Source organism: Micromonospora sp. NPDC048907 (genome assembly GCF_055586885.1).
In genome coordinates this window covers 169,676-212,974 of the sequence record NZ_JBVJHI010000009.1, presented here as the reverse complement: position 1 = coordinate 212,974, position 43,299 = coordinate 169,676, and the positions used below count along the sequence as shown (strand labels likewise).

The following is a 43,299-nucleotide window of genomic DNA, read 5'->3' as shown; positions in this document are numbered from 1 at the left end:
CCGAAGCCTGACCAGTCCGGGGTATAAATCAATTTGGCACTGGCTTATCAAGCACCCTGTTGAGTTCTCAAAGAACAACCACACACCATCCGGAACCCCGCACCAGCAGGACCCCGTCCGGGGCATTTTGTTCATCCCGCACCCACCGCTCTCGCGCCGGGCACTTTTACTACGTTACCTCACCGTCTCTGCCGTGTCAAACCGTGTGTCCCGGTCTGTCACGCTTCGTACGGGTCGGCGCCGCTGAACTCGCGCAGCGGCGAACCGCTGCGTGTGGTCATCGGATTTGGCAGGCCGGCCGCTGCGGTCTCCCGCTAGCTCGCCCGGTGCCCTGCCGGTCGTCAACCTTACTCGGTCGGTTCCGCTCCGCCAAATCCGCCCTGCGGCGTTTCGGCGAGCCCCGCCCGGCCCGGCTCCGACGAGGTGCAACCTCGGTGGTTCCGGGCGCCGAACCCGGTCCGTGGCCCCCGGGCTGTTCGTCCCGTTTGCCCCGTTCCGCGCTGGCAGAGAGAAAGTTACGCGGATTCGGGTTTGATCGTCAAATCCAGGGGTAGCGTCCCGCGTCACATCATCACCGCCGGGCTATCTTGCCTGCTCAGCGGCTCTCTGGCGGCGAGTTGCCCCGCTTCGACGGCCCGGGATCCGCCCGAGCAACAGGAGAGACAGCGCTCGGCATTCCCCGGAGGCGTCGGACCTTGTCCGATCCCGCCCTTCCTGGCGGGCGCTCAGGCGCTCCGCCGCCGGCGGTCCGCCAGCCAGCCGCGGATGCCGAGCACCCCGACGGTCGTGCCGATGGCCAGTGACGCCGCGATGAGCAGCGCGTGCACCCAGAGGAAGCTGGTCGGGCTGCCCTCGCCGACCACGCCGGCCGACCACGCCCGCGGGTCGTTCCAGATGGCGACCGCGAACCTCGGCCAGATCACCCAGGTCCACACCCCGACCCCGACCAGGAACAGCGACCAGCCGCGCGACAGCACCATGGCTGGCCAGTATGCCAGCGGGAGGTCGTCCCAGGTCCGGTCAGGCGCGCGCGGACCGGAGCATGCGGAAGGTCAGCGAATAGCGCAGCGCCGGAACCGGCGGGACGCTGTGCTGCCACGCGGTCCGGGCCGCCCCGGTGAGCGCGTACCCCGAGCGGGGCGCCAACTCCAGCTCGTACACCCGGCGGTTCTCTCCGGTCCCGCGCTGGAACCGCAACAGGCACGCGGAGCCCAGCGAGAGGCCGACGACGGTCGGCCCGAAGGCGGGTGCGTCCCGGTGCCAGCCGATGACCGAGCCCGGCGGGTAGCGCGTGACGAGCGTCTGCGCGAGCACCTCGGGGTCGACCCCGGCGAGCGCCGCGCACCGCTCGCGTACCCAGCGCAGCGCCACGGGCAGCGCCTCGGTGGCCGTGAGCTGGAAGGAGCCGTAGTCGTAGTCGTAGCCGAAGTGCCGGACCGTGCGCCGGGCGATCTGCCCGTGCATCCGGACCTCATGGAAGTCGAGAGCGTCGAGGGTCGCGACCAGGGAACGTTCCTCGTCGTCGTCGACCAGGTCGGGCTGGTAGGTGAGCCCGGCCGGCCGCTCGTGGATTGCCCGCATCCTGCCCACCTGGCGACCGTAACGGCGGGCCGGCCCGCGCACCGCGCGAATCCGGCCCACCGCCGCGTGGTCAGAAGCAGGTGACCGCCCCGCCGATCGCCGGGTTCGCCCGGTCGTGGTGGTGGACGGTGCCGGCGGGATCGGTCATCGAGCCGCCCCAGATCGCGCAGCCGGCGCCGAGGTAGCGGTGGACCGGGCCGGCGGCGTAGCGCCGGCTGCCCTCGTCCAGGCCGACGGGCGTCCACTCGGGGGCCAGGTAGACGCGGGTGCCGGTGAGCGTGCCGACGTACGCGGACTTGAGGGTGACCGTGCAGCCGTAACCGGTGCGGGGGTTGCGCAGAAGGTGGACGGTGCCGAGCCGCGCGCCGGTGGCGGCGTCGTGGATCGGGTCCTGGTCGACGGCGGTGAAGCCGAGCCCGCAGAGCGCCTCCGGGGTGTACGGGTTGACCGCGGCGGCGCCCGCGCCGGTGCCCGCCACCGCCACCAGGACGGCTGTCCCGGCCGCCGCCACCCCGATTCGTCCAATGACCCGCTGCATTTGCGTTCCTCCCGCTGGTGCCGATTCGGATGCGGGACCAGAATGGTGCGGCCGCCGGCGCCGCCGAATGTGCGCGGTGGACACTCCGGTCCGCATTCCGGTGTGCTGACCGGCCGCGACACCGTCCCTCACCTCGGCGGGAGCCGACGAATTGATCGGCGTCAGTCGATTATGAGGTATCTCGCAGAATCGCCCCCGCATGAATTCGGAATTGCATTCGTGTTTCCCGGATTCGCCCACCGGGCACTGTTCGGATGGCGACAGGACGACACCCGGAGGTGCAGCATGCAGCCGTTCAATCCGTGGCTCTGGCGGGACCCGTCGGCCCTGGCGGGCGGCTACGAGCAGACCCGCCCGGACGACGTGCCACGGCAGCGGTCCGAGGGCGCCGACGACGACGGCCCCGACGCGCCCGGCCCGGGCACCCCGATCGACCTCACGGGCTATCACGTGGAGGCGACCGACGGCCGGATCGGCGCGGTCGACCGGGCGAGTGAGGACGCCGGAGCGGGCTACCTGGTGGTGCACACCGGGCCGTGGATCTTCGGCCGGAAGGCGCTGCTGCCGGTCGGCACGGTGGCCCGGGTCGACCACCTGGAGCGCGCCGTGCACGTGGACCGGACCCGGGAGCAGGTCAAGGAATCACCGGCCTTCGACCCGGACGACTTCGACCGCGCCGAGTACCGCGAGCACGTCGGGAACTACTACGCCGAGAGCTACCGGCGCGACTGAGCAGGGCGTTCCGGTCTGCGCGCGGGGCGGTGGACCGGCTACCGTGTCAGGCATGGTCCGGCCGAGCACCTGCGCCCCGGAGACCCTCGACGGTCTCCCGGCGGCTGCCGCTCCGGTTCTCCCGGCCCGTGCCGACGACGGTCGGGAGCAGATCCTCGACGTCCTCCGTGCCGGTGGGCTGCGGTTCCGCGCCGGCGGGCGATGGCGGCGCTCGCACTGACGAGCGAACCCCACTGATCCGGGCACACCCCGGGTCCCTTCCGCGCGCCCGCGCGTCCTCCACCGCACAGCAACGAGAGGCGTACGACCATGTCCGCAGCACGGATGCTCACCGGTGACCGCCCGACCGGGCGGCTACACCTGGGCCACTACGTCGGCAGCATCGCCAACCGGGTGAAGCTGCACCAGCGCTACGAGAGCTTCTTCATCATCGCCGACCTGCACATGCTCACCACGCGGAACAGCCGCGAGGACATCGAGCAGGTCTCCCGCAACGCCCGCGAGATGGTCACCGACATCCTCGCCGCCGGTGTCGAGCCGGACCGGGCCACCTTCTACCTCCAGTCGGCGATCCCCGAGGTCGGCGACCTGAACACCCTGTTCCAGAACCTGGTCACCGTGCCCCGGCTGGAACGGGTCCCGTCGCTCAAGGAGATGAGCCGGGACGCCGGCAAGGACGAGATGCCGTACGGGCTGCTCGGCTATCCCGTCCTCCAGGCCGCCGACATCCTCTGCGTCAAGGGGCAGGTCGTGCCGGTGGGCAAGGACAACGCGGCGCACGTGGAGGTGACCAGGGAGATCGCCCGGCGCTTCAACCACCTCTACGGCGAGGTCTTCCCCGTCCCCGAAATGATCATGTCGGAGACGCCCACCCTGGTCGGCACCGACGGCGCCGGGAAGATGAGCAAGAGCCGGGGGAACGCCATCGCGCTCTCCGACGACCCGGCCACCGTGCGGCGCAAGGTGATGGGCATGTACACCGACCCGAACCGGATCCGCGCCGACGTGCCGGGCACGGTCGAGGGGAACCCGGTCTTCGCGTACCTCGACGTGTTCCACACCGACCGGGCGACCGTCGAGGAGCTGAAGGCGCGCTACCGGGCCGGCCGGGTCGGCGACGTCGAGGTCAAGGAGGAGCTGGCGGGCGCGCTCAACCGGTTCCTCGACCCGGTCCGGGAGCGGCGGGCCCGGTTCGAGGGGCAGCCCGGCCTGGTCGACGAGCTGATCGTCGAGGGCACCGAGCGGACCCGCGCCGAGGTCCGCCGCACCCTTGTCGAGGTCCGCCGGGCGATGGGCCTGACCAGCGCGTACACCCAGGTGCGGCGGCGGGCCGAGCGCTACCGCAAGGCCGTCGGCACGCCGGCCTGACATCTCGGGTACGCCGGCCGGCCGGCCCGGGTACGGCCTTGCGCCGCCCCCGGGCCGGCCGGTTAGGCTGCTGCCATGACCAGCTCGCACGCGTACCCGACGGCGTCCCCCGACGTCCTGTTCGGCGCGCTGCGACGCCGGCGGTCCCGCGACCGCCTGCGCTGAGCATTCCTCACTGCGACCGGCGGATCGAGCCGCCGGTCATCGCCGATCGTCCTCGGTCCGCCCGCATCCCCATCCAGTGATCCGCGTGCGGCGGATCCGAGCGAGATCGGCGTACCCATGGATCTGGAGAAACTGCTGACCGACCGGCTGGCGCCGGCGTTCGCGACGGTGGCCGGCGAGCCGGTCGACCCGGTCGTGCGGCGCTCCCAGCGCGCGGACTTCCAGTCCGACGCGGCGCTGGCGCTGGCCCGGCGGATCGGCCGGCCGCCGCGCGCCGTCGCCACCGAGGTGCTGGAGCGCGCGGAACTGGCCGACCTGTGCAGCGCCGCGGAGGTGTCCGGTCCCGGTTTCCTCAACCTGACCGTCGCCGACGACGCCCTGGCCGGGCTGGTCTCCGCGCTGGCCGCCGACCCGCGGCTCGGGGTGCCCGAGGCCACCGCGCCGGAGACCGTGGTGATCGACTACTCGGCGCCGAACGTGGCGAAGGAGATGCACGTCGGCCACCTGCGCTCGACGGTGATCGGCGACGCGGCGGCCCGGCTGCTGGAGTGGCTGGGGCACCGGGTGCTGCGGGCCAACCACCTGGGCGACTGGGGCACACCCTTCGGCATGCTGATCGAGCACCTGGCCGACCTGGGCGAGGCCGAGGCGGCGCAGGAGCTGTCGATGGGCGACCTGGACTCGTTCTACAAGGCGGCCCGGGCCAAGTTCGACGCCGACGAGGCGTTCCGCGAGCGGTCCCGGCTGCGGGTGGTGGCGTTGCAGGGCGGGGACCCGGCGACGCTGCGGCTGTGGCGGCTGCTCGTGGAACAGTCCGAGCGCTACTTCCTCACCGTGTACGACCTGCTCGACGTGACCCTCACCCAGCGGGACTTCCGGGGGGAGAGCAGCTACAACGACCTGCTCGGCCCGGTGGTCGAGGAGTTGGACCGGCTCGGTCTGCTGCGCGAGAGCGACGGCGCGGCCTGCGTGTTCCCGCCCGGCTCGGTGGGCCGGGACGGGGAGCCGCTGCCGCTGATCGTGCGCAAGTCCGACGGCGGGTACGGCTACCCGGCGACGGACCTCGCGGCGATCCGGCACCGGACCGGCACGCTGGGCGCGACCCGGCTGCTCTACGTGGTCGGGCTGCCGCAGCGGCGGCACTTCGAGATGGTCTACGCCGCCGCCGCGCAGGCCGGTTGGCTGGCCCCGCCCGCCCGCGCCGAGCACGTCGGGTTCGGCTCGATCCTCGGGCCGGACGGGCGGATGCTGCGCAGCCGGGCCGGCGGGTCGGTGAAGCTGGTCGGGCTGCTGGAGGAGGCGGTGGCCCGGGCCACCGCGCTGGCCCGGGAGCGCAACCCGGAGCTGGACGAGGCGGAGGCGGCCGAGGTGGGCCGGGCCGTCGGCATCGGCGCGATCAAGTACGCCGACCTCTCCAGCGATCGGAACAAGGACTACGTGCTCGACTGGGAACGGATGCTCTCGCTGGACGGCAACACCGCGCCCTACCTCCAGTACGCGTACTCCCGGATCCGGTCGATCTTCCGGCGGGCGGGCGTGGCGGCCCGGCCGGAGGCCGGGATCTCGCTGGCCGAGCCGGCCGAGCGGGCGCTCGCCGTCGAGCTGGTCGGCTTCGGCGCGGTGGTCGGCGCGGTCGCGGAGAACCTGGAGTTCCACCACCTGACCGGGTACCTGTCCCGGCTCGCCGCCGCGTTCAGCGCCTTCTACGAGCGGTGCCCGGTGCTGCGGGCCGACGAGCCGGTCCGGGAGAGCCGGCTCGTGCTCTGCGACCTGACCGCGCGGGTGCTCGGGCACGGCCTCCACCTGCTCGGCATCCGCACACCGGAGCGGCTCTGAGGACGGCGGCCCGGGCCGGGTGTCCGCCACCGCGCTCAGCGGCGGCGCCCGGCCCGTCAGGCCTCCTGATCCAGCACGGTGAGCACGGAGCGCACCACGGAGGAGCGCCAGCCGCTGCCCATGGTGCGGTGGGCGACCGCCTGGAACGGGCTGTCGAGGTCGAACCCGGAGTGCTCCATCAGCATCCGGGTGCCCCGGCCCTCGGGCTCCAGCCGCCACGTGACGATCGCTCAAGCAGATCCGCAGGGCGCCCCGGCCAATGACCTCCCCTGAATCCGCCCACGATCTCGCCGGGTTTACCGAGCGGGCGCTCGGGCAAGCGGCAGGGCTCACACGGGAGACCTGTCGGAGGCAGCGATGCGCCGCTCACCATCCCCGGCCGAGGCGAGAGTGACCATCGAGCGCCGGGTCGCGGACGTCTTCAACTTCTACCGCGACTTCCAGAACCTGCCCCGCTTCCTGGGCGACGTCATGGCCAGCGAACAGATCGGGCCAGCGACGTTCCGGTGGACCATCCGGGGACCGCTCGGCCTCAGGCTGAGGTCCACGGTGCGGCTCACCGAGGAGCGGACGAACGAACTGCTCCGGTACGAGACCACCACCGCGCCCGGGACGCGCACCCACTGGACCGTCGAGTTCAGTCCGGGGTCGGAACCGGGCCGGACCGAGGTCCACGAGGTGCTGGAGACGCCCTTCGGAACACTGGGCCGCATCGCCCTGACCCTGGTCGGAAAGCCGCCCGGCGCCGAGGTGGCGGCGAACCTGCGCAGGCTGAAGCAACTCCTGGAGACGGGAGAGGTCACCGACACCGAGCACGCGGTCGCCGGCAAGTTCGGGCGGAAAGTCGCCGGCGATCACCGTCACCCGGATTGACCGGGGTTCTGCTACCAGTACCTGCCGCAGGCCGGCTCGAGCTTGGTGACCGCGCTCTCCAGGGCACCGGTGTCGCTCGCCACGTTCACGAGCTCTGCCACGTTGGGGGGCTTGACCGAGCGGATCTTGGTGTACTTCAGGCCCGCGGCCACGGCGAGCGCCCTGAAGTTACTCCGCAGTGCGCGGTCGGTCTGCTCGGCCACAACCTTGTTCGCCGCCGCCTCGAGGTTGACCAGGCGTTGAATCGTCTCCGTCCAGGCGGCGGCGACCTCGGTCTCCGACGTGGCACTGCCGGCGACCAGGACGAACGCCGCCAGGCCGGTGATGGCCTTCTCCAGCGGACCCTTGACGGCGGTGCAGGCCGCCTTGTTGCTCGTGGTGACGGCTTGCGTGCCCTTCTTGGTCGTGGGCACCGCCGCGGGGGCCGTGGAGGACCGTGGGCTCCCCGAGAACCGTGGGGTCGAGGAGGGCTTGGGTACCCGGCTCGGCGTGGCCGCCGGCGCCGCCGTCGGCGTGGGGGTGAGCGACTCGGTGGAGGCACTCACCTCCGCGGCGGTGGGCGTACTCGGCATCTCGGAGGCATCGCCACACGCCGAAGCGGTGAGCAGTGCCGCCACGACCAGCACGCAGAGCCCGACCCGTCGCACCATCAACGTCACATCCTTCTCACGACCTTCGGCGGGCCGTGACGGTACCCGGCCGGCCAGGTGTCGAAGATCAACCGAAACCGCAGCTTCGAACGTCGACCGGCCGGGCGGCTATGACCCGAACCTCTTCCACTGCCCTTCGGAAACCACCTCGACCGAGCCGTCGACGACCTTGATGGCCGTCTGCTCGTCAATGGCGTAGGCCGGGACACCGATTTCGGTGGCCCACCGCTCCGCGTCGGCCAGGGTGTTCGTGGGGAAAGCGTCCAGGTGCGGGAAGATCGAGAAGTCGACGACTCCCAGAGCGCGGTCGTCCGGCGCGGACGGCCACTCGACGAAGTACGTTCCGATCCTGGGCGTCATCACCATGCTTCCGGCACTCACCCCCACCCAGACCGTGTCGGGCAGCGAGGGCAGCAGATCGGCCAGCCCGGACTCCCGCATCCAGTGGAACAGGTACGTCGCGTCGCCGCCGTCGACCAGGAGAACGTCGGCCTCCCGCACCCAGGGGACCCATCGCTCTGCGCCGATGGTGGGCAGTGCGGTGAGCTCGAGGACACCGAGCGACGCCCAATCCAGGCCGGACATGTGCCACTCGGGATCGGCGGCTACGAAACCCCGCACCGATTTCGGGCCGCACATCGGGTGACCCCACTGTGCTGTCGGGACGCAGAGGGCGTGGCACTCGGCGATCGGCTTGCCGAGAAGCTGCACGAGCGCCGCATGGATGCTCGGGTTCGTGACGCCGCCCGACGTGAGCAAGAGCTTCAAGGTGCCTCCAGATTCGCGCGCGGAGGGTGGACGTATCTGAAGACCCGGGACCGTGCTGGAACTCATCGGAGATCGAGCAACCAGTCGGCGTCACCGCTGCTGTACTTTGCTGCTGTATCGCACGGAAAAGGGGCCGTCCCGGTTTCCCGAAACGGCCCCTCACCTGCTGCGCGCCCGAAGGGACTCGAACCCCTAACCTTCTGATCCGTAGATTCCCAAGACCGTGTCCAGGCCGTCCGACGCGGTCCGCCTGGTCCTGGTCCTCAAGCGTTCGGCAACTCGATCGGTCCCGTCCCGTCCGGTCCCGTCCGCCCCGGTGGCTCCCACGCGTGGCTCCCAGATTGTCACGGGTCTGCTCCGATCAGCGTCCGACGGGTCGCTTCACCCAGACGTAGTGAGGGGCCATGTCCACGCCGAGCCCCGCCTCGTAACCCGCCTCCTCAAGGATCCGGATCATGGCCTCAGCGAGCGCGTTTAGGGCGGTACTCTGCAGGCGTACTGGCGGGGCGTAGTAGTCCTGAACTGCTGCCGATGCGGAGGCAGCCGACCGTAGTTCCTCGTCGCACTCCCAGTGGACGTCTACCTGATCTAGCACCGTGATATCGATGCCAATGTGTGCGCCGGTTGCCGGCTCGGGCATCTGGTGTGGATCAGCGTGGACGTAGGCTGGCAATCCCGCGCTGGCGAGTACCTGGCGGACCTCCTCAGCCAGGGTCCGCAGCCCGTCCAGCTCGCTCGGCGTCGGCTGCGGGAAACGGGGCATGTCCATGTCGTCCTCCCTAGTCGCACCCGCTTATGGCCTGCGGATGGCCCGGCCACATCGACTGCGGCGAGAGGCAGCAGAGCGTTAGGACGAACAGGTGCCACGGCTTTGGAGCTCCTTTGGCCAAGAGGATAGGGACCCCGTCGCCTCTCCAACGGCTGAGGACTGACCCCGGCACGACGATAAGTGGTCCGCCGCCCGACTCGACCCACGGCAGCTGGCTTTCCGGCTTGCGCTGCGCGCAAGGGCGGCCGCCAAGTCGCTCATGTCCGTGACGATCGCATCGGCACCAGCGGCGATTAGGCGTTCGGCCTTGCCGGGCTTGTTGGCGTATCCGATGCAGGGGACGCCAGCGGCGTGGGCGGCTTCGACGTCGGTTGTGGAATCGCCGACCAGGACGGCGGCGCTGGGTCGAACGTTGACGCCCTGGAGTGCTTGCAGGACCGGAATCGGGCTGGGTTTCATCAGTTCCGGGTGCTCGCCTCGTCCGACGATAGAGGCGAAGTACCGGGCGCGGTCGCGGCGTCCGAGGTAGGCGCTGATGGCTGCGGTGGAGTTGTTGCTGACGATGGCGAGGCCTCGCCCGGTGGCGACGCACGCCCTGACAACGTCGACGAAGCCGATCGTCGTCTCCGCGGTGGCTGCGGCTTCGACTTCGGCTGCCTCAAGGGCTGCGCTGATGGTGGCGACCAACTGGGGCGCGAAGGCGGTGGTCGCGCGAAGCAGTTCCAGCGGGTCGTCCTGGGCGCGCAGTTCGTCGGGCAGGTCGGCGCCATGGCTGACTATCAGCTCGCGCAGGTCTGCCGCAATGCTCGGCGCGGACTTGCCTGCGAAGACGCTGCAGATCGGCCCGTCGAAGTCGAGAAGGAGAGCCTCGGCCCGCTCCGCGATTTCGGTGAGGCGGTCGTGTGGCCGGGTCACGGCTGGTACTCGCGGGCGATGGTCGACCACATGGAGTCAAACCACGTTCGGGCCTGCTCCACGTATTGCGCCTCACGCCCCAGCTGGTGGAGCTGCTGCGCCGGCATCGGGCTCGGCAGGCTGAGGAACGGCTGGCAGCCGGCGAGGCTTGGCAGGATCACGGCCTGATCTTCCCGAGCGAGGTCGGCACACCGCTGGATCCGGACAACTTCTCCCATCGGCTCTCGGCGCTGTGCAAGCGTGCCGGGCTTGGGCACTGGCATCCGCATGAGCTCCGCCATTCCGGGGCCTCATTGATGCTGGCTCAGGGCACCCCGTTGCACGTGGTTGCGGAGGTTCTCGGACACACGTCAATTGCGATCACGAAGGACGTGTACGGGCATTTGATGGAGGGCGACCGCCGTTCGGCTGCGGAGGCCATGTCCCGTGCGCTGTTCGGGCGGTGAGGCGACCAGTGGCTCCCAGCGTGGCTCCCACAGCCGCACGGCACCCGCCGAGGACGGATACGAGAAAGCCCCCGACCTCGCCATTTCGGCTGGTCGGGGGCTTCTCCCTGCTTGTGCGCCCGAAGGGACTCGAACCCCTAACCTTCTGATCCGTAGCCTCGGCGGAGTCGTCTGGAACGGTCCGCCTGCGGCCTCAGCTGCTGGCTCTACGCCTACCGCCGTCCTTGGCGGTCTCGACCGGTCCGGCGGCGTTGCTGTCAATCGTTGCTGTCGGCCGTTGCGCGCCGCCGAACCGTCTGAGGTCATCGCTTCGGCGGGAAGCGGCAGTCCATCAGCCGCGGTAGTCCTCGAACTCCCACAGGCCAATCCGGCCGACCTTCTGAGCGAGCTCGACGCGGCCGGGCGCCTCGATGTTCCCGACCAGCTTGCGCAGGGCTGCCTCGACCGTCGTCGGCGAGAACTCTGCCACGAACAGCCAGTGCCGGCCCCATCAGGAAGGATTGCGTGGCCAACAGGTCGACCAGGGCGGCAGGGGTGCAGGCAGTGACCTGGTACTGCTCCTCGCCTGGCTCGCCGACGACACCGACATACACCTCGGCGAGCTGCACGGTCTTGACGGGATCGAAGGGCTGGCCAGATTCGAGGTCCGGGAACCGGACGTGCCGCACTTCCGCACGCATGGGAAGCAAGCTACCGCCTGGCCCGTCCCAACGACGTGTGCATTACGAGATCAAAATACCCGCCCCGCCGACCTGCGCAGATGGGCGTCTAGCAGCGGAAACGCTTCTCAAGATCTCCCACCACTCCCCCGCTGTCGGTCGGCCTCTTGCGGACTAGATGCGGACTGCGCGGGTCGGGCGGCACGGAGCGTCAGTTTGGAAGGACGAAGATCATCGCCCCGAGATGCCCGTAACGCCTGTTGCTGGTGAAGGAACCGGTGACGGTGCGTGCCCGTTCGCGCCCGTCTTGGGTACTGGCTACTGGCAGGTGGTTGGCACGTCGCAGCGACGGGCGTTGGTGGCAGGAAGAGTCATCGCCGCCCTGTGCTCCGTCCTAGACGCCTCCCAGACCGCCGGCGAAACCCACCGCCTGCCCCGTTCGGCCGTTGAGTTCTAGCCATTCATCGCGTGCAACAAATGACAGATAGACGACAGCAAAGGTCCTGTATCGGGGCGGTATGTCTATCTTTGTGGGCGTAAGGGGGTCACGACCACTGTACGAATGAACCTAAGCGCCTGATCGCCTCACGCCACGGCTTCAGAATGGCCGACTTCTGTTCTAGCCTTCTCGCCAGGCTGGGACGGAGGACCTATGGCGAAAGTGAAGCACAACACCGAATCTAAGCGGTATATCCACGGGAATCTCAACCTTGGAGGTGAGATCGCCGAGGCGGACGGCCTGCTCAATGACGCCTTCTATGAATCCTCCATCTACCGCTCGATCGTGTCGAGGGGCGGGGACGCTAAGTGCTTTGTTATTGGCAGGACCGGCAGTGGCAAGTCGGCGGCGTTGCAGCGAATAAGGGCCGACTGGCCTGAGCATGTAATCGAGATCAATCCGATTGACTTGTCCTTGCCCTACATCACGGATCTTGGAGTTGTCCGGCATCTCACAGCACTCAACGTCCACCTCGATTCGCTGTATAACGCGCTTTGGAAGCACGTGCTTCTAATTGAGATTATCAAGCATCGCTACAAAATTGATTCACCCGATGCCAAGCAGCGCTTTATCGATACGATCATGGATAAGATCAAGAGAGACAACAAGAAGAAGGCCGCCCTCGAATATCTAGAAGAGTTTGAGGGCAAGTTCTGGTGCGAGACGGACGAGCGCGTCCGCGACATTACCAACAAGTTCGAGAGCCAGTTCAAGGCCGCAGCGGGCGGGAAGCTGGGCGTTAAGCCGATCGACTTTAGTGTTAGCTCCGACGATACCAACACGACCTCCTCTGAGGAGCGGGTTGAATTAGTGAGGAGATTCCAGCGAGTCGTCAATGAGACACAGCTCCCTCGACTCAACACCATGATGAACGTTCTTAATGACGAAATCTTAGAATCGTCACAGCATTACACCTACGTCCTCATCGACGACCTGGACAAGGACTGGGCTGACGACAAGGTCAAGAACGACCTAATTCGGAACCTGTTCCAAGTGGTCTTCGATTTGAAGCGGGTTGCTAATCTCAAGGTAATCGTCGCACTAAGAACAAATATCTTCGAAACCCTTGACTTTGGACGCGGAGGGGGTCAAGGGGAGAAGTTTCGGGCGCTGTCAATGCGCGTCAGATGGTCCGCTAATGAGCTCGAAGCCATGCTCGATGAGCGGGCGCGCGTCGCGGCGGACAGGCGCAACCTAGACGGGGTCTCCGGCATCAAGAGCCTGCTCCCAAATTACAATCAGACACGGGGAAAAGCTCTCGAATTCGTGCTGGATCGGACGTTGATGCGCCCCCGGGATGCTATTGCTTTCCTGAACGAGGCGTTTATGCTCGCAGGGAACAAGCAACGGCTGAGCTGGGAGGACCTCAAGGACGCTGAAGGGTCTTACTCGCGGAACCGCCTCTTGGCTCTTCGGGACGAGTGGGATCCAACCTTCACCGGTATCGACCGGGTCTTGAACAGGTTCAGGCAGGCGCCGGCCGTAATGAGCAAGGAAACAATTACGAAGTACTTCGACAACTGCTTTGAACTCCTAGCCGACTATAAGTTCAATGGGGTGCAGTGGCTGACTGAGGTTAGCGAGCCCTTCTGGAACGGGACCCCCGCAGATGACTGGGCTGACGGATACCACCTGATGGTGAAGCTACTCTTCGATATTGGATTCCTTGGTGTTGTTTCGGACAGCGCGAGGAAGGCGATATACGGATACGACTATCCTGAATATGCGGATAGCGTCGCAAACATTCGTCACGCAGATGGTTTCGTCATCCATCCCGCCTTCCGCCCGGCGCTGGATGTCCGGCCTTCCTGAAGCAGCAAGCTGCCGACGATAACCTCCCTGCCATCCCGTCTGCCGCCGACCCACACACCGTGGAGCGGGCCAGGGCCAGGGCGACAAGGTGGAGCGCCCTACCGGACGAACGACCTTGTCGCCCTGGCCCTGGTCTGCTCGGCTTGCCTGGGTCGGTGGCTGGCGGGATGGCGCCCCACTACCCCACGAACCGGAACCGTCCGGCAACTCCATCTCGGAGTCGTCTGGCCCCCGCCGGAGGCAAAGCTCTTTATCGGCCGGCGCGCCGGCCGATGCCGGCGCTTGCGCCGCCAGCAGGCCGAGCGCGCCGGGCGCGGCCCGCTTGCGGGCCGCCTTGATCCTTTAGAGGCCAATTCGGCAGTACCGGGGCTCCTTGAGGTCACCGCCTCATGTTCACCCGGAGGCTCGACTTGCCACGCTCCGGCTTGAACGTGGAAACGATTCCTCCAGTCTGAAGGCGACCGAGGATAGCCCGGTGCGCCCGGGTGTCCTCAAGTCGCGCCTGACGGTTGCCCCTGTCCGCAATCGTGGCGTAATCGCCGCCCATGTTCCGCAGGGTCTGGCGGAGCTCTTCGAGGGGGATATCTTCCCCCGCAGCCGCCAGGAGTCCCGCGACCGTCACCTGGCGAGCGCCGCCCTCGCGCAACAGTTCGATTTGATCGGCTCGCAGTGGCGAGCCCGAACGCAACGCGTAGGCGCCCATCGCCTCGTGGGCAGCGAGAGGCGCCTCGGCTGCGAACTCGTCAAGTGCCTCAAGGATTGCGTTCTTGATTTCGTCGGCGACCTTCGAGCTCTGCATCAACTCGGCGATGTGTTTAGCTTGCAGTGTCTGCGGACCAATGACTTGAACGTAGTTGCCCGATCGAGTAATCGCATGCTCCAGTGTGGGCCAGTCAACCATGAGTCGAGAGCCGAAGGTCTCCTCGTCGTCGCGGACTAAGCCTCTCTCGATGAGAAGAGCGATCAGCTCGCCGGGCTCGGGGTTGATGGACGACGCCTCAAGTGGTCCTGGTTGCAGGGAACCCGCGAGCTGCACCCGCATAGCGGGGTCGGGCAGTTGCTGCCGCGCATTTACGATGGTCGTGGCAAGTTCGCGCCTGGCGTCGAGTTCATGGCCGTCTGACTCCGATACATCGCCTGCCGCCGCGAGCAACGTCGCGAGCTGCTTATCGATGCCGCCTGCCCAATCGACGTAAGCAGTCACGTTGGCGAAGGAGGGTGGAACGCGGCCTGTCTCTACGAGCGCGGGCCAGGCATCCTCTGGAGCGTCGACGAGGTTATCGAGCGTGCATTCAGGGCTTGCGCCGTGTACAAGTGTGTCGAAGTCGTGCTTCCTAAGCCGTGCGACGTCCTGCAGCACTTCGACAAACATCGCAGACGACTCGATGGTCCAGCGCGTCCCTTGGGACTCGCGGTTTGACTGGAGGTAGGCGTCAAAGTGGCCCAGTACATGACCATAGATATTGCGATCGCCCTTGGCGAGGTGGTCGAGTGCGATGTTGTCAGTCTCAGCGAGCACCTCAAGGTTCTGAGCGGTGATGGTGTACGCAGACGTCTTGATCAGTGCCGCATGTGCTGCCGCTGACAGCCCAAGAACTTTCGGGATGACTGCGCCGGCGTCGGCGATGAACTGGATAGCGCCGCGGGCAGCGTCGCTGTAACGCTCATCCCGAAGCGACGGGAAATCGAAATATGCAGCTTCAAAGAAGGCACGCACCTTGTCCGAATGCTCGTACTCCGTGCTGTCGGCCCGGCGAGTAAGAGCGACATCGACGAGCCGGCTTCGCTCGGCTCGCCCGAGGGTTGTTTCACCGATCAGGTAGGTGAAGATGCCGGGCAGAACCGGGGTGAGCTGCTGTACGAGAGCGGCCTTTGCCGCGCCAGCGCGTAGGTAGTGGTCGACGAACGCGCGCTCGCCAGGCCCCCAGTCGCCGAGGCGTCTCACGACAACCTTTGCTCGATCCGCATCTTCCTTTAGCAGGTAATTAAGGATGGAGACGTTATACATGCTGCGGTCACCGAGCACGCCGACGCCGCGGTCACGGAGGATCGCGTTGACGTCCTCGCCGTCGAGGGCATAGTCGGCGTCCGAGGTGCCGCGGTCGACGTTGCGCATCAGGTAGGTCATCGCGTCAGGCCGGATCAACTCGCCGTAGAAGGACGAGACGTGGAGAGAGAAGTAGGACGTGATGTACCCCTGCACTACCAGATCGGCAACGAGCCGGGATGGAAGGATCTGGTCGATCAACTGGCGGAAGGTCATCGCAGGTCCGACGTCCGCGGCCTTGTACGTGAACTCCGGGCGGCCGACGAGATCATGCCACGTGTGGTGTCGAAGGAACTCGGAGTCACGCTCAATCCGCCCGAGGACGCCTCGATCAGCGGTCACTGAGCCCGCGACCCAGTCGGCCAAATCGAGTTGGAGGCCAAGGAAGTCACTCAGCAGTGGAATCGAGAAGTGCATTTCACGCTGGTAGGCATGTGCATCGCGAACCCGTACCACAATCGAGCCCTCACCCTGCAGCAGATCGCGCCAGAACTGCGGGGTCCGGAGTTCCGTAGGATCGATGACTCGACCATCGACATATACTTGCTCGTTCACGATGAAGATATGATCCGGCTTCGACGCGCGGGCGAGGGCTGCGACTCGCGCCTCCAGCGTCGCTGCCAACTCGCCGGCCCTCTCCTCGGCCGCCTCGTCGCGTTCGATCCGATCCTGAAGCCTGATGGACTCATCGCGGAGGCGCTGAAGGTTTGTACTGACCAGCGCACGCCAGACGTCGTATAGCTTGTCCAATGAACTCTCGCCAAGCCGGATCGCTTCGAAGTCGGCCATGTGGATGTTCTTGAATATGACCATCGCGAGGAGGCGCTCGTTGTCAAGGTGCGGCACCGGTGTAGCGACGTCGATGAGCTGGTGCTTGAAGACCTCGTACTCGTTGACGATGTTGTGGATGAGCCGCATGTCGGCGATATGGCGTGCAGCGAGATCAACGAGATCCTTGGGGATCGAGTGTCCGCGCTCTTTAAGGAGCCTGTGCATGTGGTCACGGGCGTTCTTGTGGGTGATGAACGGCACGACAGGTACTACCAGGTCAAAGAACTTGGTCCGGTTGGCGCGGATGAGTTCTGCCTTGGCCTCATCGGTGATTCCGGCGCTCTCGTCGCGCCCTAGCTTCTCAAAGATGCTGTCGCGAAGGGCATAGATGAACCTGATCCTGCGGCCCTTAAGCTGCTTCGCCGTGTTTAGCAGGCTGTTGAGAGATCGTAATGTCTCGAAGATGAGGGGGTCGTCGAAGCGGTCGAGATCCTCCAGGATGACGATATCGCGCTGGTTGGTCTCGAAAAGGTAGACAATCTCGTCCAGGTACTCATCGAAGTAGCTGGACGAGCGGGGTGGGAGCGTGATGCTGGCAGGCCCTGCCGTGACTTGCTCAATCCTCAGCCTGTCATGCAACAAAAGACGCACCAAGTAGACGGCTAGGGCGAGGATGGCTGCGAGCGCGAGGTAGACAAGCGGAGTGCGCAACCAGTCGGGGCGGCCGATCGGATCGGCCCCCGTCACTTTGATGACGGGCCGGTCCAGCCCTGTGGCTACCATGAGGGTAACGAAAATCAGAGCAAGACAAAGAGCGAGCCCGAACTCGCGCCAACGGGGGAACCGGCTGATTCGCCGGAAGCGTGACTCAGGGGCATCTGAGGGCAACTGCTGGTAAAGGAGCTGCTTAACGATTTCCTTTTGGATGCGATTCGTCTTCGTTGTCGAGACGGGATTTCCCTCATCACCGAGTTCCACAGGCGCGGGCTGCACGCCCAGCGTTGACAGCGACACCTCGATGACCCTCTTGGGATAAGCCTTGGCGACAGTACGCAGGATGCTGCTCTTCCCCGTGCCGTATGTGCCGGTCAGCGCGATGTTGAGTACGTCGCTTTGTTCGTCGATAGCCCGCTTGAGTATCGCGACGTAGATACCGTGCTCTTCCTTATCGACCTTGGGGGCCAAGCTATCCAGTTTCGGACCGTGATCCGTAGTTGCTTTGGCTGCTGCCCCTCGATCGCTCATGGCCGAGATGCTAGTACCGCGATGGTCCTTTGCGATGTCGCCGGTCGGCGTGAGGACAGCACCGTCGACGACGCGTGAGGCATTGGCCGGGGCGCAGCCAACCGGTGGACTGGCTCGATGGCCAGTGGTAGCGGTCGGCATGCCCGTCTAGCCGGCCGGGACCGACGTCCGGCCGTCAAGCCGGACTTGACGCCTGCGATGAGAGTCGGCCTGCTGAACCTTAGACTGTGCGTCGTATGCATGACTGCATGACGGAGGCGCTATGGCTGGCCCGATTCACCGCGAACGCGTTGCCGCTGAACTGCAGCGCATCCGCGAGGGTGTAGGCGCATCTGGCGAAGAGGTTGCCGCCGCCCTTGGCTGGTCTCAGTCAAAGGTGTCGCGCATCGAGAATGCCCGCATAGCAGTGAGCACGCGTGATCTTGCGACCCTGCTTCACTACTACGGGGTCCCAGAGGAGGTCCGCGCCGAGTTGCTGGCCATGACTGCCGATGATGAGGGCATCGGTGGTGCATGGCTCGTGCGGGCTGGCGGCGTGACTCGGCGCCAGGGCGAGGTGGCGGCGATCGAGACTCGCGTCCGGTCGATCCAGCAGTACTACCCGCTGATGGTCCCCGGCCAGTTGCAGTCGCCGGAGTACGCCCTGGCGTACACCCGCAGCGGCGGATGGCCGAACCCGGAGGCGATCGTGGCCCGGCGGATGAGGCGGCAAGAGCTGCTTCACTCTGGCAACGCGCCAGCCTATGCCGCGCTCCTCGACGCCCGAGCCTTCCTTGCATGGCCCGGAAGCCGTGACGTAGTCCTTTCGCAGCTGGCATACCTGCGGACCCGAGCGGAGCTGCCGAATGTGACGGTGCGGATCATTCCGCTGGGAATGGACCGCACGGCCTCAGCGATGGTGCCGTTCACGCTGTACGACTTCCGCAATGAGTCCAGTCCTCGCGTCGTGTACGTGGAGTCTCAGACGGCCGACCTCTACCTGTCGGCACCGGCAGACGTCGAGGCCTACTCCGGTGTTTTCGATGCCCTGTCCGCTGATGCTCTGCCCCCCGAGGATTCCATCGCACACCTTGCGTCACTGGCCCGTTACATCGAGGATTTGAAAGACTTCGATCAACTGACGGGAGGCCGTAGTGAGTCCTGACTTCAGCCGGGCCAGGTGGCGCAAGAGTTCCGCCAGCGACAGCGGTGGCTGCGTCGAGGTTGCGTACGTCGACGGAATGATCGGTGTTCGGGACACCAAGCAGGCGGGTGCCGGCCCGATGCTCACCTTCACTGAGCGGGAGTGGACCGCCTTCCTGGAAGGCGCTGCGCTCGGCGAGTTCACCCTCGATGAACTGAAGCGCTGAGAGGTGGCTGCATGTCCGCGGTGACCGACCGCCCGGTAGCAGCGTCGCCAAAGCGAGGCTTAGGGCTCCTGCTGGCCTCAACCGGCGTCTCGGTCACCGGGGACGGCATGCTGTTGGCCGCCGCTCCCCTAATGGCGGCGGCGCTGTCTCGCGATCCGCTGGCGGTCGCCTCTGTATCGGCGGCCGGCTACGCCGCCTGGCTCCTCGTCGGCCTGCCTGCCGGTGCGCTGGTCGACCGGTGGAACAGGCGAACCGTCATGGTCGCGTCCGACCTCGGCCGCGCGGCCGTGCTGCTCGCCTTCGTCCTCCTGGTCGTGAGCGACAACGCCACCATCGCAGGCCTCGCCATCACGGTCTTCCTCGTCGGCCTCGGTTCCTGCTTCTTCGATCCTGCGGCCCAAGCCGTGATTCCGACGATCGTCGGGCGCGACAAAGAGCGACTCTCAAAGGCCAACGGCCGGCTTTGGGCGATTGATACCTTCGGCCGCTCGCTCGCTGGCCCACCCGCCGGTGCGGCCACATTCGCCGCCGCCCGAGTTCTGCCCTTCGGTCTTGATGCCGGCTCATTTCTGCTGTCGGCCGCCCTCGTGAGCCGGCTACCCGCACCCCCGGCAAAGCCGGCCATGCAGCACGCACCGATGCTGCGCTCCATCAAAGCGGGCATGGCTCACCTGGTACGACACCCCGAACTGCGCACGGTCACGCTGGGGATGGCCTCCTACAACCTCGGCTACAACATCGCCTTCGCGACGCTGGTCCTTTACGCCCAAGACGTGCTCAACCTCGACACAGTCGGGTTCGGTTTGCTGATCGCGAGCGGCGCCCTCGGCGGCATCGCCGGCGGATGGCTCGCTCCTCGCATTGCCGCCGTTCTCTCGGCACGTTCGGCCTACGCGCTCACTCTCGGCGTGCAAGCCGCCGCGTGGATCGCCGTGCTACTCGCCGCCGACCCGTGGGTTACTGGTGTCGCGTTGCTGTTCGTTGGCATCGCCTCGACGACAGGCAGCGTCGTCGGCGGCTCTACCCGCCAGCTGCACACGCCCGACGAGATGCTCGGCCGCGTCGTTTCCTCCACACGCCTCTTCGGCATCGGCTCCGCGGCTCTCGGATCCGTCCTCGGTGGCGTCGCCGCAGACGCTAACGGCCTCGGCGCCCCCTTCATCGCCGCAGCCGGTTTGCTCGCTCTCGCCTCGCTGGCGTTCGCGGCTCTGCCCCCCGCTCGCTAGGCACTCCCTCCACCCCGCCGACAGAACCGCTTGCCCAGCTCTATGCACGCATGCATACTGTCCTCAGTGGTCTTATGCAGATGTGCATAAGACGTGTGAGCGGCAGATCGCTGGTCGCGAGAAGAAGGAGGCAGGGGCGTGGCTGTCCCGAACACGATCAAGGTTCCGGTTCCGTTCGAGTACGTGTTCCCGCAGGGCGCGCTGTGCCTGGGTGTGGAGCCGGTGACGGACTTCGACAAGCGCGGTCAGGGCGACGATCAGGCCCGTGACAAGGACACGGGCGAGCGCCTGTGGGTGGTCAAGGTTCTGGACCTCGACCCGGAGGCCGGGAAGTTCGGCGGGTCGAAGGAGGTCAAGGTGAAGATCGCCGCGCCGGTGCAGCCGGTGCCGCCGGCGTCGAAGATCCCGGGCTATCCGCCGGCGGTGGAGTTCTCCGACGTGACGTTGACGCCGTATGTGGATTCGCAGCGGTGCAAGGGGTCGGGGAAGTGCCGGGCGCGTCAGGCCTGGTCGATCCGCGCCGGGGCGATGACCGAAGCCGCCGCGATCAAGCAGGCGGCCTGACCAGATCTGGACGTGCGGGGCGGGCCTCATCCGCCAAGACCAAGCCCGCCCCGCGCTCTAGCCGTTCCTCTTGGAAGGAGTTGGGCTGATGCCCACGCTAGCTGACGCTGCCCGGATCGCCGGGAACCCGCGCCTCGCCCCCTACCGTCGCACCCACCGCCGCACGGTCATGCGCCTTGCCGGCCCCGGTATCCGGGCCGCCCGTGAGGTCTACACCACCGTCCCCGCCGATGCCGTACGCGTCGCCGCGCTGGTGGAGATCTCGGCCGCCGCTGCTGCTCTGGCGCGGACGGTGGTGAAGCTGCGTCACCTCGACCCGGACCTGATCGCCGCGCACGTCTCCGACCGCACCGACCTGCGCGCGGTGCTCGGTCGTGGCCGGTGGCTGCCGACCATGACGCGGCATGTTCCCGCCCCGCTGGCCGGGCCGGTCAACCTGGCCGCCCTGATGCCGCCCCGGACGCCAGTCCGCCGTCGGATGATCCGCCGTCGTCCCGGCTCGCCCGGTCAGGGCTCCCTCTTCGCCGCTGCGGCGGCAGGGGAGGGCTGAGCCATGCCGCTGGTCAACGTGATCCGGGGGGAGCGGCTCGATCCTGCCCCGATCAACGTCCGTACCCCGTTCATCCGCATCCCGCTCTGGCTCGCGCTCTCGTGGTGGACCCTCAAGGCCCTCGGCCGCCTGGTCCTGGTGCTGGTGCGCTTCTGGTACGTCACCGCCCCGGCGGTGTTCTTCGGCTGGCTGTATCTGCGGTTCGGGTGGGTCGGCCCGCTCGGCGTCGTCGCCCTGGTCACCGTCGTCTCGACCGGCTGGGCCTTCGGACACCGGTCGTCGTTCCTGCGGTTTGGGTGGTGGCCGATCCTCGCCCGATTCCGGCGTTGGCTGTACCGGCGCAACTGGCACGCCGCGATGGTCACCGCCAAGCTGGCTGTCTCGTTCGACTCGCACACGGTCCTGCCGGTGCTACGGAAGGTCTCCTGCTCGGCCGGGGTCGATGTGGTGACGGTGCGGATGGTCACCGGCCAGATCCCCGACGACTTCGCCCGCGTCGCCGAGAGGTTGGCGCACACGTTCGGCGTCCGGCAGGTCAAAGCGGCGCCCGGCTCGCGGCCGGATGTGGTGCTGCTGCACCTATTCCGCGGTGACCCCCTCGCCAAGCTCGTTCGCCCGCTCCCGGTACCGGCGGTGCCCGAGTTCGCCGCCCTGCCGGTCGGTCGCAGGGAGGACGGCGACGGATACGAGCTGCGCCTGTTCGGCACACAGGTTCTCGTCGTCGGGGCCACCGGGGCGGGGAAGGGCTCGGTCATCTGGTCCTTCGTTCGCTCCCTCGCCAACGGGGTCACCTCCGGGCTCGTGCAGCTGTGGGGCCTGGACCCGAAAGGCGGCATGGAGTTGGGCATGGGTGCGCCGATGTTCGCCCGGTTCGCTCGCAAGGACTACGCCGCGATGTGTGAGCTGATCGAGGAAGCCGCCAGCGTCGCCAAGGAGCGTGCCGGGAAGCTCTACGGCCGGACACGCCAGCACACGCCGACGCCGGATGAGCCGCTGATCGTCGTCGTCATTGACGAGCTGGCGAACCTGACGGCGTACCTGACTGACCGGCAGTTGAAGGACCGGATCAAGGCCGCGCTGTCGATCCTGCTGTCGCAGGGTCGGGCGGTCGGGGTGCACGTCCTGGCCGCGATCCAGGACCCGCGCAAGGAGGTCCTGCCGTTCCGCGACCTGTTCCCGACCCGCATCGGTCTGCGGCTGGCGGAAGCGGCTCAGGTGGACCTGGTGCTCGGTGAGGGGATGCGGGACCGGGGCGCGCTCTGCGACCGCATCCCCCAGTCCCAGCCGGGTGTCGGGTTCGTGGTCATCGACGGTGACCCGACGCCGATGCGGGTCCGGTTCTCCTACCTCAGCGATGACGAGATCCGCGACATGGCCCACACCTACGGCCGTCTGCGGGTCATCGACGGTGAAGTCCTGGACGGTGCCGCATGAAACCTCACCCCACCGCGACCCGCGCCGACCGTGCTGAGGGCCTGGTCCTGGTCGTCATCCTGCTCCTGGTCGCTGGCTTCGCGGGCGCCGCGTCGTTCACCCACGTCAAGGACTGGACCCTCGACAACTCGCCCCCGGGGACCGGGGCGTGGTTCGGCTGGGCCAATGCCGTCATCTCCGAATTCGTCCCTGTCGCCGCGCTGCTCACCATCCGCCGCCGACGCCGGGCGGGCGCTCCGATCGGGTACCCGATGTTCCTGCTCGTCGCCGCCGTCGCCCTGTCCCTGGCCGCGCAGCTCGCCGTGGCCAAGCCTGGTCTGTCCGGGTGGCTGCTGTCGGCCGTGCCAGCGCTGGCGTTCATGGGCCTGTCCAAGCTCGTCCTCACCACGGCCCCGGTCCCCGTGCCGGACGACGAACCCGCCGCCGCACCGGCCGTCATCCCGCCGGCCGTCGTTCCGCCGGCCCGACCGGTCGCGCCGCCCGCCCCCGCGGTCGAGCCGGCTCCGCCCGCCCCGGCGCCGGAACCCGTCGCCCTGGTCCCGCCCGCTCCGACCCTGCCCGCTCCGGCTCCGGTTGTTCCGGTGCCGTCGACCGCGTTCGTCCGCCGTAACGGCACCCCGCTGACTCGGGAGGTGACTCGATGACCGACGACCTGCTCTCCGGCTTCCTCTTCGCTGCTGGCCTCGCCCTGTTCGCCCGGGATCAGTACCGGCTCTACGTCGCCCGCTACGAGCTGGTCGCCCTGCAACGCGCCACCCTCCGCGACCCGCTCACCGGCCTCGCCAACCGCGCCGGGCTCGCCGACGCCTGGACCCAACTCGCCCCACTGCGGCCGTGGGTTGCCGTGGTGGACCTGGACGGCTTCAAGCCGGTCAACGACACCCACGGCCACGCCGCCGGGGACTTGGTCCTCACCGCCGTCGCGCAACGCCTGCGGTCGGTCCAGGGCATCGCGGCCCGGCTCGGCGGGGACGAGTTCGCCGCCCTTTTGCTCGATCCGAACCCGGCTCGGGCTGCCCGCCAGCTCGCCGCCGCGATCGCCGCTCCCGTCCGCCTGCCCTCCGGTGTGTCGGTGTCAGTGACCGCCAGCATCGGCCTCGCCCCGGCCAGCCCGTCCGGCCTCGCCGCTGCCCTGGCCGACGCCGACGCGGCCATGTACCGAGCCAAAACCACACGGGCCGGCGTCGTCGCGTTCGATCCGCTGCGGGACGACCACGCCACCGCCGACCCGCGTCCCGCCCTCCGTGTCCGCGACCTGACCCCGGCTGTGGGGGTGGGCCGATGACTATCACCCCGCTGCCCGGCCTCGCCCCCTCTCCGGCGGAGGGTCCGAGACCGGGCTCCCGGGCGGCCCGGATGCTCATGCCCCGCTCCGTCAACGTCGTGGCCGACCTCGCGGCGGACTACGGCGTCTGCACCCGCCCCGTCTCCCTGCGCCGCACCGACCTCGGCTCGGGGCAGACCGAGGTGATCGACATGCCGTGCGGCGCCACGCAGGAGGCCAAGTGCCCGGCCTGCGCCACCCGCGCTCGGAAGCTGCGGCAGCAACAGATCCGCGAGGGATGGCACCGCGACGACGAACCCGACCCCGGCCCACTGCCCGCCACCGACGCCCAACGCGGGCTGATCGTCGCCCGCGCTCACCTGGAATTCGCCCGGGATGAGGCGGCCCGCGCGTCGCAGTGGGATCAGGTCGCGGACCTGGATGACGCGATCGGTGAGCTGGAAGGCCAGATCACTACCGAAGGGCTCCGGGGTCGCCCTGCTCCGCCGCACACCAGCGAGGACCAGGAGGACGGCGACGGGAAGCGGCGGGTGCGGTCGACCAAGCGGCGGCAGGATGCCCCGGACCTGCCCCGGCTGCCGGTGGAGAGCCGGACGGTCGGGCGGACCTTCGAGGGGCACGGCGGGCAGGTGTTCCGGCCGTCGATGTTCCTGACCCTCACCCTCGGCTCCTACGGCCGCGTCAACTCCGACGGCACCCCGGTCGACCCGGACGCCTACGACTACCGGCGCGCGGCCTGGGATGCCGTGCACTTCCCCCGGCTCCTCGATCGGTTTTGGCAGAACCTGCGCCGCGCCGTGGGCTGGAACGTCCAGTACGCGGGTGCGGTCGAGCCGCAACGCCGGCTGGCCCCTCACGCGCACTTCGCCATCCGGGGCACCATCCCCCGCGCCCTGATCCGCCAGGTCGCCGCCGCCACTTACCACCAGGTGTGGTGGCCCTCGGTCGATCAGCGGGTCTACGAACCCGGACGGGCGCCGCAATGGAACCCGGACGCGGGCGGCTACACCGACCCGGCGACCGGCGAGCTGCTGCCGTCGTGGGATGACGCCCTAGACCTGGTCGACGTCGACCCCGACGCCGAACCGGTGCACGTCGTTCGTTTCGGTGTCCAGGTCGACGCCAAGGGCGTGCTCGCTGGCACCAAGGACGCGGACAGGTGCGTCGGGTACATCACCAAGTACCTGACCAAGCAGGCCGCCGACTGCCACCAGGTGACCACCGGCCGCCAGCGTGCCCACCTGGAACGGCTCTGGCAGGAGCTACGCCACACGCCCTGCTCCGAGCGGTGCGCGAACTGGCTGCTCTACGGCGTCCAGCCCAAGAAGGCCCGGCCCGGACTCAAGCCGGGGAACTGCAAGAACAAGGTCCACAAGCGGGAAACCCTCGGCATCGGCGGCCGACGCGTCCTCATCTCCCGCCAGTGGTCCGGCAAGACCCTGGCCGACCACCGCGCCGACCGGCGCGACTGGGTCAAGGCACTGCTCGGCGTCACCACCGACGCCGACACCGCCCCCGCCGGCTCCGACGCAGTGCGGCACGCCTGGGAACTCGCCAAACCCACCGACCCGGACGTGCCACCTCTCGGCCACCGGGTCCTGCGGGCCATCTCAGAACGCATCCAATGGCGGGCACAACTCGACGCCGCGAGACGGGCCGCCGCCGACCCTCCCGACGTTTCGGCAACTTCTCTCGACGCTCAGGACCAGGAGGAACGGTGACCATCTCGGAGGTACGTCCGTTGCCCGCGCGGCTGTGGGAGCTGCCGGCCGATGACCTGCCGCCGCTGTTGCTCCGCCCGGAGCAGGTGGCTCGGGTCCTGAACGTCGGCCGGTCCAAGGTCTTCGACCTGATCCGCTCGGGTCAGCTGCGGTCGGTTAAGGCCGGCGGTTCGCGCCGGATCTCGGCAACTGCCTTGCGGGAGTACGTGGCTCGCCTGGAAGCCGGGGAGGACGACAGATGAATAAGGGTGAGCAGCCGCCGGCCGAACGGAAGCCGCGGCGGTCCAAGCGGGGCAATGGTGAGGGCTCGATCTACCTGCGCAAGGACGGCCGGTGGACGGCGGCGTATTTCGTGCCGAAGCCGGGCGGTGGTGAGTCGCGCCGGTACGTGTACGGCAGGTCGCCGGAGGAGGTGGAGACGAAGCTTGTCGAGATCCGTAAGCAGGTCCGGGCAGGGGCTCCCTTGGCTCCCGCTGGCCTGACGGTCGCTCGTTACCTCGGAGAGTGGATGGAGCAGGTAGCGGCCCCTCGGGTGCGGCCGAACACTGCCCGGTCATATCGGGACCTGATCGCAAAGCACCTCGTGCCAAGGCTCGGACGGAAGCGCCTGGGCCAGCTGGGCGCCCGCGACGTTCGGCAATTCCTCGCCGCGCTCGCGGCTGACGGTGTGGGCGAGCGGACGGCCCAGCTGGCGCATGCGGTGCTGCGGGCGGCGTTGGAAGATGCCATGCGGGAGGAGATCATCCCGCGCAACGTGGCGAAGCTGGTGCGGGCACCTCGGCCAGCGAAGCAGGAGCGGGAGCCGTTGACGGTCCAGCAGGTGCGGGCGCTGCTGAACTCAACCCGGGACCACCGGCTGCACGCGCTGTTCGTCGTGTTCGCGGTGCTCGGTCTTCGCCGGAGCGAAGCGCTCGGGCTGCGGTGGGACGACGTGGACCTGGAGGCGGGCGTCCTGCGGGTGCGGCGCAGCCTGCATCGCGTCGACGGGCAACTGGCGACCTTCCCGACGAAGACGCAGCGGTCGGCCCGCGCGGTGCCGCTGCCCGGGCTCGTGGTGCGTGCGCTGCGGGGTCACCGGCAGGGCCAGGAGGCGGAACGGCTGGCGCTCGGGGCGAAGTGGCCGAGTCTCGGCTATGTCTTCACCACCCCGGTCGGCACGCCGCTGGATCCGCGCAACTGCACTCGCCTCGTCCAGTACCAGTGCGCGGCGGCCGGGTTGCCGGCGATCCGGCTGCATGATCTGCGGCACGGCTGCGTCTCGGTTCTGCTGGCCCTGGGCGTGCCGCCCCGCACGGTGATGGACATCGTGGGGCACAGCACGTTGGAGATGACCATGACGGTCTACGGTCATGTGAGCCTGGATGACAAGCGGGCGGCGCTGGATCAGCTGGGCGGCCTGCTCGATGACGGGGCTCCGGAATGAGGTTGCTGTCACCGGTTGCTGTCAGGGCCGGTCGCAAGCGACCGGCCCTGTGCGTTTTCCCTGTTCACTATTGTGCGCCCGAAGGGACTCGAACCCCTAACCTTCTGATCCGTAGTCAGATGCTCTATCCATTGAGCTACGGGCGCTTGCTGCTCGGCCAGTCTACACACCGGCTTTCGCGCGGAGACTCCGGGATTCGAACCCGGGAGGGGCTTTAAGACCCCAACCGCATTAGCAGTGCGGCGCCATAGACCAGACTAGGCGAAGTCTCCCAGGTGGCCCGGAGACCACCGCGCCCGAGGATACAGGCCCGCACCCACCGGGGGCAAAGCGACTACCGGGAAGCGCCCGCCCCCTGCGTTTTCGTCGTGTGCGGCGTCACGCTCGGGTCTACGCTCCATCGATATGCAGGAGCAGCCGCCGAGCGATCAGCCCCGTCGCGAGCCCGCCGCCAAGGGTCGGCGGAGCCGCTCCCCCCGCCCGACCTTCACCCCGCCGCCCGCGCCCGAGCCCGCTCCGGCCGAGGTGGCGGACGACACACCGCCGCGGCCCCGGCGGGCCACGGCGGCACCGACGGTCCTGTTCCAGCCACCGGACCCGGCGCAGGCCGCCGCCCCGGCCGCCGCTGAGGTGCCGGCGGCTCCACGCCCGCGACCGTCCGTCGACGTCGCCGCCCCCGATGCCGGTACGCCGGCCGTCGCGCCACCGCCGGCCGCCGCTCCCGCCGACGAGCCGGTGATCGAGGAGCCGCCGAAGCGGACCCGCCGTGCCCCGGCCGCGAAGAAGGCCACGCCGCCGAAGAAGGCCACCCCGGCCGCGCGGAAGTCCGCGGCAGCGCCCACGGCTCCGGCGGAGCCCGCAACCACGGCACCCACGGGGACCGACGCCGCCGGAACGGCCGGGTCCGAGCCGGGGGCGGCCGAGCCGGCCGCGACGCCGGCGGGGACGGTGACGCCGGCGCGCACCGGACGGGCACGGAAGGGCACCAAGGCGCCGGCGAAGCGCGCACCCGCTCGTCGGGGAACCACCGCCGGCACGGAGGCCGCCGAGCCCACCCTTGCCCAAGCCGCTACCGAAACTCCTGCGGAGAACGATCCGGCGGGAACCACCGCGCAGCTCCCGCCCGAGCAGGACGCCGCGCAGGTCCCGGCCGAACCGACCGCCCCGCAGCGCGACCAACCGGCACCGCCAGCCGAGGTCGAGCTGGCCGGAACCGGGTCCGCTGCCGGGACGGCCCCGGCGCCGGTTCGGGTGGAACGGCGCGAAGCCGGGCCGGGCTGGCGTGCGGTCGGTGCGCGCGTACTCGAACATCCGGGCTTCGCGCCGGAGCTGCTGGCCCTCGCGGCGGTGGAGGCCCTCGGGCCGCGCGCCGCGGACTGGGTGGACCGGACCCGCGACGCCTACCCGGACGCCGGCGCCGACGGGCTGGCCCGGCTGGTGACCCGGCGGTTCGTCCGGCTGGCCGGGACGGGTGGCGCGCTCGCGGCGGGCGCCGGGCTGTTCGCGCCGGTGGCGGAGCTCACCGCGGTGCTGTGGACGCAGGCCAACCTGGTGCTGCACCTGGCCGCCGTCTACGGCCGGGATCCGGCGCATCCCGACCGGGTGGTCGAGCTGCTGGTGCTGACCCAGGTGCACCCGGACGCCGGCACGGCCCGCGCCGCGCTGGACGGGGTGCGCTCGGCCGGTGCTCCGGTGGAGGGGTCGTGGTCCCGGGCGGCCGAGGCGGCGTGGCGGCTGGCCACTCCGCTGGCCGCGCAGGCCGCGGGCTGGCTGGGCCTGCGGCTGGCCGCGCGGCTGCTTCCCGGCGCGGCGGCGCTCGCCGCGGCGACGGGCGACGCGAGCGCCACCGAGCGCCTGGCCGCCCGGGCGACCAGTCTCTACCGCCCGGCCCGCCGTCAGAGCCAGCCGAACCAGGACTTCGGCAGGAGGGCGTAGCCGACGAAGGCGACCACGTCGAGCAGGGTGTGCGCGACGATCAGCGGCCCCACCCGCCGGGTACGCAGGTAGAACAGGCCGAAGATCACGCCCATCACGGCGTTGCCGAGGAACGCGCCGAAGCCCTGGTAGAGGTGGTAGGAACCGCGCAGCAGGGCACTCGCCGCGAGCACGGTGGCGAGCCGCCACCGGAGCTGTCGCAGCCGGGTGACCAGGTAGCCGACCACGATCACCTCCTCCAGCACGGCGTTCTGCACGGCGGCCAGGATCAGCACCGGCACCGCCCACCAGAGGGGCGGCAGCGCGGCCGGGACGAGGGTGGCGTTGATGCCGAGCTGGGCGGCCGCCCAGAACAGGGCCAGCCCGGGGAGGCCGATCAGCGCGGCCAGGCCGGCGCCGCGGGCCAGGTCCGACCCGGGCTGGGTGAGGTCGGCGCCGAGCGTCCGCGCCGGGTCGCCGGGGTCGCGCGCCAGCAGGTGTACGGCGAGCAGCACCGGCAGCAGCGCGAAGAGGATCCCGAGGAGCTGGTACGTCAGGTCGAGGTAGGGCCGGGCCGACACGGAGGTGTTCAGCGAGGCGGTCTGCTTCGACAGCCCGCCCGTGGCGGTCAGCTTGGCGACCAGCGAGACCAGGGCGTACACGGCCGACTGGCCGAGGGAGAGGCCGAGCACGAGCAGCGTCTCGGTGCCCAGGGTCCGGCGGGAGACCGGGCGGGTGAGCTCGTCAACCGTCACCGGACCACTGTGCCGCACCCGGGGGGCGGGCGGCACGTCCCGGCCGCCAGGTGAGCCGATCGCACATTCTGTGCGACCGGCCGGCACGCTCCGTGGAGATTCTGTGGGGGCCGATCCGCCCGCCAGGAGAAGGAGCGTGCCCCTGTGGAGAACTTCGCGCGGTTGCTGAAGGAGAGCTGGACCCTCGTCGAGGAGGACCGGGAGCGGCTCAGCGGTCACTTCTACGCCCGGCTGTTCCTCCTCGACCCGGCGCTGCGCATGCTCTTCCCGGTGCAGATGAACGGTCAGGGCGACCGGATCCTGGAGGCGATCGTCACCGCCACCCAGACGGTGGACGACCCGGAGAGCTTCGACGAGTACCTGCGCGCGCTGGGCCGGGACCACCGGAAGTTCCATGTCGAGGCGAGCCACTACGAGACCATGGGTGTCGCCCTGCTGGACGCGCTGCGCAGCACCGCCGGCGACGGCTGGAACCTGGAGTACGACCAGGCGTGGCGGGAGGCGTACGCCAGCATCAGCGAGCGGATGCTGGCCGGCGCGGCGTCCGACGACAACCCGCCGTTCTGGCACGCCGAGGTGCTCACCCACGAGCGGCACGGCCCGGACACCGCGGTGCTGACGGTCCGCGCCCTCCAGCACCCGATGACCTGGCAGGCCGGCCAGTACGTGAGTGTCGAGACGCCCCGCCACCACCCGCGGGTGTGGCGGACGTACTCGGTGGCGAACGCCCCGAACGAGGACAACGTCCTGGAGTTCCACGTGCGGACGCCGGCCGGGGCGGCGGGCTGGGTGTCCGGGGCGCTGGTCCGCCGGACCAGGCCGGGTGACCTGCTACGGGTTGCCGCGCCGATGGGCTCGATGACCCTGGACCGGGCCTCGACCCGGGACATCCTCTGCGTGGCGGGCGGGGTCGGGCTGGCCCCGATCAAGGCGCTGGTGGAGGAGTTGACCCGGGTCAACCGGACCCGCTGGGTGCACGTCTTCTACGGGGCCCGCAAGCCGGCGGAGCTGTACGGGCTGCCCGGCCTGGAGAAGCTGGTGGCGGCCCATCCCTGGCTGTCGGTGACCACGGCGTGCAGCGACGACCCGGACTTCGACGGCGAACTGGGTGACATCTCGGAGGTCGTCACCCGGTACGGCCCGTGGACCACGCACGACTGCTACGTCTCCGGCTCGGCCCCGATGGTCCGGGCGACCCTGCGCGCGCTGGCCGCGGACGACGTGCCGCCGGACAACATCCGCTACGACACCTTCGGCAACCTGTAGACCTTGTTCCCCCCGAGCCGGGTCGCGTGCCCCTGCCCCCTGGGGCACGCGACCCGGCCCCCCGTTCACCGGTACGCGGGTCGGGCCGGCAACCGGCCCGCGTACCGGAGTCCGTGCGGGTCAGTAGCGCCAGGGGTTGCCGCTCTCCCGGTATTCCTCGACGGGCACCAGAGGCACGCCGGGGGCCATCCGGTCGGCGTAGAGGCGGCCCTCCAGGTGGTCGATCTCGTGGGCGACCAGCCGCGCCATCGCGTACTCGAAGGACGTGATGACGCGGCTGCCGTCCCACTGGGCGTGCTCGACGTCGATCCGCAGCGGTCGGGGCACCAGGCCCCGGTGGTCGAAGAAGGAGAGGCACCCCTCGTACTGCTCGTCGGTGTCGGGGGAGCTGTCCACCACCCGGGGGTTGAGCAGCACGACGGGTTCGGCCGCCCGGTCGGCGGGGCGGACCAGGGCGGCGGCCCAGCCGAGCCCGAGCTGCGGCGCGGCGATGCCCACGCCCTTGCTGAAGGGGTGCAGTTCGTCGAGGCGGACCAGCAGGCCGGACAGCCGGTCGACCACGTCCCGCGCGAGTTGTTCCTCGCGTGGCAGGTCGAACGGTCGGGCCTGCTGGCGGAGCAGGTCGTCGCCGCGCTGCACGATGCCGATGGCGCGCATCCGGTCGCTGGCCCGGATCCGGGTGTCGGGGGCCGGCCCCTCGGGCTCGACGTCCGGCGGCTGGCTGCGGAACCGCCACTGCATCCGGTAGCGGGCGTTCAGCGGCGGGTCGTCGGTCGCCCATTCGAAGATCGCGCGGCCGCCCTCGTCGGTGCGCTGGATCGGGGTACGCAGCGGCCCCTCCTCGGCGGAGAGGGAGGTCTCGGCGCCCCACACCTTGGGGTCGAGGTCCGCGGGGAGGTCGAGGCGGACGCCGAGGTGCCGGGTGGGCAGGCGTACGGCCCGCTGGAACCAGGGACCCCACTTGTCCCGCCCGACCCGGTACGCGTACTCGATGGTGACCCGGTCGCCGGGGTAGAGCGGGAAGCGCCCCTCGCCGTTCTCGAACAGCAGCCAGATCTCCTTGAACGCGTCGCGGTCGTGCTTGGCCCGCCAGTGCATCGGTTCCCGCGCGCCCCCGTCGTCCCGGTAGGCGGTGAGTTGCAGCTCGGCGAAGGTCAGCGGGTGCTCGCGGTGGTGCCGGTTGGAGCGGCCGGGGTCGTTGGGGTAGCGGTCGACGGCGACCCGGACGAGGTAGCGGGTGACCGGCTCGGTGCCCGCGTTGTACAGCTCGCGCCGGATGGCGCAGTGGTAGCCGTCGTCGTAGTGGGTGAGGGTGGCGGTCTCGCGCTCGACGACCAGCCCGGTGCCGGGCGGTAGCCACTGGCCGGGCACGGGCGGGTCCCGGTGCGGACCGCCGGAGCGGCTGTGCCGCAGCTCGTCGTACTCCCGGAAGCGCTGCCAGATCGCGCCGCTGGCCTCCAGCACGGCCTCGGCGCGGCGGGCGAAGTCCTCGGTGGGCCGGTGCCGGCGCCCCTCGACGTGGCTGACGTACGACGGGTCGAAGCCCATCAGTGTCGCCAACTGCTTCTTGGACAGCCCTCGGCCGGTGCGGTGCCGGGCGAGTTCGGCCGCGAACGAGTCGGCGGCACGCTCGATCGGTGAGGTCGTCATCAGCTTCCTCGTACGCGGGAGGACCATTTTCACGTTAAGTGGCCGAACGTGTACGGAAACTGCCTCGTATTCGACACTCACCTTGACAATTCAGCGGCATCCGTCGATGCTTGCGCGGCCCGCCGCCCCGCTCGGCGGCGTTTTCCGCCCACGTCGCCGGGTAGTACGCGATGGGCGACGGAGTGACCGGGACCTCTCCCCGGAGCCCACCGGACCACTTCCCCTCCACCGGGAGCTGTGGTTAGGCTAGCCTTAGTCCGAGTCGGCGGGAGCCGGCGGCCGGTGCGGCGACCAGACAGGGGACGACCAGGTGACTGCGGTGATGCCGGGGCGGAACGTCGCCACCCCGTTCGCCCCGGTCACGGCGACCCTGCGGGCCATGTTCGGCACCGACGACCTGCCCGGTCTCGCGCCGGGCCTGCTGGTCACCGACGGCGCGCCCCGCTGGATCCCGGCCACCCGGCTGGTCGACGGCACCCTGCTCCCCGAGTTCCTCCGGGCGGCGGGCCGGCGCTGGGGTGGCACCCCGCACGCCTGCGCCGCGCTGGCCTGGAAGTCCTACAGCTACTGGACGGCGCTGCCGGCCGTGCTCGGCTGGGCCTCGGCCCGGCGGGTCCCGCTGCTCGACCCGGCCGACGTGCTGGTCCACTTCGAGGACCATCACCAGCTGCTCACCCTGGGCCTGCGCAGCTCCACCACTGTCGCGGTGCTCCCCGGCGACCCGCTGGCGCTGGCCGGCGACCCGCACGTCCGGGTGGTCGCCGACGAGGCCGCGCTTCTCGACGCGCTGCGCGCCACGCTGCTCGACGCCCACTTCGCCCCGCTGATCACGGCCATCCAGGACGAGGTCCGGATCGGCACCCGTACCCTGCTCGGCTCGGTCGCATCCGGCATCGCGCACGGCATCCTGCGGGCCTCGGACGCGCTGCCCGGCTCCTCCACCGCGACCATCGGCACGCTGCTCGACGCGCTCGACCTGAGCGACCTGGTCGAGCTGGTGCCCGGCCCGGCGGGCGAGCCGACCGTGCAGCGGCGCACCTGCTGCCTGGCCTTCACCCTGCCCCGGCCGAAGATCTGCCAGGGCTGCTGCGTCCGCCAGTCCTGACCCGGCGGGCCCTCCGGGCCGCTCAGTCGACCAGGGGCCGCACGTCCCAGAGCCAGACCCCGCCGGTGAACGTCGGCGTGATCCCGGTCAACTCGGTCATCCCCCGGTACAGCGACCCGGCCTGCCGCAGCCGCGGGTCGAGCACCACCGCGCCCGCCCGCCAGTACCGCAGGTCGTCCACGGCGGCCACCCGGTCCTGCGGCGTGATCGGCGGCACCGCGTCGGTCTGCCGGATGGTGGTGAAGAAGGTGCTGGTGGGGCGGGGCGGGGCGGTGAAGAGCGCGACCCGGCCGGCGCCGGGCCGGGTGTCCGGATAGAGGAAGTAGCCGCGGGCCAGCGGCATGTCCAGCCGGGTCTCGGCGGACCAGCGCAGCGGGACGGCGTACGTGGTGTCGGGCAGCGGGAGCGTGACGATGCTGCGCCCGCCGGCCACGTAGGGCCGCCAGGCGCCGGAGGTGACGAAGGTCGGGGTGGGGTCGAGGCGTACCGACGGCAGCGGGGTGGGCAGGAGGGGCAGCAGCGCCATGGTGAGCACCGTGGCGGTGGCGAACCGGATCCGGCCCCGGGCGGCCGGGTGCCGCCGGGCCAGCCGCCGGATGTGCTCGGCACCGAGCGCGAGCAGGACGCCGACGATCGGGGTGAGCGCCAGGGACCACCGGGTGGGCACCACCGAGTGCAGGATCGGCAGGTGCTCCAGCGCCGCCCAGGGGCCCGGGATGCCGGTGTCCCGCCCGTCGAAGCGGATCTCCCGGCCGAGTGAGAACAGCACGAAGACCGCGCCGACGGCGGCCAGGCCGAGCACCACGACGTTGCGGCGCAGCCACCAGACCAGCGCGACCGTCAGCACGGCGAGCGGCCAGCCGAAGAAGGCGTTCTCCTCGGTGGCGTTCTTGGCCAGCCAGACGCTGCCCCGCGCGTCGCCGGCGAGGGACTCCCGGGACCAGGCGACGTAGGAGGCCAGGTCGGTGCGGTAGCCCCGGATCAGCGTGGAGAGCCCCTGGTAGGCGCCGGGCCCGAAGAACTGCACGGAGAGCGGGTACGCCAGCAGCACCCCGGAGAGCACGGCGGCCACCGCGAGCCCGGCCGCGAAGGGCCGGGCGGCCGCACGCAGTTCGGGCCGGCCGAGGGCGAGCGCCAGCACCACGACGCCCAGGCCGATCGCGGTCATCAGCAGGATCTCCAGGTTGAGGAAGGCCTGCCAGACGATCAGCAGACCGAGCAGCAGCCCGTTGCGCAGCCAGCGGCCCGGCTCGGCCAGGCGCAGCGTCCGCCAGACGATCAGCGGCACCACGAACTGGCTGACGATGTTGGGGTGGGCGTTCGCGTGGGAGACCATGGCCGGCGCGAAGGCGCAGAAACCGGCGCCCAGCCAGGCCGGACCGCGGGCGCCGATCAGCACCCGGGAGAGGACGAAATACCAGGCCGCGCCGGTGGCGGCCATTCCGAGGGTGAGAAAGAGCAGGAACGACCAGCGCGGCCCGAACAAGACGGTGATCGGCGTCATTGGCAATGAAATGGATAATACGGACGTATTGGCCATCAAATTGACGCCGTCCGGCACATTCATCCGGTCCGAGGTGAACGGATAGGCGAAATCGGTCACGACCCGCGCACCGTGGGCCATCATCCACTCGAACTGCGCCTGATCGGTGCGGTTGTCCCGGACCCCGTTGGCCGGGTCCAGCCAGAGGCGAGCGGTGATCCAGAAGGCGAGCAGCACGAAACTGAGCACGGCGACGACGTCGACCCACCTGCCCTGCCCCGGTCGTCCGCCCTCGTCGGGCCCGTCCTCGGCGGCACCACCCCGGGCGGCGTCCGATTCAGGAGTAGTCATGACAATTCAGAGCGTAGTCAGGGTATGGCAGGGCCGTGACATGTTTCTGGGTACTGGCGTACTATGTGCCGGGTTCGCCGACCGCCGATCACGTGCCCACCCCCGACCACAATTCGGCCACCCCCGGTGCCCCGATTCCCCCGCCGTCCATCCGGATGGTTGACTCTGTCGGTCCAGGCGCGGGTCAGTCATATCGTGAGGAATCGACGCATGGCAGATATCACTGGGGATCAGCGCGTCCAGTCGGAGGTGCTGGAGGGCCTCGCGACGGCGGTCAACCACCGTCGCTGGTTCGTCGAGCTCGCCGTGCCCTACCTCGGTGACAACCCCATCGAGATCGGCAGCGGGCTCGGCGACTACGCCCTCGAGTGGGCCGAGCACCTGCCCCGGATCACGGCCACCGAGGCGGACCCGGACCGCCTGGTCCGGCTCAAGGAACGGCTGGCCGAGCACCCGGGCATCGAGGTCCGGCAGATGCTGCTGCCGCACTCCGAGCGGGGCGACTACAGCGCGGCGGTCTCGTACAACGTGCTGGAGCACATCGACGACCACGTGGGCGCGCTGCGGAGCATGCGCGACCTGGTCCGTCCCGGCGGCGCGGTGATCATCATCGTGCCCGCGTTCCAGTTCGCGATGAGCCCGGCGGACGTCGCCACCGGCCACGTCCGGCGCTACACGAAGAAGACCCTGGCCGCGGCGATGACCGAGGCGGGCCTCACCGTGGAGAAGATCCACTATGCGAACGCCCTCGGCCTGATCGGCTACTTCATGGCCACCAAGGTCTTCCGGCTGATGCCGAAGGAGGGCCCGATGGTGAAGGTCTACGACACCCTGGTCCTCCCGGCCACCAAGGCCGCCGAGCAGCGCGTCCGGCCGCCGTTCGGCCAGTCCGTCTTCGCGGTCGCCCGCGTCCCGAACTGACCGGCACGGGGCCTCCGCCGGCGCGGAGGCCCCGTCCCCTCACTCCTTGACCTGGTACGTCGGGCGGATGACCGCCCGGGCGAGGGTGTGGAAGGCCAGGTTGAAGCCCACGTACGCGGGGCTGGCCCCCTTGCCCACGTCGAGCCGCTCCACATCCACGGCATGCACCGCGAACACGTAGCGGTGCGGCCGGTCCCCGGCCGGCGGGGCGGCCCCGCCGTAGCCGGTGTCGCCGTAGTCGTTGCGGATGCTGAAGGCGCCCCCGAGGTCGCCCTCGTCGACCGCGGTCGGCAGCTCGGTCACCGAGGCGGGCACGTCCACCAACACCCAGTGCCAGAAGCCGCTGCCGGTCGGCGCGTCCGGGTCGAAGCAGGTGACCACGAAGCTCTTGGTCTCGTCCGGGAAGCCCGACCAGGCCAGGTGCGGGGAGACGTTCTCGCCGCCGGCGCTGCCGTGCGCGTACCGGGCGTCCATCGGCTCGCCGTTGTGCACGTCGTCACTGGTGAGGTTGAACGACGGCACCGTCGGCAGCAGCTCGTACGGGTCCGGGGCGATCGGTCGTTCCAGGCTCATCGAAACGGTCCTTCCGGGTGCGCGAATGTCCTGCACCTTCATACCCCTTCCGCAGGCCGGATCGAACCGGAAGCGCCCGGCGTCCGGGTCCTCACGCTCCGGCCAGGGTGGCTACACTGTAGTCATGAGTAGTCCCCGGAGTGTCCGCTTCGACGAGGGCGTCCTCGCTCGCCTGGACCGCTACGTGCGTGAACACCCGGGCTCCTCGTCCTCGTCGGTGGCGAACATGTTCGTCGACGAGTCGCTCCGCACGTACGAGCATCCCGGTGTGGTCTTCCGGGCGGGGCCGGCCGGTCGACGCGCCGCCCTGAACGGCGGTCCGGACGTCTGGGAGGTGATCGGCGCCCTGCACGCGGTCCGCGCCGAGTCGCCCGACCTGGAGGGCGAGGAGCTGGCCGCGGAGCTGATGGAGGTCACCGGCCTCGGCCGTGACCAGATCGCGACGGCGCTCCGCTACTACGCCACCTACTCGGCCGAGATCGACCTGCTCATCCGGGCCAACCACGAAGCCGCGGAGCGGGAGGAACGACTCTGGCAGGCGGAGCAGGGCCTGCTGGGGCGCCCGCCGGCATGATCGGCCTGCTCCTCGACGAGATGTATCCGCCCGCGCTCGGCCGCCGGTTGCGGGAACGGGGCCACGACGTGCTCGCCGCCCTGGACCTGGAGGTCGGTCTCGCCTCGCGGTCGGACGAGGACGTACTCGCGTGGGCGGCCCGGCACCAGCGCTGCGTCGTCACCGAGAACATCGCCGACTTCGCGCGGATGGCGGCGTCGACGCCGCACGCGGGAATTGTCTTCGTCTCGGCGCGGCGCTTCCCCCGGACCCGGGGCGGCCTGATCCGGCTGGCTTCCGCGCTCGACGCGATGCTGGCCGCGAAGCAGGTGCCCGGCCCGGACGGGGTGAGCTGGCTCGCCGAGAGGTGACCGGCCGGTCAGGAGCGGAGGGTGTGGGATTCGAACCCACGAAGACATCGCTGCCTTACCGGTTTTCAAGACCAGCGCCATCGGCCACTAGGCGAACCCTCCCTGCCACGTCCCCGACGGGGTACGCGGCCGTGCCTAGTCTGCCACGGCCGGTGAAATGGGCGAGCCGCCATCCCACCCCTGCTGTCAGGATGCTCCCGTGTGGGAGACCCCGGCGGTGGTGCTGATCAGCGGGATCATGGCGGCCGGCAAGTCCACTGTGGCCGAGCTGCTGGCCCGGCGGCTGCCGCGCGCCGTGCACCTGCGCGGGGACGTGTTCCGCCGCATGATCGTCAGCGGGCGGGCGGAGATGACGGCCGGCCTCACCGACGAGGCGTGGCGGCAGCTCCGGCTGCGCTACGACCTCGCCGCGTCGGCCGCCGACCGCTACGCCGCGGCGGGCTTCACCGTGGTGCTCCAGGACGTGGTGCTCGGTCCGGAGCTGCCGGCGCTTGTCGAGCGGATCCGGCACCGGCCGCTGGCCGTGGTGGTGCTCGCCCCCCGTGCCGACGTGGTCGCCGCCCGGGAGCGGGCCCGGCCCAAGCAGGGGTACGGCGACTGGCCGGTGGCCGACCTGGACGCCGACTTCCGGGCCACCACGCCGCGGATCGGGCTCTGGCTGGACACCTCGACGCAGACGCCGGAGGAGACGGTGGACGAGATCCTGGCCCGGGCGTGGACGGCGGGCCGGATCGGGTAAGACTGGGGCATGCACGCGATCACGATCCCGAAACCCGGTGGACCCGAGGCTCTCGTCTGGGCGGTGGTGCCCGACCCGGAGCCCGGCCCGGGCGAGGTGGTGATCGAGGTGTGTTCCAGCGCGGTGAACCGGGCCGACCTGCTGCAACGCCAGGGGCACTATCCGCCGCCGCCGGGCGCGCCGGCGTACCCGGGGTTGGAGTGTGCCGGGGTGGTGGCCGCGGTCGGGCCGGAGGTGACCGGCTGGTCGGTGGGCGACGAGGTGTGCGCGCTGCTGGCCGGCGGCGGGTACGCCGAGCGGGTCGCCGTGCCGGCCGGCCAGTTGCTGCCGGTGCCGGCGGGCGTCGACCTGGTCGACGCGGCGGCGCTGCCCGAGGTGGCCTGCACGGTCTGGTCGAACGTGGTGCAGCTGGCCCGGCTGGCCGAGGGCGAGACGCTCCTGGTGCACGGCGGCGGCAGCGGCATCGGCACGTTCGCCGTCCAGCTCGGGGTGGCGCTCGGCGCGACCGTGGTGGTGACCGCGCGGGCGGCGAAGCACGAGCGGCTGCGCGAGCTGGGTGCCGCGCACACGATCGACTACGCGGAGCAGGACTTCGTCGAGGAGGTGCGCCGGTTCACCGACGGCCGGGGCGCGGACGTGATCCTGGACATCATGGGTGCGGCCTACCTGCCGGGGAACGTGGCGGCGCTGGCCACCGGCGGCCGGCTCGTGGTGATCGGCATGCAGGGCGGCCGCAAGGGCGAGCTGGACCTGGGGGTGCTGCTGGCGAAGCGGGCCTCGGTGCACGCGACCGCGTTGCGCTCCCGCCCGCTCGCCGAGAAGGCGGAGATCGTCCGGGGCGTCCGCGAGCAGGTGTGGCCGCTTGTCGAGTCGGGGCAGGTCCGGCCGGTCGTCCACGCCCGGGCGAAGATGGCCGAGGCCGCCGACGCGCACCGGCTGGTGGAGACCAGCGACCACGTGGGCAAGGTGCTGCTGGTCCGCTGACGGTCAGGCGGCGTCGGGCCCGGGGCGGGGGAGCACGAGCCGGGCGCCGGCGCCCTCGGCGGCGAGCGCGTCCCCGGGGTTGTAGAGGGTGCAGCGCTGCAACGACAGGCAGCCGCAGCCGATGCAGCCGTCGAGGTCGTCGCGGAGCTTGCCGAGCAGCCGGATCTTCTCGTCCAGCCGCTCGCGCCACGCGCGGGAGAGGGCGGCCCAGTCGTCGGGGGTGGGGGTCCGCCCCGACGGCAGCGAGTCCAGCGCCTCCCGGATCTCCTCCAGCGACACACCGACCTGCTGGGAGATCCGGATGAAGGCCACCCGGCGCAGCTCCGTGCGGGCGTAGCGGCGCTGGTTGCCGCCGGTCCGTTCGGCACGGATCAGCCCGAGCCGCTCGTAGTAGCGCAGCGCGGAGGGAGCCACGCCGCTGCGGTCGGCGAGCTGGCCGATGGTCAGGGTTGCTTCGTGCATCACAGGGCCTTGAGTTGAAGTGCGCTTCAACTCCGAGGCTATCCGCATGACGACGACAACCGCCACCGACCCCGCACTGCTGGGGGCGCTGCTCGACCGGGTACGCGCCGGTCGCGAGTTCGCCGCCAACGTGTACTCGACGCTGGACGTGCTCCAGGTGCTCTACGACCGGGTGCTCCGGATCACCCCGGCGACCGCGGACGACCCGGACCGCGACCGCTTCCTGCTCTCCAAGGGGCACGCGGTCGCCGGCTACTACGCGCTGCTCGCCGCCAAGGGCTTCGTCCCGGCGGACTGGCTGGACGACCAGGGCGGCCCGGAGAGCCGGCTCGGCGACCACCCGGACCGGCTGCTGGTGCCCGGGGTGGAGATCGGCTCCGGGTCGCTCGGCCACGGCCTCGGCCTGGGCGTGGGCACCGCGCTGGGGCTGCGGGCCCAGGGCCGCACCGACCCCCGGGTGTACGTGCTGCTCGGCGACGCCGAGCTGGACGAGGGCTCGAACCACGAGGCGATCGCGTACGCGGGCGCCACCGGGCTCGGCAACCTCACCGCGGTCGTGGTGGACAACGGGTCGGCGAGTCACGGCTGGCCGGGCGGCGCGGCCAGCCGGTTCACCGTCAACGGGTGGACCGCCGCGACGGTCGACGGCCGGGACCACGCGGCCCTGCACACCGCCCTGACCGGGCACGACCACCACCGGCCGCACGTCGTCGTCGCGGTCGTCACCGACGGGGAGTGAGCATCATGACCATGCGCGAGATCTTCGTGACCGCCGCCGAGGAGGTGCTGGCCGACCCGCGCACCACGATCGTGCTGGCCGACATCTCGGCCGCCGCGTTCGCCCCGGCCGCCGCGCGCTACCCGGACCGGGTGATCAACGTGGGCATCCGGGAGCAGTTGATGATGGGCGTGGCCGGCGGGCTGGCGCTGACCGGGCAGCGGCCGATCGTGCACAGCTACGCGCCGTTCCTCATCGAGCGGGCGTACGAGCAGATCAAGCTGGACCTCGACCACCAGGGGGTCGGTGCGGTGCTGGTCAGCGTCGGCGCGTCGTACGACCGGGCGGCGGCGGGGCGGACCCACCTCGCGCCCGCCGACGTGGCGCTGATCGACACGCTGAACGACTGGACCGTGCACGTGCCCGGCCACCCGGACGAGGTGCCGGGTCTGCTGCGCGACGCCGTGTGCGGGCGGGGTTCGGCGTACCTGCGGCTGTCCACACAGACCAACGCGCGGGCGTACCCCGAGGCCGGTGACCTGCGGGTGATGCGGGACGCCGGGCCGGGCGCGCCGCTGCTGGTGGCCGTCGGGCCGCTGCTGGGCGCGGCCCTCGCGGCGGTGGCCGACCGGCCGGTCACGGTGGCCTGGACCCACCGGCCGCGCCCGTTCGACACGGCCGGGCTGCGGGCGCTCGCCGGCACCGAGGTGATCCTGGTCGAGCCGTACCTGGCGGGCACCTCGGCCCGGGTGGTCGGCGCGGCGCTGGCCGACCGGCCGCACCGGCTGCTCACCCTCGGGGTGGGCCGGTCGGACCTGCGCCGCTACGGCACTCCGGAGGACCACGACCGCTGGCACGGCCTGGACGCGGCCGGTCTGCGCCGCTCGGTCGACGCGTTCCTCACCCCGGCCCGCGCGGCCGCCTGACCGCCGAGACGACGGGACCCCGCCACACCGGACTGGGCCGGGGTGCGGGGTCCGTGTCGTGCGGGGGCGTCAGCGGGCGGCGGGGCCGACCGGGCGGCGGCGGGCGCGCTCGCGGGCCAGGATCCAGATCGCCTCGACGCCGTCCTTCCAGGTGATCTTCTTGCCCTCCTCGCGGCCCCGGGCGCGGTAGCTGATCGGGACCTCGTAGGGGCGGATGCGCTGGCGGAGCAGCTTGCCGGTGACCTCGGCCTCCATGCCGAAGCCGCGCGAGCGGACCTGGAGCGAGCGGTAGAGCTCCAGCGGCATCAGCTTGAAGCAGGTCTCCAGGTCGCCGATGTACGAGTTGTAGAGCACATTGGCGGCGAGCGTCACGCCCTTGTTGCCCATCACGTACCAGAAGCTGTAGGAGCTGTGGCTCCCGAAGGTCCTGTTGCCGTAGACCACGGTGGCCCGGCCGTCGAGCACCGGCTCGAGGAGCCGCGGGATGTCCTGCGGGTCGTACTCGAGGTCGGCGTCGAGGATGACCATGTACTCACCCTCGGCGTTGTCGACGGCGGTCTTGATCGCGGCGCCCTTGCCGGCGTTGCGCTGGTGGGTGATCACCCGCAGCCGGGCGTCGTCCACCCGGCCGAGCACCTCGCCGGTGCCGTCGCGGCTGCCGTCGTCCACGACGACGAGTTCGATCTCGCACGGGTAGTCCACCGCCAGTGCCTGCTTGAGGGCATCCGCGATGCGTTCTTCCTCGTTGTAGACCGGCATGAGGATCGAGAGCTTCACGGGTTCTCCACGGTGGCGGCGGCAGGTCGGGGCCTAGCCTAACCCGGCTGGTCGCCGAGGTCACCACAGCCTGCCCCCGGTCTGGGCGACATCCCGGCGCCGCCCGTCCGATAGGCCGGAGAAGTGCCCATCCGCACCGGCCGGGGGCCGGCGCGGTCGCGCCGGCCCCCGGTGTTTCCGCGTTACTTCTGCTTGACCGGAACCACGATCAGCCGGGCCACCCCGTTGTCGCCGTCCTTCGCGCCGGCCACGCCGACCGTCGAGCCGACCGTGATGTCGCTGGACTGCACGGTGGTGCGCCGCTCGACCACGCGGAGCTTCTCGTCGAAGGTCCAGGTCATCGAGAAGCCGTCGGTCGACTTCACGGTCATCGACTTCGCGTCGATCGCGGTCACCTGGCCGCGCTGCACGGCGACGGACTTCGTCCCGCCGTCCTTGGTCTGCACCACGACCTCGCCGTGCAGGGTGTTCTTCCGCAGCAGCACCCGGGCGCGGTGCCGCTTGCGCCACTCCTGCGCCCGCTCC

45 protein-coding genes and 3 tRNA genes (1 of these 48 running past the window's edge) are annotated in these 43,299 nt (G+C 70.0%); 28 read left to right on the top strand and 20 right to left on the bottom strand.

Translation table 11 applies throughout. The annotated features are described in order from the left end of the window. Positions 1–725: 725 nt before the first annotated feature. From ACZ6PY_RS27385 to ACZ6PY_RS27375, 3 genes are all read right to left on the bottom strand, one after another. Positions 726–980, bottom strand: coding sequence for an SCO4848 family membrane protein (locus tag ACZ6PY_RS27385; RefSeq protein WP_466077081.1), 255 nt, complete (start codon positions 978–980; stop codon positions 726–728). A gap of 40 nt (positions 981–1,020) precedes the next feature. Continuing rightward, on the bottom strand, positions 1,021–1,581 hold the full coding sequence (locus tag ACZ6PY_RS27380) for an alpha-ketoglutarate-dependent dioxygenase AlkB (RefSeq protein ID WP_466077078.1): 561 nt from the start codon (positions 1,579–1,581) through the stop codon (positions 1,021–1,023). Between the two features lie 70 nt (positions 1,582–1,651). Beyond that, the gene (locus ACZ6PY_RS27375; RefSeq protein WP_466077075.1) at positions 1,652–2,119 is read right to left on the bottom strand and encodes a hypothetical protein; all 468 of its coding nucleotides are present in this window, start codon (positions 2,117–2,119) and stop codon (positions 1,652–1,654) included. Between the two features lie 285 nt (positions 2,120–2,404). Between ACZ6PY_RS27375 and ACZ6PY_RS27370 the strand changes: the two genes are divergently transcribed. The 4 genes from ACZ6PY_RS27370 (at position 2,405) to argS (ending at position 6,220) form a co-directional block, all read left to right on the top strand. Further along, on the top strand, positions 2,405–2,851 hold the full coding sequence (locus ACZ6PY_RS27370; RefSeq protein WP_466077072.1) for a PRC-barrel domain containing protein: 447 nt from the start codon (positions 2,405–2,407) through the stop codon (positions 2,849–2,851). A gap of 52 nt (positions 2,852–2,903) precedes the next feature. Then, entirely contained in the window at positions 2,904–3,071 is a 168-nt protein-coding gene (locus ACZ6PY_RS27365) for a hypothetical protein (RefSeq protein ID WP_192579968.1), read from the top strand. Between the two features lie 89 nt (positions 3,072–3,160). Continuing rightward, on the top strand, positions 3,161–4,219 hold the full coding sequence (trpS, locus tag ACZ6PY_RS27360) for a tryptophan--tRNA ligase (protein ID WP_466077068.1): 1,059 nt from the start codon (positions 3,161–3,163) through the stop codon (positions 4,217–4,219). Between the two features lie 282 nt (positions 4,220–4,501). Continuing rightward, positions 4,502–6,220 carry an arginine--tRNA ligase gene (gene argS / locus ACZ6PY_RS27355; RefSeq protein ID WP_466077066.1) on the top strand — a complete coding sequence of 573 codons (1,719 nt, stop codon included), beginning with the start codon at positions 4,502–4,504 and terminating at the stop codon, positions 6,218–6,220. A gap of 56 nt (positions 6,221–6,276) precedes the next feature. Here argS and ACZ6PY_RS27350 read toward each other — a convergent pair whose 3' ends face one another. Next, positions 6,277–6,399, bottom strand: a complete 123-nt coding sequence (locus ACZ6PY_RS27350; RefSeq protein ID WP_466077063.1) for a hypothetical protein — start codon at positions 6,397–6,399, stop codon at positions 6,277–6,279. Between the two features lie 178 nt (positions 6,400–6,577). Between ACZ6PY_RS27350 and ACZ6PY_RS27345 the strand changes: the two genes are divergently transcribed. Continuing rightward, positions 6,578–7,093, top strand: coding sequence for an SRPBCC family protein (locus ACZ6PY_RS27345; protein WP_466077060.1), 516 nt, complete (start codon positions 6,578–6,580; stop codon positions 7,091–7,093). 11 nt (positions 7,094–7,104) lie between these two features. On the opposite strand, the gene ACZ6PY_RS27340 is transcribed toward ACZ6PY_RS27345, so the two are convergent. The 4 genes from ACZ6PY_RS27340 to ACZ6PY_RS27325 form a co-directional block, all read right to left on the bottom strand. Further along, positions 7,105–7,743 carry a hypothetical protein gene (locus ACZ6PY_RS27340; RefSeq protein WP_466077110.1) on the bottom strand — a complete coding sequence of 213 codons (639 nt, stop codon included), beginning with the start codon at positions 7,741–7,743 and terminating at the stop codon, positions 7,105–7,107. Positions 7,744–7,851: 108 nt separating this feature from the next. Continuing rightward, complete coding sequence (locus tag ACZ6PY_RS27335; protein WP_466077057.1) at positions 7,852–8,511, bottom strand: Type 1 glutamine amidotransferase-like domain-containing protein; 660 nt, start codon at positions 8,509–8,511, stop codon at positions 7,852–7,854. 361 nt (positions 8,512–8,872) lie between these two features. Continuing rightward, positions 8,873–9,280 carry a hypothetical protein gene (locus ACZ6PY_RS27330; protein ID WP_466077054.1) on the bottom strand — a complete coding sequence of 136 codons (408 nt, stop codon included), beginning with the start codon at positions 9,278–9,280 and terminating at the stop codon, positions 8,873–8,875. Between the two features lie 78 nt (positions 9,281–9,358). Continuing rightward, the gene (locus tag ACZ6PY_RS27325; RefSeq protein ID WP_466077052.1) at positions 9,359–10,195 is read right to left on the bottom strand and encodes an HAD family hydrolase; all 837 of its coding nucleotides are present in this window, start codon (positions 10,193–10,195) and stop codon (positions 9,359–9,361) included. A gap of 86 nt (positions 10,196–10,281) precedes the next feature. Here ACZ6PY_RS27325 and ACZ6PY_RS27320 point away from each other — a divergent pair, with 86 nt between their 5' ends. Further along, a complete protein-coding gene (locus tag ACZ6PY_RS27320; protein WP_466077049.1) occupies positions 10,282–10,641 on the top strand; it encodes a tyrosine-type recombinase/integrase in 360 nt (119 codons plus the stop codon). A 331-nt stretch (positions 10,642–10,972) separates the two neighbouring features. Here the strand turns inward: ACZ6PY_RS27320 and ACZ6PY_RS27315 are convergent, their stop codons facing one another. After that, entirely contained in the window at positions 10,973–11,110 is a 138-nt protein-coding gene (locus ACZ6PY_RS27315) for a hypothetical protein (RefSeq protein ID WP_466077045.1), read from the bottom strand. 842 nt (positions 11,111–11,952) lie between these two features. Between ACZ6PY_RS27315 and ACZ6PY_RS27310 the strand changes: the two genes are divergently transcribed. Further along, complete coding sequence (locus tag ACZ6PY_RS27310; protein WP_466077042.1) at positions 11,953–13,611, top strand: P-loop ATPase, Sll1717 family; 1,659 nt, start codon at positions 11,953–11,955, stop codon at positions 13,609–13,611. 379 nt (positions 13,612–13,990) lie between these two features. Here the strand turns inward: ACZ6PY_RS27310 and ACZ6PY_RS27305 are convergent, their stop codons facing one another. Continuing rightward, entirely contained in the window at positions 13,991–17,674 is a 3,684-nt protein-coding gene (locus ACZ6PY_RS27305; protein ID WP_466077037.1) for a YobI family P-loop NTPase, read from the bottom strand. Between the two features lie 262 nt (positions 17,675–17,936). On the opposite strand from ACZ6PY_RS27305, the gene ACZ6PY_RS27300 reads away from it, so the two are divergent. The 11 genes from ACZ6PY_RS27300 to ACZ6PY_RS27250 all read left to right on the top strand — a co-directional run bounded on the left by ACZ6PY_RS27300 (position 17,937) and on the right by ACZ6PY_RS27250 (position 27,226). Then, complete coding sequence (locus ACZ6PY_RS27300; RefSeq protein ID WP_466077034.1) at positions 17,937–18,818, top strand: helix-turn-helix domain-containing protein; 882 nt, start codon at positions 17,937–17,939, stop codon at positions 18,816–18,818. Further along, complete coding sequence (locus ACZ6PY_RS27295) at positions 18,808–19,023, top strand: DUF397 domain-containing protein (protein WP_466077031.1); 216 nt, start codon at positions 18,808–18,810, stop codon at positions 19,021–19,023. Before ACZ6PY_RS27300 ends, ACZ6PY_RS27295 begins: the two co-directional genes overlap by 11 nt. Positions 19,024–19,034: 11 nt before the next feature. Continuing rightward, entirely contained in the window at positions 19,035–20,249 is a 1,215-nt protein-coding gene (locus tag ACZ6PY_RS27290) for an MFS transporter (RefSeq protein WP_466077028.1), read from the top strand. Positions 20,250–20,387: 138 nt separating this feature from the next. Next, entirely contained in the window at positions 20,388–20,813 is a 426-nt protein-coding gene (locus tag ACZ6PY_RS27285; protein ID WP_466077025.1) for a hypothetical protein, read from the top strand. An 88-nt stretch (positions 20,814–20,901) separates the two neighbouring features. After that, positions 20,902–21,363 carry a hypothetical protein gene (locus tag ACZ6PY_RS27280; protein ID WP_466077022.1) on the top strand — a complete coding sequence of 154 codons (462 nt, stop codon included), beginning with the start codon at positions 20,902–20,904 and terminating at the stop codon, positions 21,361–21,363. A gap of 3 nt (positions 21,364–21,366) precedes the next feature. Beyond that, the gene (locus ACZ6PY_RS27275) at positions 21,367–22,797 is read left to right on the top strand and encodes an FtsK/SpoIIIE domain-containing protein (protein ID WP_466077019.1); all 1,431 of its coding nucleotides are present in this window, start codon (positions 21,367–21,369) and stop codon (positions 22,795–22,797) included. Next, the gene (locus ACZ6PY_RS27270; RefSeq protein ID WP_466077016.1) at positions 22,794–23,441 is read left to right on the top strand and encodes a DUF2637 domain-containing protein; all 648 of its coding nucleotides are present in this window, start codon (positions 22,794–22,796) and stop codon (positions 23,439–23,441) included. Before ACZ6PY_RS27275 ends, ACZ6PY_RS27270 begins: the two co-directional genes overlap by 4 nt. Then, on the top strand, positions 23,438–24,082 hold the full coding sequence (locus ACZ6PY_RS27265; protein WP_466077013.1) for a GGDEF domain-containing protein: 645 nt from the start codon (positions 23,438–23,440) through the stop codon (positions 24,080–24,082). The genes ACZ6PY_RS27270 and ACZ6PY_RS27265 overlap by 4 nt, the downstream gene beginning before the upstream one ends. Further along, positions 24,079–25,803, top strand: coding sequence for a replication initiator (locus ACZ6PY_RS27260; protein ID WP_466077010.1), 1,725 nt, complete (start codon positions 24,079–24,081; stop codon positions 25,801–25,803). The genes ACZ6PY_RS27265 and ACZ6PY_RS27260 overlap by 4 nt, the downstream gene beginning before the upstream one ends. Then, positions 25,800–26,045, top strand: coding sequence for a helix-turn-helix domain-containing protein (locus tag ACZ6PY_RS27255; RefSeq protein ID WP_466077007.1), 246 nt, complete (start codon positions 25,800–25,802; stop codon positions 26,043–26,045). The genes ACZ6PY_RS27260 and ACZ6PY_RS27255 overlap by 4 nt, the downstream gene beginning before the upstream one ends. Then, positions 26,042–27,226, top strand: coding sequence for a tyrosine-type recombinase/integrase (locus ACZ6PY_RS27250; RefSeq protein ID WP_466077004.1), 1,185 nt, complete (start codon positions 26,042–26,044; stop codon positions 27,224–27,226). The genes ACZ6PY_RS27255 and ACZ6PY_RS27250 overlap by 4 nt, the downstream gene beginning before the upstream one ends. 73 nt (positions 27,227–27,299) lie before the next feature. Here the strand turns inward: ACZ6PY_RS27250 and ACZ6PY_RS27245 are convergent. Together ACZ6PY_RS27245 and ACZ6PY_RS27240 are read right to left on the bottom strand one after the other, a co-directional pair. Further along, a tRNA-Arg gene (locus tag ACZ6PY_RS27245) sits at positions 27,300–27,372 on the bottom strand. Positions 27,373–27,407: 35 nt separating this feature from the next. Continuing rightward, positions 27,408–27,498: transfer RNA gene (locus ACZ6PY_RS27240), tRNA-Ser, on the bottom strand. A 133-nt stretch (positions 27,499–27,631) separates the two neighbouring features. Here ACZ6PY_RS27240 and ACZ6PY_RS27235 point away from each other — a divergent pair. Further along, positions 27,632–29,161, top strand: a complete 1,530-nt coding sequence (locus tag ACZ6PY_RS27235; protein ID WP_466077001.1) for a hypothetical protein — start codon at positions 27,632–27,634, stop codon at positions 29,159–29,161. Here the strand turns inward: ACZ6PY_RS27235 and ACZ6PY_RS27230 are convergent. Beyond that, positions 29,122–29,895 (bottom strand): CPBP family intramembrane glutamic endopeptidase, encoded by a 774-nt coding sequence (locus tag ACZ6PY_RS27230; protein ID WP_466076998.1) that lies wholly within the window; start codon positions 29,893–29,895, stop codon positions 29,122–29,124. The genes ACZ6PY_RS27235 and ACZ6PY_RS27230 overlap by 40 nt on opposite strands. 144 nt (positions 29,896–30,039) lie before the next feature. Here ACZ6PY_RS27230 and ACZ6PY_RS27225 point away from each other — a divergent pair, with 144 nt between their 5' ends. Beyond that, a complete protein-coding gene (locus tag ACZ6PY_RS27225; protein ID WP_466076995.1) occupies positions 30,040–31,161 on the top strand; it encodes a globin domain-containing protein in 1,122 nt (373 codons plus the stop codon). A 120-nt stretch (positions 31,162–31,281) separates the two neighbouring features. On the opposite strand, the gene ACZ6PY_RS27220 is transcribed toward ACZ6PY_RS27225, so the two are convergent. Further along, complete coding sequence (locus tag ACZ6PY_RS27220; protein ID WP_466076992.1) at positions 31,282–32,811, bottom strand: peptide deformylase; 1,530 nt, start codon at positions 32,809–32,811, stop codon at positions 31,282–31,284. Positions 32,812–33,133: 322 nt separating this feature from the next. Between ACZ6PY_RS27220 and ACZ6PY_RS27215 the strand changes: the two genes are divergently transcribed. Then, positions 33,134–33,916 (top strand): hypothetical protein, encoded by a 783-nt coding sequence (locus ACZ6PY_RS27215; protein ID WP_466077107.1) that lies wholly within the window; start codon positions 33,134–33,136, stop codon positions 33,914–33,916. A gap of 22 nt (positions 33,917–33,938) precedes the next feature. Here ACZ6PY_RS27215 and ACZ6PY_RS27210 read toward each other — a convergent pair whose 3' ends face one another. Beyond that, positions 33,939–35,750 carry a hypothetical protein gene (locus ACZ6PY_RS27210; RefSeq protein WP_466076989.1) on the bottom strand — a complete coding sequence of 604 codons (1,812 nt, stop codon included), beginning with the start codon at positions 35,748–35,750 and terminating at the stop codon, positions 33,939–33,941. Positions 35,751–35,960: 210 nt separating this feature from the next. Between ACZ6PY_RS27210 and ACZ6PY_RS27205 the strand changes: the two genes are divergently transcribed. Continuing rightward, positions 35,961–36,671, top strand: coding sequence for a class I SAM-dependent methyltransferase (locus ACZ6PY_RS27205; protein WP_466076986.1), 711 nt, complete (start codon positions 35,961–35,963; stop codon positions 36,669–36,671). A 39-nt stretch (positions 36,672–36,710) separates the two neighbouring features. Here ACZ6PY_RS27205 and ACZ6PY_RS27200 read toward each other — a convergent pair whose 3' ends face one another. Further along, positions 36,711–37,244 (bottom strand): YbhB/YbcL family Raf kinase inhibitor-like protein, encoded by a 534-nt coding sequence (locus ACZ6PY_RS27200; protein WP_466076983.1) that lies wholly within the window; start codon positions 37,242–37,244, stop codon positions 36,711–36,713. 124 nt (positions 37,245–37,368) lie between these two features. Between ACZ6PY_RS27200 and ACZ6PY_RS27195 the strand changes: the two genes are divergently transcribed. Then, complete coding sequence (locus ACZ6PY_RS27195; protein ID WP_466076980.1) at positions 37,369–37,818, top strand: hypothetical protein; 450 nt, start codon at positions 37,369–37,371, stop codon at positions 37,816–37,818. Beyond that, complete coding sequence (locus tag ACZ6PY_RS27190) at positions 37,815–38,168, top strand: DUF5615 family PIN-like protein (protein ID WP_466076978.1); 354 nt, start codon at positions 37,815–37,817, stop codon at positions 38,166–38,168. The genes ACZ6PY_RS27195 and ACZ6PY_RS27190 overlap by 4 nt, the downstream gene beginning before the upstream one ends. A gap of 15 nt (positions 38,169–38,183) precedes the next feature. Here ACZ6PY_RS27190 and ACZ6PY_RS27185 read toward each other — a convergent pair. Further along, positions 38,184–38,270, bottom strand: a tRNA-Ser gene (locus ACZ6PY_RS27185). A gap of 97 nt (positions 38,271–38,367) precedes the next feature. Between ACZ6PY_RS27185 and ACZ6PY_RS27180 the strand changes: the two genes are divergently transcribed. After that, entirely contained in the window at positions 38,368–38,907 is a 540-nt protein-coding gene (locus ACZ6PY_RS27180) for an AAA family ATPase (protein WP_466076975.1), read from the top strand. Positions 38,908–38,916: 9 nt separating this feature from the next. Beyond that, positions 38,917–39,891 carry an NAD(P)H-quinone oxidoreductase gene (locus ACZ6PY_RS27175; RefSeq protein WP_466076971.1) on the top strand — a complete coding sequence of 325 codons (975 nt, stop codon included), beginning with the start codon at positions 38,917–38,919 and terminating at the stop codon, positions 39,889–39,891. Positions 39,892–39,894: 3 nt separating this feature from the next. Here ACZ6PY_RS27175 and soxR read toward each other — a convergent pair whose 3' ends face one another. Next, positions 39,895–40,353 carry a redox-sensitive transcriptional activator SoxR gene (soxR, locus tag ACZ6PY_RS27170; RefSeq protein WP_466076967.1) on the bottom strand — a complete coding sequence of 153 codons (459 nt, stop codon included), beginning with the start codon at positions 40,351–40,353 and terminating at the stop codon, positions 39,895–39,897. Positions 40,354–40,399: 46 nt separating this feature from the next. Between soxR and ACZ6PY_RS27165 the strand changes: the two genes are divergently transcribed. Both ACZ6PY_RS27165 and ACZ6PY_RS27160 read left to right on the top strand, forming a co-directional pair. Further along, the gene (locus ACZ6PY_RS27165; RefSeq protein WP_466076964.1) at positions 40,400–41,092 is read left to right on the top strand and encodes a transketolase; all 693 of its coding nucleotides are present in this window, start codon (positions 40,400–40,402) and stop codon (positions 41,090–41,092) included. Positions 41,093–41,103: 11 nt separating this feature from the next. Further along, positions 41,104–41,997 (top strand): transketolase family protein, encoded by an 894-nt coding sequence (locus tag ACZ6PY_RS27160; RefSeq protein ID WP_466077104.1) that lies wholly within the window; start codon positions 41,104–41,106, stop codon positions 41,995–41,997. A 69-nt stretch (positions 41,998–42,066) separates the two neighbouring features. Here the strand turns inward: ACZ6PY_RS27160 and ACZ6PY_RS27155 are convergent, their stop codons facing one another. After that, complete coding sequence (locus ACZ6PY_RS27155; RefSeq protein ID WP_091316602.1) at positions 42,067–42,774, bottom strand: glycosyltransferase family 2 protein; 708 nt, start codon at positions 42,772–42,774, stop codon at positions 42,067–42,069. A 182-nt stretch (positions 42,775–42,956) separates the two neighbouring features. After that, on the bottom strand, positions 42,957–43,299 hold the 3' portion of the coding sequence (locus ACZ6PY_RS27150) for a hypothetical protein (RefSeq protein WP_466076961.1). It continues 263 nt past the right edge of the window; the window shows 343 of its 606 coding nt (coding positions 264–606); the start codon falls outside the window, past its right edge — the gene reads right to left on this strand; the stop codon is at positions 42,957–42,959.

What these genes read in the sequence shown, in the direction of transcription:
- ACZ6PY_RS27270 (WP_466077016.1), top strand. Translation starts at nt 22,794, where the DNA reads ATGAAACCTCACCCCACCGCGACCCGCGCCGACCGTGCTGAGGGCCTG.
- soxR (WP_466076967.1), bottom strand. Translation starts at nt 40,353, where the DNA reads ATGCACGAAGCAACCCTGACCATCGGCCAGCTCGCCGACCGCAGCGGC.
- ACZ6PY_RS27375 (WP_466077075.1), bottom strand. Translation starts at nt 2,119, where the DNA reads ATGCAGCGGGTCATTGGACGAATCGGGGTGGCGGCGGCCGGGACAGCC.
- trpS (WP_466077068.1), top strand. Translation starts at nt 3,161, where the DNA reads ATGTCCGCAGCACGGATGCTCACCGGTGACCGCCCGACCGGGCGGCTA.
- ACZ6PY_RS27160 (WP_466077104.1), top strand. Translation starts at nt 41,104, where the DNA reads ATGCGCGAGATCTTCGTGACCGCCGCCGAGGAGGTGCTGGCCGACCCG.
- ACZ6PY_RS27330 (WP_466077054.1), bottom strand. Translation starts at nt 9,280, where the DNA reads ATGGACATGCCCCGTTTCCCGCAGCCGACGCCGAGCGAGCTGGACGGG.
- ACZ6PY_RS27190 (WP_466076978.1), top strand. Translation starts at nt 37,815, where the DNA reads ATGATCGGCCTGCTCCTCGACGAGATGTATCCGCCCGCGCTCGGCCGC.
- ACZ6PY_RS27305 (WP_466077037.1), bottom strand. Translation starts at nt 17,674, where the DNA reads ATGAGCGATCGAGGGGCAGCAGCCAAAGCAACTACGGATCACGGTCCG.
- ACZ6PY_RS27350 (WP_466077063.1), bottom strand. Translation starts at nt 6,399, where the DNA reads ATGGAGCACTCCGGGTTCGACCTCGACAGCCCGTTCCAGGCGGTCGCC.
- ACZ6PY_RS27365 (WP_192579968.1), top strand. Translation starts at nt 2,904, where the DNA reads ATGGTCCGGCCGAGCACCTGCGCCCCGGAGACCCTCGACGGTCTCCCG.
- ACZ6PY_RS27220 (WP_466076992.1), bottom strand. Translation starts at nt 32,811, where the DNA reads ATGACGACCTCACCGATCGAGCGTGCCGCCGACTCGTTCGCGGCCGAA.
- ACZ6PY_RS27310 (WP_466077042.1), top strand. Translation starts at nt 11,953, where the DNA reads ATGGCGAAAGTGAAGCACAACACCGAATCTAAGCGGTATATCCACGGG.
- ACZ6PY_RS27280 (WP_466077022.1), top strand. Translation starts at nt 20,902, where the DNA reads ATGCCCACGCTAGCTGACGCTGCCCGGATCGCCGGGAACCCGCGCCTC.
- ACZ6PY_RS27275 (WP_466077019.1), top strand. Translation starts at nt 21,367, where the DNA reads ATGCCGCTGGTCAACGTGATCCGGGGGGAGCGGCTCGATCCTGCCCCG.
- ACZ6PY_RS27290 (WP_466077028.1), top strand. Translation starts at nt 19,035, where the DNA reads ATGTCCGCGGTGACCGACCGCCCGGTAGCAGCGTCGCCAAAGCGAGGC.
- ACZ6PY_RS27215 (WP_466077107.1), top strand. Translation starts at nt 33,134, where the DNA reads ATGCCGGGGCGGAACGTCGCCACCCCGTTCGCCCCGGTCACGGCGACC.
- ACZ6PY_RS27200 (WP_466076983.1), bottom strand. Translation starts at nt 37,244, where the DNA reads ATGAGCCTGGAACGACCGATCGCCCCGGACCCGTACGAGCTGCTGCCG.
- ACZ6PY_RS27265 (WP_466077013.1), top strand. Translation starts at nt 23,438, where the DNA reads ATGACCGACGACCTGCTCTCCGGCTTCCTCTTCGCTGCTGGCCTCGCC.
- ACZ6PY_RS27165 (WP_466076964.1), top strand. Translation starts at nt 40,400, where the DNA reads ATGACGACGACAACCGCCACCGACCCCGCACTGCTGGGGGCGCTGCTC.
- ACZ6PY_RS27175 (WP_466076971.1), top strand. Translation starts at nt 38,917, where the DNA reads ATGCACGCGATCACGATCCCGAAACCCGGTGGACCCGAGGCTCTCGTC.
- ACZ6PY_RS27205 (WP_466076986.1), top strand. Translation starts at nt 35,961, where the DNA reads ATGGCAGATATCACTGGGGATCAGCGCGTCCAGTCGGAGGTGCTGGAG.
- ACZ6PY_RS27380 (WP_466077078.1), bottom strand. Translation starts at nt 1,581, where the DNA reads ATGCGGGCAATCCACGAGCGGCCGGCCGGGCTCACCTACCAGCCCGAC.
- ACZ6PY_RS27260 (WP_466077010.1), top strand. Translation starts at nt 24,079, where the DNA reads ATGACTATCACCCCGCTGCCCGGCCTCGCCCCCTCTCCGGCGGAGGGT.
- ACZ6PY_RS27235 (WP_466077001.1), top strand. Translation starts at nt 27,632, where the DNA reads ATGCAGGAGCAGCCGCCGAGCGATCAGCCCCGTCGCGAGCCCGCCGCC.
- ACZ6PY_RS27345 (WP_466077060.1), top strand. Translation starts at nt 6,578, where the DNA reads ATGCGCCGCTCACCATCCCCGGCCGAGGCGAGAGTGACCATCGAGCGC.
- ACZ6PY_RS27300 (WP_466077034.1), top strand. Translation starts at nt 17,937, where the DNA reads ATGGCTGGCCCGATTCACCGCGAACGCGTTGCCGCTGAACTGCAGCGC.
- ACZ6PY_RS27370 (WP_466077072.1), top strand. Translation starts at nt 2,405, where the DNA reads ATGCAGCCGTTCAATCCGTGGCTCTGGCGGGACCCGTCGGCCCTGGCG.
- ACZ6PY_RS27340 (WP_466077110.1), bottom strand. Translation starts at nt 7,743, where the DNA reads ATGGTGCGACGGGTCGGGCTCTGCGTGCTGGTCGTGGCGGCACTGCTC.
- ACZ6PY_RS27195 (WP_466076980.1), top strand. Translation starts at nt 37,369, where the DNA reads ATGAGTAGTCCCCGGAGTGTCCGCTTCGACGAGGGCGTCCTCGCTCGC.
- ACZ6PY_RS27210 (WP_466076989.1), bottom strand. Translation starts at nt 35,750, where the DNA reads ATGACTACTCCTGAATCGGACGCCGCCCGGGGTGGTGCCGCCGAGGAC.
- ACZ6PY_RS27250 (WP_466077004.1), top strand. Translation starts at nt 26,042, where the DNA reads ATGAATAAGGGTGAGCAGCCGCCGGCCGAACGGAAGCCGCGGCGGTCC.
- argS (WP_466077066.1), top strand. Translation starts at nt 4,502, where the DNA reads ATGGATCTGGAGAAACTGCTGACCGACCGGCTGGCGCCGGCGTTCGCG.
- ACZ6PY_RS27385 (WP_466077081.1), bottom strand. Translation starts at nt 980, where the DNA reads ATGGTGCTGTCGCGCGGCTGGTCGCTGTTCCTGGTCGGGGTCGGGGTG.